The sequence below is a fragment of the Psychrobacter sp. bablab_jr014 genome (assembly GCF_016464015.1).
Taxonomy (GTDB): Bacteria; Pseudomonadota; Gammaproteobacteria; order Pseudomonadales; family Moraxellaceae; genus Psychrobacter.
The window spans coordinates 1-57,671 of sequence record NZ_JACDXT010000048.1 but is presented as its reverse complement, the minus strand read 5'-3'; the positions used below and the strand labels follow the sequence as shown (position 1 = coordinate 57,671).

At 48.6% G+C, this 57,671-nt stretch carries 51 protein-coding genes and 1 pseudogene (1 of these 52 running past the window's edge); 39 read left to right on the top strand and 13 right to left on the bottom strand.

Features of this window, described 5'->3' with window-relative positions; translation table 11 throughout:
- From pstC to phoU, 4 genes are all read left to right on the top strand, one after another.
- Nucleotides 1-568, top strand: the 3' portion of a protein-coding gene (pstC, locus tag JIE71_RS10595) for a phosphate ABC transporter permease subunit PstC (RefSeq protein WP_199508683.1). The gene continues 389 nt to the left of window position 1, outside the view; 568 of the gene's 957 nt are visible here — the last part of the coding sequence; its start codon lies off the left edge, out of view; its stop codon occupies nucleotides 566-568.
- A gap of 169 nt (nucleotides 569-737) precedes the next feature.
- Nucleotides 738-1,550: a phosphate ABC transporter permease PstA gene (gene pstA / locus JIE71_RS10590; protein ID WP_228284650.1), complete on the top strand. Its 813-nt coding sequence runs from the start codon at nucleotides 738-740 to the stop codon at nucleotides 1,548-1,550.
- 63 nt (nucleotides 1,551-1,613) lie between these two features.
- Nucleotides 1,614-2,537 carry a phosphate ABC transporter ATP-binding protein PstB gene (gene pstB / locus JIE71_RS10585; RefSeq protein WP_199508681.1) on the top strand — a complete coding sequence of 308 codons (924 nt, stop codon included), beginning with the start codon at nucleotides 1,614-1,616 and terminating at the stop codon, nucleotides 2,535-2,537.
- Between the two features lie 77 nt (nucleotides 2,538-2,614).
- Nucleotides 2,615-3,337 (top strand): phosphate signaling complex protein PhoU, encoded by a 723-nt coding sequence (gene phoU / locus JIE71_RS10580; protein ID WP_199508680.1) that lies wholly within the window; start codon nucleotides 2,615-2,617, stop codon nucleotides 3,335-3,337.
- A 51-nt stretch (nucleotides 3,338-3,388) separates the two neighbouring features.
- Here phoU and JIE71_RS10575 read toward each other — a convergent pair whose 3' ends face one another.
- Both JIE71_RS10575 and argH read right to left on the bottom strand, forming a co-directional pair.
- Nucleotides 3,389-3,682 carry an oxidative damage protection protein gene (locus JIE71_RS10575; RefSeq protein ID WP_199508679.1) on the bottom strand — a complete coding sequence of 98 codons (294 nt, stop codon included), beginning with the start codon at nucleotides 3,680-3,682 and terminating at the stop codon, nucleotides 3,389-3,391.
- Between the two features lie 155 nt (nucleotides 3,683-3,837).
- Nucleotides 3,838-5,214: an argininosuccinate lyase gene (argH, locus tag JIE71_RS10570; protein ID WP_199508743.1), complete on the bottom strand. Its 1,377-nt coding sequence runs from the start codon at nucleotides 5,212-5,214 to the stop codon at nucleotides 3,838-3,840.
- A 221-nt stretch (nucleotides 5,215-5,435) separates the two neighbouring features.
- On the opposite strand from argH, the gene JIE71_RS10565 reads away from it, so the two are divergent.
- From JIE71_RS10565 to JIE71_RS10540, 6 genes are all read left to right on the top strand, one after another.
- Entirely contained in the window at nucleotides 5,436-6,464 is a 1,029-nt protein-coding gene (locus JIE71_RS10565) for a histidine kinase (protein WP_228284640.1), read from the top strand.
- 428 nt (nucleotides 6,465-6,892) lie between these two features.
- On the top strand, nucleotides 6,893-7,630 hold the full coding sequence (locus tag JIE71_RS10560) for a LytR/AlgR family response regulator transcription factor (RefSeq protein WP_199508677.1): 738 nt from the start codon (nucleotides 6,893-6,895) through the stop codon (nucleotides 7,628-7,630).
- A 136-nt stretch (nucleotides 7,631-7,766) separates the two neighbouring features.
- Complete coding sequence (gene hemC / locus JIE71_RS10555; RefSeq protein ID WP_199508676.1) at nucleotides 7,767-8,771, top strand: hydroxymethylbilane synthase; 1,005 nt, start codon at nucleotides 7,767-7,769, stop codon at nucleotides 8,769-8,771.
- Between the two features lie 60 nt (nucleotides 8,772-8,831).
- The gene (locus JIE71_RS10550; protein ID WP_199508675.1) at nucleotides 8,832-9,638 is read left to right on the top strand and encodes a uroporphyrinogen-III synthase; all 807 of its coding nucleotides are present in this window, start codon (nucleotides 8,832-8,834) and stop codon (nucleotides 9,636-9,638) included.
- A 91-nt stretch (nucleotides 9,639-9,729) separates the two neighbouring features.
- On the top strand, nucleotides 9,730-10,686 hold the full coding sequence (locus JIE71_RS10545; RefSeq protein ID WP_199508674.1) for a hypothetical protein: 957 nt from the start codon (nucleotides 9,730-9,732) through the stop codon (nucleotides 10,684-10,686).
- Nucleotides 10,687-10,763: 77 nt separating this feature from the next.
- Nucleotides 10,764-11,231 carry an acyl-CoA thioesterase gene (locus JIE71_RS10540; RefSeq protein ID WP_199508673.1) on the top strand — a complete coding sequence of 156 codons (468 nt, stop codon included), beginning with the start codon at nucleotides 10,764-10,766 and terminating at the stop codon, nucleotides 11,229-11,231.
- Between the two features lie 90 nt (nucleotides 11,232-11,321).
- On the opposite strand, the gene ribB is transcribed toward JIE71_RS10540, so the two are convergent.
- Nucleotides 11,322-12,437, bottom strand: coding sequence for a 3,4-dihydroxy-2-butanone-4-phosphate synthase (ribB, locus tag JIE71_RS10535; protein ID WP_199508672.1), 1,116 nt, complete (start codon nucleotides 12,435-12,437; stop codon nucleotides 11,322-11,324).
- 223 nt (nucleotides 12,438-12,660) lie between these two features.
- Complete coding sequence (locus JIE71_RS10530) at nucleotides 12,661-13,956, bottom strand: replication-associated recombination protein A (protein ID WP_199508671.1); 1,296 nt, start codon at nucleotides 13,954-13,956, stop codon at nucleotides 12,661-12,663.
- Nucleotides 13,957-14,294: 338 nt separating this feature from the next.
- On the opposite strand from JIE71_RS10530, the gene JIE71_RS10525 reads away from it, so the two are divergent.
- Nucleotides 14,295-14,744 (top strand): type IV secretion protein Rhs, encoded by a 450-nt coding sequence (locus JIE71_RS10525; protein WP_416232031.1) that lies wholly within the window; start codon nucleotides 14,295-14,297, stop codon nucleotides 14,742-14,744.
- 152 nt (nucleotides 14,745-14,896) lie between these two features.
- A complete protein-coding gene (locus JIE71_RS10520) occupies nucleotides 14,897-15,808 on the top strand; it encodes a hypothetical protein (RefSeq protein ID WP_199508669.1) in 912 nt (303 codons plus the stop codon).
- A gap of 229 nt (nucleotides 15,809-16,037) precedes the next feature.
- On the opposite strand, the gene gltA is transcribed toward JIE71_RS10520, so the two are convergent.
- Nucleotides 16,038-17,318: a citrate synthase gene (gene gltA, locus JIE71_RS10515; RefSeq protein ID WP_199508668.1), complete on the bottom strand. Its 1,281-nt coding sequence runs from the start codon at nucleotides 17,316-17,318 to the stop codon at nucleotides 16,038-16,040.
- A 997-nt stretch (nucleotides 17,319-18,315) separates the two neighbouring features.
- Here gltA and sdhC point away from each other — a divergent pair.
- The 12 genes from sdhC to JIE71_RS10455 all read left to right on the top strand — a co-directional run bounded on the left by sdhC (nucleotide 18,316) and on the right by JIE71_RS10455 (nucleotide 35,091).
- Complete coding sequence (gene sdhC, locus JIE71_RS10510; protein ID WP_199508742.1) at nucleotides 18,316-18,702, top strand: succinate dehydrogenase, cytochrome b556 subunit; 387 nt, start codon at nucleotides 18,316-18,318, stop codon at nucleotides 18,700-18,702.
- 2 nt (nucleotides 18,703-18,704) lie between these two features.
- Nucleotides 18,705-19,106: a succinate dehydrogenase, hydrophobic membrane anchor protein gene (gene sdhD, locus JIE71_RS10505; protein WP_323126934.1), complete on the top strand. Its 402-nt coding sequence runs from the start codon at nucleotides 18,705-18,707 to the stop codon at nucleotides 19,104-19,106.
- Between the two features lie 251 nt (nucleotides 19,107-19,357).
- Nucleotides 19,358-21,208: a succinate dehydrogenase flavoprotein subunit gene (gene sdhA / locus JIE71_RS10500; protein WP_199508666.1), complete on the top strand. Its 1,851-nt coding sequence runs from the start codon at nucleotides 19,358-19,360 to the stop codon at nucleotides 21,206-21,208.
- A gap of 158 nt (nucleotides 21,209-21,366) precedes the next feature.
- Complete coding sequence (locus tag JIE71_RS10495) at nucleotides 21,367-22,077, top strand: succinate dehydrogenase iron-sulfur subunit (protein ID WP_199508665.1); 711 nt, start codon at nucleotides 21,367-21,369, stop codon at nucleotides 22,075-22,077.
- A gap of 814 nt (nucleotides 22,078-22,891) precedes the next feature.
- On the top strand, nucleotides 22,892-25,744 hold the full coding sequence (locus tag JIE71_RS10490) for a 2-oxoglutarate dehydrogenase E1 component (protein ID WP_199508664.1): 2,853 nt from the start codon (nucleotides 22,892-22,894) through the stop codon (nucleotides 25,742-25,744).
- A 162-nt stretch (nucleotides 25,745-25,906) separates the two neighbouring features.
- The gene (gene odhB / locus JIE71_RS10485; RefSeq protein WP_199508663.1) at nucleotides 25,907-27,145 is read left to right on the top strand and encodes a 2-oxoglutarate dehydrogenase complex dihydrolipoyllysine-residue succinyltransferase; all 1,239 of its coding nucleotides are present in this window, start codon (nucleotides 25,907-25,909) and stop codon (nucleotides 27,143-27,145) included.
- A 172-nt stretch (nucleotides 27,146-27,317) separates the two neighbouring features.
- Nucleotides 27,318-28,769: a dihydrolipoyl dehydrogenase gene (gene lpdA, locus JIE71_RS10480; protein ID WP_199508662.1), complete on the top strand. Its 1,452-nt coding sequence runs from the start codon at nucleotides 27,318-27,320 to the stop codon at nucleotides 28,767-28,769.
- Nucleotides 28,770-28,902: 133 nt separating this feature from the next.
- Nucleotides 28,903-30,069: an ADP-forming succinate--CoA ligase subunit beta gene (sucC, locus tag JIE71_RS10475; RefSeq protein ID WP_093069784.1), complete on the top strand. Its 1,167-nt coding sequence runs from the start codon at nucleotides 28,903-28,905 to the stop codon at nucleotides 30,067-30,069.
- Nucleotides 30,070-30,143: 74 nt separating this feature from the next.
- Nucleotides 30,144-31,019: a succinate--CoA ligase subunit alpha gene (sucD, locus tag JIE71_RS10470; RefSeq protein WP_199508661.1), complete on the top strand. Its 876-nt coding sequence runs from the start codon at nucleotides 30,144-30,146 to the stop codon at nucleotides 31,017-31,019.
- A gap of 153 nt (nucleotides 31,020-31,172) precedes the next feature.
- Nucleotides 31,173-32,054: a UTP--glucose-1-phosphate uridylyltransferase gene (locus tag JIE71_RS10465; RefSeq protein ID WP_199508660.1), complete on the top strand. Its 882-nt coding sequence runs from the start codon at nucleotides 31,173-31,175 to the stop codon at nucleotides 32,052-32,054.
- A gap of 1 nt (nucleotide 32,055) precedes the next feature.
- Nucleotides 32,056-33,738 carry a glucose-6-phosphate isomerase gene (gene pgi / locus JIE71_RS10460; RefSeq protein ID WP_199508659.1) on the top strand — a complete coding sequence of 561 codons (1,683 nt, stop codon included), beginning with the start codon at nucleotides 32,056-32,058 and terminating at the stop codon, nucleotides 33,736-33,738.
- Nucleotides 33,739-33,741: 3 nt separating this feature from the next.
- Nucleotides 33,742-35,091, top strand: coding sequence for a UDP-glucose/GDP-mannose dehydrogenase family protein (locus tag JIE71_RS10455; protein ID WP_199508658.1), 1,350 nt, complete (start codon nucleotides 33,742-33,744; stop codon nucleotides 35,089-35,091).
- A gap of 37 nt (nucleotides 35,092-35,128) precedes the next feature.
- Here the strand turns inward: JIE71_RS10455 and JIE71_RS10450 are convergent, their stop codons facing one another.
- Nucleotides 35,129-36,637 carry a phosphomannomutase CpsG gene (locus tag JIE71_RS10450; RefSeq protein WP_199508657.1) on the bottom strand — a complete coding sequence of 503 codons (1,509 nt, stop codon included), beginning with the start codon at nucleotides 36,635-36,637 and terminating at the stop codon, nucleotides 35,129-35,131.
- A 188-nt stretch (nucleotides 36,638-36,825) separates the two neighbouring features.
- Between JIE71_RS10450 and mazG the strand changes: the two genes are divergently transcribed.
- From mazG to yjgA, 8 genes are all read left to right on the top strand, one after another.
- Nucleotides 36,826-37,704 carry a nucleoside triphosphate pyrophosphohydrolase gene (mazG, locus tag JIE71_RS10445; RefSeq protein WP_199508656.1) on the top strand — a complete coding sequence of 293 codons (879 nt, stop codon included), beginning with the start codon at nucleotides 36,826-36,828 and terminating at the stop codon, nucleotides 37,702-37,704.
- Entirely contained in the window at nucleotides 37,697-38,065 is a 369-nt protein-coding gene (locus JIE71_RS10440; RefSeq protein WP_199508655.1) for a ComEA family DNA-binding protein, read from the top strand. The genes mazG and JIE71_RS10440 overlap by 8 nt, the downstream gene beginning before the upstream one ends.
- A 361-nt stretch (nucleotides 38,066-38,426) precedes the next feature.
- Nucleotides 38,427-40,556: a polynucleotide adenylyltransferase PcnB gene (pcnB, locus tag JIE71_RS10435; RefSeq protein WP_199508654.1), complete on the top strand. Its 2,130-nt coding sequence runs from the start codon at nucleotides 38,427-38,429 to the stop codon at nucleotides 40,554-40,556.
- Between the two features lie 3 nt (nucleotides 40,557-40,559).
- Nucleotides 40,560-41,096: a 2-amino-4-hydroxy-6-hydroxymethyldihydropteridine diphosphokinase gene (gene folK / locus JIE71_RS10430; protein ID WP_199508653.1), complete on the top strand. Its 537-nt coding sequence runs from the start codon at nucleotides 40,560-40,562 to the stop codon at nucleotides 41,094-41,096.
- Nucleotides 41,097-41,171: 75 nt separating this feature from the next.
- On the top strand, nucleotides 41,172-41,972 hold the full coding sequence (gene panB, locus JIE71_RS10425; protein WP_199508652.1) for a 3-methyl-2-oxobutanoate hydroxymethyltransferase: 801 nt from the start codon (nucleotides 41,172-41,174) through the stop codon (nucleotides 41,970-41,972).
- A gap of 243 nt (nucleotides 41,973-42,215) precedes the next feature.
- Entirely contained in the window at nucleotides 42,216-43,124 is a 909-nt protein-coding gene (gene panC / locus JIE71_RS10420) for a pantoate--beta-alanine ligase (RefSeq protein WP_199508651.1), read from the top strand.
- Nucleotides 43,125-43,224: 100 nt separating this feature from the next.
- Nucleotides 43,225-44,181 carry an RNase adapter RapZ gene (gene rapZ / locus JIE71_RS10415; protein WP_199508650.1) on the top strand — a complete coding sequence of 319 codons (957 nt, stop codon included), beginning with the start codon at nucleotides 43,225-43,227 and terminating at the stop codon, nucleotides 44,179-44,181.
- Between the two features lie 41 nt (nucleotides 44,182-44,222).
- Entirely contained in the window at nucleotides 44,223-44,732 is a 510-nt protein-coding gene (gene yjgA, locus JIE71_RS10410) for a ribosome biogenesis factor YjgA (protein ID WP_199508649.1), read from the top strand.
- A 90-nt stretch (nucleotides 44,733-44,822) separates the two neighbouring features.
- Here yjgA and JIE71_RS10405 read toward each other — a convergent pair whose 3' ends face one another.
- The gene (locus JIE71_RS10405; RefSeq protein ID WP_199508648.1) at nucleotides 44,823-45,443 is read right to left on the bottom strand and encodes a thiol:disulfide interchange protein DsbA/DsbL; all 621 of its coding nucleotides are present in this window, start codon (nucleotides 45,441-45,443) and stop codon (nucleotides 44,823-44,825) included.
- 311 nt (nucleotides 45,444-45,754) lie between these two features.
- On the opposite strand from JIE71_RS10405, the gene ubiG reads away from it, so the two are divergent.
- From ubiG to JIE71_RS10380, 5 genes and pseudogenes are all read left to right on the top strand, one after another.
- Nucleotides 45,755-46,531, top strand: a complete 777-nt coding sequence (gene ubiG, locus JIE71_RS10400; protein ID WP_199508647.1) for a bifunctional 2-polyprenyl-6-hydroxyphenol methylase/3-demethylubiquinol 3-O-methyltransferase UbiG — start codon at nucleotides 45,755-45,757, stop codon at nucleotides 46,529-46,531.
- Between the two features lie 56 nt (nucleotides 46,532-46,587).
- Nucleotides 46,588-47,295, top strand: a complete 708-nt coding sequence (locus JIE71_RS10395; RefSeq protein ID WP_199508646.1) for an HAD family hydrolase — start codon at nucleotides 46,588-46,590, stop codon at nucleotides 47,293-47,295.
- A gap of 84 nt (nucleotides 47,296-47,379) precedes the next feature.
- On the top strand, nucleotides 47,380-48,210 hold the full coding sequence (locus JIE71_RS10390) for a YciK family oxidoreductase (protein ID WP_199508645.1): 831 nt from the start codon (nucleotides 47,380-47,382) through the stop codon (nucleotides 48,208-48,210).
- A 124-nt stretch (nucleotides 48,211-48,334) separates the two neighbouring features.
- A pseudogene (locus JIE71_RS10385) lies at nucleotides 48,335-48,499 on the top strand (NADAR domain-containing protein); the annotation flags it as partial.
- Nucleotides 48,500-48,577: 78 nt separating this feature from the next.
- Nucleotides 48,578-48,844 carry a DksA/TraR family C4-type zinc finger protein gene (locus JIE71_RS10380; protein WP_199508643.1) on the top strand — a complete coding sequence of 89 codons (267 nt, stop codon included), beginning with the start codon at nucleotides 48,578-48,580 and terminating at the stop codon, nucleotides 48,842-48,844.
- A 45-nt stretch (nucleotides 48,845-48,889) separates the two neighbouring features.
- On the opposite strand, the gene JIE71_RS10375 is transcribed toward JIE71_RS10380, so the two are convergent.
- Both JIE71_RS10375 and ompR read right to left on the bottom strand, forming a co-directional pair.
- Nucleotides 48,890-50,011: a CobW family GTP-binding protein gene (locus tag JIE71_RS10375; RefSeq protein WP_199508642.1), complete on the bottom strand. Its 1,122-nt coding sequence runs from the start codon at nucleotides 50,009-50,011 to the stop codon at nucleotides 48,890-48,892.
- Nucleotides 50,012-50,144: 133 nt separating this feature from the next.
- Entirely contained in the window at nucleotides 50,145-50,897 is a 753-nt protein-coding gene (ompR, locus tag JIE71_RS10370; protein ID WP_199508641.1) for a two-component system response regulator OmpR, read from the bottom strand.
- Between the two features lie 323 nt (nucleotides 50,898-51,220).
- On the opposite strand from ompR, the gene JIE71_RS10365 reads away from it, so the two are divergent.
- Complete coding sequence (locus JIE71_RS10365) at nucleotides 51,221-53,725, top strand: Tex family protein (RefSeq protein WP_199508640.1); 2,505 nt, start codon at nucleotides 51,221-51,223, stop codon at nucleotides 53,723-53,725.
- Between the two features lie 147 nt (nucleotides 53,726-53,872).
- Here the strand turns inward: JIE71_RS10365 and JIE71_RS10360 are convergent, their stop codons facing one another.
- Nucleotides 53,873-54,601, bottom strand: coding sequence for a hypothetical protein (locus JIE71_RS10360; RefSeq protein ID WP_199508639.1), 729 nt, complete (start codon nucleotides 54,599-54,601; stop codon nucleotides 53,873-53,875).
- Between the two features lie 488 nt (nucleotides 54,602-55,089).
- On the bottom strand, nucleotides 55,090-56,376 hold the full coding sequence (locus JIE71_RS10355; RefSeq protein WP_199508638.1) for a saccharopine dehydrogenase family protein: 1,287 nt from the start codon (nucleotides 56,374-56,376) through the stop codon (nucleotides 55,090-55,092).
- A 366-nt stretch (nucleotides 56,377-56,742) separates the two neighbouring features.
- Between JIE71_RS10355 and JIE71_RS10350 the strand changes: the two genes are divergently transcribed.
- Nucleotides 56,743-56,898: a DUF1328 domain-containing protein gene (locus tag JIE71_RS10350; protein ID WP_199508637.1), complete on the top strand. Its 156-nt coding sequence runs from the start codon at nucleotides 56,743-56,745 to the stop codon at nucleotides 56,896-56,898.
- A 102-nt stretch (nucleotides 56,899-57,000) separates the two neighbouring features.
- Here JIE71_RS10350 and JIE71_RS10345 read toward each other — a convergent pair whose 3' ends face one another.
- Both JIE71_RS10345 and JIE71_RS12380 read right to left on the bottom strand, forming a co-directional pair.
- Entirely contained in the window at nucleotides 57,001-57,309 is a 309-nt protein-coding gene (locus tag JIE71_RS10345) for a 4a-hydroxytetrahydrobiopterin dehydratase (protein ID WP_199508636.1), read from the bottom strand.
- 129 nt (nucleotides 57,310-57,438) lie between these two features.
- Nucleotides 57,439-57,671 (bottom strand): hypothetical protein (locus tag JIE71_RS12380; protein ID WP_206767374.1); only part of this gene is annotated, 233 nt, incomplete at its 5' end.

Genomic DNA, 57,671 nt, shown 5'->3' with positions numbered 1-57,671 from the left:
GTGGGGTCTGTTCGTATTTGCGCCGTTTTTTGGTAATAACATCCAGCCGTGGCTGACCGAGCATTTGGGTGATTTGCCTATGATTGGTAAGCTGTTCGTCGGTGCACCGATGGGTATTGGTCTGTTTACCGCCGCGCTTGTTTTAGCGATTATGATTATTCCCTTTATCGCCGCGACCATGCGTGATGTGTTCTCAGTGGTGCCCAATTTACTCAAAGAATCCGCCTACGGTATGGGCGCGACCACGTGGGAGGTGATGTTTAAAATCATCTTGCCTTACACCAAAGGCGGTGTGGTCGGTGGGGTCATTTTGGGCTTGGGTCGTGCGTTGGGTGAGACCATGGCGGTGACCTTCTTGATTGGTAATACCTTTAACATCAACCCAAGTATGTTCGCCTCTGGCGTGTCGATTACCTCGGCGCTGGCCAACGAATTTGCCGAAGCCTCTGACCCACTGCACTTGGCGTCACTGCTACACCTTGGCTTGATTCTATTTATGATTACTTTTGTGGTACTGAGTATCTCGCGCTTGATGCTGCGCAATATGGACAAGCGCGCAGGACACTAAGTCGCTGCGCACGGTTTACTACTTTTAATAAGCGTTATGTTGTATGAACGGTCAATCCAGCGACCGATGAATCAAAAGGAATATGTGCATGTCTAGCTTGACTGCTGTGTCACCTGTCTCAACCACGCCCGCGCAAAAGATTGACCGCGGCTTATACCGCCGCCGCCGTATGTGGAACAAGGTCGGACTGGGCTTTGCGTCTTTTGCCATGGTCTTTGGTTTGTTTTGGCTGCTTTGGATTTTGGTCACGCTCGGTATCGAAGGCATGAGCGGCTTGATTGAGATGCCAGTATTTACCGCAGACACGCCGCCGCCGATGACAGAGGGTGGTTTACGCAACGCCATCGTGGGTTCAATCATGATTGCCAGTAGCGGTTTGTTTATCGGTGCGCCGATTGGCATGTTGGCGGGTATTTATTTGGCGGAATTTTCAGGCGGCAACAAGCTGGGTCAAGTCATTCGTTTTTTAAATGACATTTTGCTGTCAGCACCCTCTATCGTGATTGGTCTGTTCGTCTATGCCTTGATGGTAAAAGGCGGCAGCTTTTCAGGTTGGGCAGGGGCGTGCGCTTTGGCACTCATCGTAATTCCTGTGGTGGTGCGTACTACTGAAAACATGCTGCTGCTCGTGCCCAATACCTTACGCGAAGCGGCGTATGCGCTTGGTACGCCTAAGTGGAAACTGGTGCTCAGCGTAACGGTAAAAGCAGCGCGCGCAGGCTTGACCACAGGGGTGCTGCTCGCATTCGCCCGTATCACGGGTGAGACCGCGCCTTTGCTATTTACAGCGCTGAACAACCAATACTTTAGCTTAGATATGAGTAACGCCATGGGCAACATGCCAAACACCATTTATCAGTTTGCCATGAGCCCTTATGACAACTGGCATGCCTTAGCTTGGGCAGCAGCGCTATTGATTACCTTTACGGTGCTTGCGCTCAATGTCATCGCCCGTTATATCGGTGCGCGTGAGCGTCATTAATCACGGCTGCGACTCAGCCATTGCCACACAAACGCATATCAGATAGAAAAAAAGGATACTCCCATGACTGACACCGCTATCAAGACACCAAAAACCAAATCCGTATTTACAGAAGAAAGCACAGCCGTGAACACAAAAACCACCCAGCCACCTGTATCGGCCCCTGTTATCAACACAAAAGCCAACACACAGGCGCAGGCAGGTGCCAGCAGCACAACAGAAGAAGCAACGCCCGCAGCGAAAATGCAAATCCGTGATTTAAACTTCCATTACGGTGATTTTCATGCACTAAAAAATATCTCTATCGACATTCCAGACCGCCAAGTGACCGCGTTTATCGGGCCATCAGGCTGCGGTAAATCAACCCTGCTGCGCACCTTTAACCGCATGTATGATTTGTATCCCAACATGCGCGCGGATGGGCAAATCATCCTTGATGGGCAAAATATCTTGGACAAGTCGGTCGATGTCAATTTGCTACGCGCTCGTGTCGGCATGGTGTTCCAAAAACCGACACCGTTCCCGATGTCTATTTTTGATAATGTTGCCTTTGGTGTGCGTCTGTACGAAAAACTGTCTAAAGCGGATCTGGCCGAACGTGTCGAATGGGCACTTAAAAAAGCGGCACTGTGGGATGAGGTTAAAAACAAGCTAAACGCCTCAGGTCTGTCACTCTCAGGTGGTCAGCAGCAGCGCTTGTGTATCGCGCGCGGCGTGGCTACCAAGCCTGAAGTACTGCTGCTCGATGAGCCAACCTCCGCCCTTGACCCCATCTCAACAGGCGCGATTGAAGACTTGATTGAAGACTTAAAACAAGACTACACAATCGCGATTGTGACCCACAATATGCAGCAAGCGGCGCGTATCTCAGACTACACCGCCTATATGTATCTGGGTGATATGGTTGAGATTGGCAAGACCGACCAAGTCTTTACCAACCCCACGCAAAAAGCGACCGAAGACTACATCACAGGTCGTTACGGTTAAGCTGCCATAATTGCTACCGATGCCACTCTGTAGCGGCATATTTTTTTGTCTTAATTTGGCCTTATGAGGACACCATCATGCCGCATCAAATGACGCACACCTCGCCCAGCTTTGACCATGATTTAAAAGAAACCACGACCTTATTTTTGCAAATGGGCGCGCAAGTGGGTGAGCAGGTAGCGCATGCCATGCGCGCCTTAATTGACAGCGATAGCACACTAGCGGAGCAAGTGATTGAGTACGACAGCCATATCAATCAAATGGAAGTGCAAATTGATGAGCATATTTTGCTGCTCTTAGCGCGTCGCCAACCTGCCGCGCGTGATTTGCGCTACGTGATGGCGATGAGTAAAGGCGTGGTAGATATCGAGCGCATCGGCGATGAAGCGACCAAAATTGCGCACATGGCCAAACAAATTGCCGCCGACAATCACAACAACACCTATTGTCACCATGAAGTACAGCACCTGAGCAACCAAGTACGCTTGATGCTGCACAATGCGCTGCTGGCTTTTGAAAAACTACACGCCAACGAAGCATTTGAAGTGATGCGCGATGATGGTAGTGTTGACTTCGAGTACCAGTCGGCGGTAAGGGCGCTGATGACGTATGTCATGTCAGATGCGCGCCAAGTCACACAAGTGATGAATCTGATGTGGGTGCTGCGCGCGCTTGAGCGTATTGGCGACCATGCGCGCAACATCGCCGAGCTGGTGATTTATATCAGTAGCGGCACAGACGTGCGCCACAGCGATTTTCATACCGTCAAGCAAGCGGTCGATGCGTCAAAAGACAATTAAACCAAACCTCAAAAAAGGGTCTGTTAGCATTAACAGACCCTTTTTTATGGTTTATTTGTTTTCAGGCGTCCACCCTTGTGGGCGTTCGTAGTCTTCATTGTCCAAAAACTTATTGCGCTGCTCGGTCAAGAATTTCTTAGCTTCAGGGTCCATCATGCTCAGATGATTTTCATTAATCAGCATGGTTTGGTGCTCAAGCCACTCTTTCCAAGCCTTATCAGACACTGTGTCTTGCAGCTCTTGTCCTACCTTATTGGGAAACGGTGGGTATGACATTCTGGGCAAGTCTTGCTTGTATTTACGACAAAATACGGTGTTGCTCTGGGGGTTAAAAGTTTCCGCCATTGTTATTCTCCTTATGACTCTAATTATTATCAGGGGATACGTAACGATTACTTTACCTGATTATTGGATATAAAAACACCCGCAATATGGCGGGTGCTTCTGTTATTGCCCAGTTGCGGCCTATATTTTGGGATGCAACGGATACTGTTTTGAGACTAGGCTTCTAGGGCATCGATACGCGTACGGGCGCGCGCGACCGCTTGCAGCACTTGGTTTGGTGCTGTGCCGCCCAAGTGGTCACGAGCTGCCAATGACCCTTCTAAGGTTAAGTAATCAAACACATCCTCACCAATCGCATCGCTGAACGATTGTAATTGCGCCAAAGACAAGTCGCTTAAATCCACGCCTTCTTTAATGCCAAGGGCAACGGCATTGCCAACGACTTCGTGCGCGTCACGGAACGCCACACCACGGCGTACCAAGTAATCCGCCAAGTCAGTCGCCGTCGCGTAGCCTTTCATGGTCGCTTCACGCATGCTGTCCTTGTTTGGGACGATGTTTGGTAGCATATCAGCAAACGCCAGCAGCGAGCCTGTCAAAGTATCGACGCAATCAAACAGCGGTTCTTTGTCTTCTTGGTTGTCTTTATTGTACGCCAGCGGCTGGTTTTTCATCAGCGTGAGCAAGGTTGTTAACTGACCGAACACGCGCGCTGCTTTACCGCGTACCAGCTCAGGCACGTCTGGATTTTTCTTTTGCGGCATAATCGATGAGCCTGTGCAGAAACGGTCAGGAATCTGTACAAAGTTAAACTGCGCGGACATCCATAGGATAATCTCTTCGCTCATGCGCGACAGATGCATCATCAAAATCGACGCCGCCGCGGTAAATTCAATAGCAAAGTCACGGTCAGATACCGCGTCTAGTGAGTTTTGGCAAATGCCTTCAAAGCCAAGCAATTCGGCAGTGATGGTGCGGTCGATAGGGAAGGTTGTGCCCGCAAGCGCGGCGCTACCAAGTGGCATCTGATTGATGCGGCGGCGCGCGTCAATTAAGCGCTCGGTATCACGATGCAGCATCTCAAACCATGCCATCACATGATGACCGAAGCTGACTGGCTGAGCGGTCTGTAAATGGGTAAAGCCAGGCATGATGGTATCAGTGTGCTGCTCAGCCAGACCTAATAAACCACGTTGCAGGCGGATGAGTAGCGCGATGATATTGTCGGTCTCTTCGCGTAGCCACAGACGGATATCGGTTGCCACTTGGTCATTACGGCTACGACCTGTGTGCAGTTTTTTGCCGACCGCACCGACGATATCGGTCAGACGCGATTCGACATTCATGTGTACGTCTTCTAGGGTCACTGACCAATTAAACTCGCCCGCTTCAATCTCAGCCAAGACTTGTTTTAGACCGTCAATAATGGTCGCAACGTCTTCTTCGCTCAGGATTTGGCATTCTTTTAGCATGGTGGCATGCGCGATAGAGCCTTCGATGTCGTGGCGGGCAAAGCGCTGATCAAAGCCGACCGAGGCGGTAAATGCGGCAACAAAACTGTCGGTGGCTTCGCTAAAACGCCCACCCCACATTTGTTGTCCGACACTTGTACTGGACTTGTCTGCTGGTGAGGTATTCATGCTAGAATCAGAAACAGCTGAACTTTTATCTTGCTTGGGATTATTAGGATTTGAAGAAGTGGCATTCATATTGGTCTAATACAAGTCAAAAAAATAAGAGCTCCAGTATAGCAAAGGATGAGGTTGCCTTACTAGCTGAGCGTCTAGAGTTTTTTATGCCTAGGCTCATGCAGATGATTTCACCTTGGCGATGGCTACTCTACTTATTTTTTTGGTCTTTATTCGTTACCGTGATAGACCGCCAAGATTTGAACACTTGGTTGGACTTTATCACGCGCTTTGTTGCGCGTTTTATTAGAAATGCTCTAACCGTCATTCCTGCCGTTTATCTCATTGACTATTTACGCCCGATTATCAAGCAGATGAGCATCATTAAAGTCAGTATCACTGTCATAATAATCATGGTAACCAGCGCCGCGTTTTGGACAGTGGTGATGCTGCTACTTATGATCAATATCGGCCTTACGCAGTATGCGCTTGCGAACTTTATTTTAACCGTTGGTCTGATGATGGTCATTACTGGCGGCTTTACGTTTTTGTTTTTATTATACTTTGTACGTAGCTACCGTGAGCTGTCTGCACTCAACCAATCCTTTGAACAAAAACTGACCGCCCAAAATGATATTATTAAAGCGCGATTGGCACCACATTTTTTCTTTAATACCATTAATAGTTTAAATGGCTTGATCGAGACCAATCCGCAAAAAGCCGCCAACTTACTTCAAAACATCTCTTCCTTATTTCGAGCAAGCTTTAGCGGTATTCAAGAGATTAGTTTTGAAGAGGAAGTGGCACTGTGTGAGGATTATCTGGCGATTGAGTCAATCCGTTTGTCCGAAAAGCTAATCGTCTACTGGCATTTGCCTGATGACGATATTCTATATGATATGGTCATTACAGCCTTAACCTTACAAAGTGTACTTGAAGGCTTACTTTTTAATGTCGTTGAAGTGACGACCGAGACCATTGTGATTAATGTCGAAGTCACATGGCACCAGCATACGGTGCGTATCATCATCAATGTGACCTTGCCCAAAAAAACCTTTATTGTGCAGCACGATTTACAAAAGCGCTTAAACTTTCGGGTACAGGCGGAGCGCTTGCAGGCTTATTTTGGCGATACCGCCACTATCAAGAATATGATCACCAAAGAACATATTATTACTACCATCACTTATCCATTGCAGGATGTGGGTTTATAGCCTTCAATAATGATAATGGTTTTAAATTTTTAACTGTTTTTTATAAAAAAATAACCGCTGTCATCCGTCATATATACCGCTTAAGCAAATCGTGATATATTTTTGGTATCTCTGGTTGCTACAGACACAAACATTACACTATATTGGTTGGCTCAATACTTACCTACTTTAATCAGATAATAATCATTATCAAATGAAAAATGAAAAGCGTATTTTTTTCTATATTCGCTTTAATGACGGAAGCCATACAATATCAAGACGCGAGTCCTAATGACATTAAAAAAAAGGCTCATAAAATGTGCGGGTATCTGTCGATAAAAAGCTATGCAAGGGCTTTTTATTTGGTAAAGTATAGATAAGAATATTCACAAGATTTAATTGATAAAAGAGCCGAAGCATATTGGGTAGGCTGGGACAGAGGAATTTACATGCGGATTGTAGTTTGTGATGATGAGCCACTTGCGCGTGAGCGCTTGGTCAGAATTGTACAAGAATCAGGTCACGAGGTGGTTGCGCAGGCGACTACAGGTGCCGAGGCTATTAGTGTGGTAAAGGCCAAGCAGCCCGATGTGATTTTATTAGATATCAGAATGCCTGAAATGGACGGGGTGCGCTGCGCACAAGCGTTAAACGCGCTCGAACACCCGCCAGCGGTTATCTTTGTGACAGCCTATGACCATTACGCCATTGCTGCCTTTAAAGCCAATGCGATCGGGTATTTGCTCAAGCCTGCCAACAAAGATGAATTGATTGAAGCGCTTAGTACAGCAAAAAACTTAAATGCGGCGCAATTGAACGAAATTCGTAAGCTTGAAGACCCAACCGCCCGTCCTGTACGTGAGCATATTGCAGCGCGTACCCATCGCGGAGTGGAGCTGATTAGCTTAAAAGATGTGTTTTATTTCACTGCCGACCAAAAGTACGTCAAAGTACGCCACAAAGATGGCATTGTACTGATTGATGATACGCTAAAAGAGCTGGAGCAAGAGTTTGGTGAGCGCCTGTTCCGTGTACACCGTAATGCGATTATCAATCTAAGCTATTTGGATTATTTAGAAACCGTGGATACAGGACAGTATCAAGTGCGCTTTAAAGGCATTGATGAAACGCTGGCCGTCAGCCGCCGCCACTTGCCTGCACTGCGTGATAAAATACAAAACATGTAGCTTGCTTGTACTTCCAGTAATTTCTGCTTTGTTATCTCTACATATCATCTACCCCTTATTTATGCTTAAATAGGGGTATTTTTTTGTCTTTATCTATTTTACTGTTGCTCACTATGCACTGTTATTGAGGCCTGTCATGAGTACCCAAAAAAAGCCTACGCTAACCACATTAACCATCGCCACGCGCCAAAGTCCTTTGGCACTATGGCAAGCCGAGCATATCCGCGACCGCCTGTTGGCATTGTACCCGACGCTGACCATTAAGCTGCTCAAAATTGTCACTAAGGGTGACAAAATTTTAGATACGCCGCTGGCAAAAATCGGCGGTAAAGGCTTGTTCGTAAAAGAGCTTGAGCAAGCAATGTATGACGGACAGGCCGATATTGCGGTACATTCGTTAAAAGATGTGCCGATGCATCTACCCGAGGGCTTACTGCTGGGTGCGTACTGTGAACGTGAAGCGCCAACCGATGCCTTTGTGTCCAATACCTACGAGAATCTTGAAGCACTGCCAGAAGGGGCAATACTGGGCACCTCCAGCCTACGTCGTCAATGCCAAATCAAAGCGCACCGTCCTGACTTACAGATTAAAACCCTACGCGGCAATGTGGGCACCCGTCTATCAAAGCTCGACGCTGGTGAGTACGATGCCATTATCCTTGCGACCAGTGGACTCAAGCGCATTGGCTTAGAGGCGCGTATTCGTGGCGAGCTGGATGTGGATGTCTGCTTGCCTGCAGTAGGTCAAGGGGCGCTGGCGATTGAATGCCGCGAAGACGATAATGACGTCTTAAACTTGCTTGCACCTCTCAATGATAATGAAGCACGTATACGTTTAATCGCAGAGCGGGCGCTAAACCGCCATCTAGAAGGCGGCTGCCAAGTACCGATTGCAGCATTTTCGGTACTTGAGACCAAAACTGCTGACAGTGACAGCGCTGCCCCAACGACCGAGCTTTGGCTGCGTGGACGTGTGGGCGAGGCGGATGGTAGCGTATTGCTCAAGGCAGAATCACGTGTAACGTTAAGTGGGACGCAAGACGCGATGGAAGCGCAGGCCAACCAGCTGGGTATTGACGTGGCGGAGCAGCTATTGAACCAAGGCGCAGGTGCGATTTTGAGCGCACTGAGCCACGATTAAGCACGCTGTCACTGTACTGTATTCTTACTGTACTTTTGCGAAAGGATGGGCAGGTAACCCATGGCGACTCATGACATCAAACACGCTGCGCCTATATTCATTAATACGCGTCCTGATGAGCGTGCAGGCGCGCTTAGTGACTATTTGACGGCGCGTGGTATCGAAGTCGTGGCGTTGCCCATGCTGGCACTCACCCCTTGTACGATTGGTCGTGATGAGCATGGCTATATGCAGGCGTGGTTGGCAGGCGCGTATGATGCCTTGGTGGTGATTAGTCCGACAGCGGCAGAATATGGCTTGGCGGCGCTAAAGATATTACCGCCAGCACAGCACAGACGCACCGTAATCGCGGTTGGTGGGCGGACACTGATGGTATTAAAACAAGACCCTTTATTAACTGCCTCAAAGCTGATAACGCCAGCGGTAAGCAGTAATGAGGGACTCATTGCCATGCCTGAGCTGGCAGGCTTGCAAGCGGGTGCGCGGGTGCTGATATGGCGTGGTCATGGTGGCAGAAGGCTGTTGAGCGATGACTTACAAGCACGCGGTATACAAGTAGATAGCATTGCGTGGTATGCGCGCACATTGCCTACAGAAGCGTTCGCACAGTACCGCGCTTGGTGCATCGCGCATAACAGTCGCGCTCAAGAAACAGGTATGACGTACAAGCCGTGGGTGCTGATCAGTAGTGGCGCCGCGTTTACGCATTGGGCGCAAGTGGTACGTGAACCGTTGAATGACTTTCGCTACTTGGTGCTGGGCGTACGCTTGCAAGCCTTGTTACAAGCGCAACAGCTGTCTTGTGTACTGATACATGAATTGACACCTCAGCACATTTATCAGACATTACAGTCAGCAGGCCGTTAGGACGTGTCTTTAATTTAAATGCTTAAGATTAAATGGGCTAAATTTTTGGCAAACGGTGTCGGTTTGACACAATATACTATGGTAAGTCGCTATGTCTATGCAGTCTAACCCTTCCTCAAATAACCCATCTGCGGGTCAACAGCGACGACAAGCAACCAGCTTGCTGCTGCGCTTGCAGTGGCTGGTTATATTGATATTGCTGGCGTCTATCGTTTGGCTGTATGTCAGTCAGCAGCGCTTTGAACGGCAAATGGATAATCGCTTACAGAGTAACGAGCAAGTGATTGGACGCTTGAACGATATGGACGATCGCTTGTTTGCTATCAGTCAGGCCAGCGCCCCTGCGCCAAGCGTTGCGCCGAGCAGTCAAGCACAAAATCAGTTGGCATTATTACGCATTCAAATAAAAACCGTGGACAAGCTGCTGCTGGATAATGATTATGATGCTGCCATTGAGCTGTTGCGTGGTCTGCAGTGGCAGCTGTCGCAAAGCAGCAATGAGATTGCGCCTGCATTGACGATTGTGCTGCGCCAAAGTCTGGTAAAAGATATTGAGCGCCTACAAGCCAAAGCATCACAGTCCAGCCCTTGGGCGCTACAAAATTTAGCCATTCAAAATATCCAAAACTACTTACACACCCAAAGGCGGTTAATAGGTCGCACTGACGCAAACAACTTATCAGCGCCAATAACGGCACGTGACATGACGATTTCTGAAATCATTATGACCTTAAATTTGGCCATGCAATCGAGCAATATGCATAATAAAGACCAGCTGGTCAGTTATTTATCCCAAGCGCAGTCGCAATTACGTCCATTATTGGTATCAACAAACGCTAATAGCACAGACATGCCAAGGCAAACCGCCCAAAGCGATGTGGGCGCAAGTACAGCAAAAAGCAGCACAGAGCGCCTGTCTAATCTCTCGGCATTGCCCGCGCCCAAGCGTCTTGCTGATGTGTCACAAAGTTTGGAGACACTCATTGCTGCTGCGCCAACCACCACGGCATTGTTAACCAGCCAAGTATTGGCTGATCCTAAACGTTAACAAGACTACGCGCGTTACTGTGGCAATTATTTTTACCATCGCCCAATAAGATGAACCGATAAATAATAGGGATAACCATGCAAGCTTCCACTTTTGAGAAACCCGCTCCTGACGCCCTAAGTGCGTATCCTGTTGTCCATCAGCAAATGATGCAATGGGGTGAGATGGATGCCTTTAATCATTTAAACAATGTGGTGTATTACCGTTACGCTGAGTCGGCACGTATCACCTATTTACAAGCGCTCGGTATGTTTGATGGGGATATGGTGACTGTTTTGGCGCAGTCGAGCTGTCAGTATCTGCGTCCAGTGACCTACCCAGACACGCTGCTGATAGGCGTACGCTGTCAGCGTTTGGGCACGACCAGTATGACGGTCGCCTACAGTTATTACAGTGTGGCGCAAGAGGCGATTGTCGCGACAGCAGAGTCGGTAGTAGTCCGTTTAAACAATAGTGCCACGCAAAAACTGCCTTGGTCGGATAGTGAGCGCCGCGCTTTGCTCGCACTAGAAAACAGCGTCGGACATACGCCAGAAGGTGCGTAACTGGACTCTTAGCAGCATAGAAAAAACCCATCGATTTAATACGATGGGTTTTTTGTTTAAAGTAGGGTGTGTGGCGCATTAATGATGTGTTTACGCATCCTCACCAGGCGCTGCAACCGACTCAACCACGTTTAGCTCAAAGCCAGACAAAGCGTGAAATTTCATTGGCGATGACAACAGGCGCATGTCGCGAATGCCCAAATGACGCAAAATCTGAGCCCCCACACCAATGCTGCGGTACGGCTGCTGCGTGATGGTCGATAGCGATTGGTTGTCTGCAGTTTTGTCTAGCGCGTCGCCCAAATCAACAGGATCATTACTACCAATCCATACCAACGCGCCACGTGGCGACTCGCTGATTTCTTTTAATGCCGATTGTACGCTCCAGCCGCTACGGCCTGTGGCATCGTTTTTGGCAGCGAACAGGTCACGCAAAGGGTGAAAGCCGTGTACACGTACAGTGCTGACGCCTTCGGTGACATCGCCTTTGACCAGTGCCAAATGGGTCTCATCCGCGCCAAACTCACGGAAGCGGTGTAGGGTAAAGGTACCGTACTCCGTCTCAAAAGGCTTTGCTGAGACTTCTTCGATGGTTTGTTCATTGGCAATGCGGTAGTTGATTAAATCGCTGATGGTGCCGATTTTGAGGTTGTGCTCTTTAGCAAAGACTTCTAAATCAGGGCGGCGTGCCATCGTACCATCGGCATTGATAATCTCAACCAGTACTGACGCAGGCTCAAGACCTGCAAGACGTGCCAAATCACAACCCGCTTCGGTGTGACCTGCGCGGTGCAATACGCCGCCATTACGCGCAACGATAGGGAATATATGGCCTGGCTGTACCACATCGCTGGCTTTGGCGCTTGCAGATACAGCCGCTTGAATAGTACGCGCACGGTCAGCAGCAGAGATACCTGTGGTCACGCCTTCAGCCGCTTCAATAGATACCGTAAAGTTGGTACTGAACTTGGCTTCGTTACGATCTGACATCAAAGGCAGCTCTAGCTGGCGCGCACGCGCTTCTGATAAGGTCAAGCACACCAAGCCGCGCGCATGGGTAATCATAAAGTTGATATCATCAGGACGCACGTGGGTGGCGGCCATAATCAAGTCGCCTTCATTTTCACGGTCTTCATCATCCATAAAGATGACCATTTTGCCTGCGCGGATGTCATCAAGAATCTCTGGAATGGTATTTAAAGTCATAATTATCTCAGTCGTTTTGGAGGCATTATCAGTAATCTGTCATCAGTCCATCCGCTATTGATAAGCGCTTGATGTTTTGCAGCGCTTGCTACTCACACTGGGCGGTCAGATGGGTTAGGATTGACAGGCATGGGCTTATTCTAACGATTTTTTTGGCTTTTTGCTGTACTGTCCGTTTACCTTGGGGTTTATTCTATCAATCAGCCGTATCAGCGTCGCCGTTTTAGGATTTTTTTGAGTTATGGTATTGATCTTTTAACCACGCCATAAATTTTTTGCTGTGCTGCTCGCGCTGATTGTCTGCAAATTCATAAAAACGGGTGCCCAGTAAATTATCAGGCAAATAGTTTTGTGGATAGTAATGCTGCGGGTAGTCGTGCGGATAGATATAGCCTTGCCCGTAACCTTGCTGGCGCATCAGCTTGGTGGTGCCGTTACGCAGGTGCATAGGCACAGGGGAGGCATCTTTTTCCGCTAGCGCCATGGCGGCATTAATGGCTTTATAGGTGCTGTTGCTTTTGGCGCTGGTAGCCAAATACACCACCACTTGCCCTAAAATAATACGCGCCTCAGGCATACCAATAGACTGCACGCTTCTGAGAGCCGCATCGGCGAGCAGCAGCGCATTGGGATTGGCATTACCAATGTCTTCACTGGCGGCAATCACCAAGCGGCGCGCAATAAAGTCGGCAGGCTCACCCGCCACCAACATCCGCGCCATCCAATACAGCGCCGCATCAGCGTCCGAGCCACGAATTGATTTAATCATTGCCGAGACGATGTTGTAATGCTGCTCGCCATCCTTATCGTATCTAGCCAGCGCGCTTTGGGCGACCGTACTGACCAGCGCATCATCGATGATTAAGACGCCTGTACTATGGTCTGCGGTCTGTACTGCAATCTCAAGGATGTTTAGTGCCTTACGCGCATCGCCATGTGCCAAATCCGCAATCAGCTGGCAGGCTCTCAAGTCGATATCTAGCGTTTTTAAAACCGTGTCTTCTAGAGTCGCCCGATTTAATAATTGGGTAATTTCCTTGGGTGTAAGTGACTCTAAGCGATACGTTTGACAGCGCGAGAGCAAGGCATTATTGATACTAAATGACGGATTTTCAGTGGTTGCGCCAATCAGTGTGATGTCGCCAGCTTCCACCGCGCCGAGCAGCGCATCTTGCTGGCCTTTATTAAAACGGTGTATCTCGTCAATAAACACCACAGGCGCAGCCAAACTTAGCGAATCTTTACTCTCTAACACCTCGCGCAGCTGCTTCACGCCTGTATTGAGGGCAGACAATAAGTGAAACGGTCGTCCCACGGCATCAGCAAGTAGCATGGCTATCGTCGTTTTGCCCACGCCTGCTTCGCCATGTAAGATAATCGAAGGCAAGTGCCTATGCGCAACCAACCGCCGTAAGGGTGCACCCTCTGCCAGCAAATGCGTTTGTCCGATAACCTCATCTAATCGCCGTGGGCGCATCCGCTGAGCAAGCGGGGTGTCAGAGTGCATGGCAGCAGGCATAATATCCTCGATAATCAATCAAAATATGACCATAATAACAAGAACCTGTAAAACAAGGGTTGTCAAAACAAGAAAAATAACAATGGCGGTAACGACAATAACAAGCATCTGCGACATGTATAGGTTGTGTCCATTGCGTAACGGTTTGGCACGGTGCTCTTTTTTCTAAAGTGACCCATACCAATATAGGTGCTACCTGCGTGCTTTAAATCTTCTTCCATTATTAAAGGAAACTTGCTTTGTCGCATCGGTTATCCCTTACTCAGCGCTTTTTTAACGCACTAACGCCCAAAGCACGTTATCAAGCATGGCGCGCGCCCTTATCGCGTCCATTAACGGTGGGCGAGCGTGAACTTGCGCGTAGCGTGTTTGGTGACAGCTTGGCACTGGACGACATTCGCTTAAAAACCACATGGTGGGTGCTCAAAAACTACGCCGTCAGTCCAAAAGGATATATCTATTTTCACCCTGATGACTGGACAGTCGACTTTAGCAAAAAGCCATTGTTAACCCAAAGCTGGCTGATACACGAATTGACGCACGTATGGCAGGTTCAGCATGGCATCAAAGTCATACGTGGCGCACTGCGTAGCCGTCGCTACGACTACGATTTACTACCCAATAAGCCCTTTACGGCTTATGGTATTGAGCAACAGGCACGAATGGTGCAGGATTTTTTTATCAAAACGCAGCGCAATGAAGACTGTAGTGCTTTGCGTACTTGTATTCCATTTTTAAATGACAATATAAAGAGTCGCGCTGCTGTTAAGCCTACATTTACAGTGTAAGTATGAATCGCTACCGACGTGACGCGATGAGGTAACAGCGCTTCGTTATACTTTTATAGCGATAAAAAGGGCTAGTTTCATGCCTATATTTGTCATGTTTTTAATCCGCTAATTTTGACCAACTGTTTCGATTGACCGATAGGAGCTGTGCTGTGATGTTCACTCATCTGACCTCAACCCTTGCGCCGACCACTTTAATGACACAAACGCGTAAAAAACGCGCTCTAACAGCGGCTGTCTTGTCAGGCGCTTTGTTGCTGAGTGCCTGTCAGGAACAAACCACCCCCACGCAGAGCGCAGCAGACACACAAAATGAATCGGTCAAACGTATTGCACCTGTGACGCCAAGTGACTCGGCTGCGGCACGTATCGAAGCTTTTCAGCCGCGTTACGTCATGCAAAAACAAGCCCTACAGCGCCGTTTGCAAGCAGAATATGAATCCTTGCAAGCTGCTGATGCGACCATGGCAACGGATATGACGAATGGACAAGTGACAGCACCTGCCGATTCTGAGACCAACCCAGTAACAGCAAATAGCGATAATGCTAACAGCAACACCAGTATGGCAAATGACGCGCAGGATACTGCCGCTAGTGCAGCGAGCAGCGAAGATATCAATACCAGTGTCGAAGCGGGTGAGCGTGATCTTGCGGTATTACAAAAGGTCACCCTAGAGCCGCGCGCGCCTGAGCAGCTTGATGAGACAGACATTATTGACCAGTATCAGGACGCCATGCGCGCCTTATATACCGCTGATAATCAATCACTAACCGCCACGCAGATGAACACACTGCTGAATGTGGCCTCGTTAGTGCCGGGACTCTTTGAGCATACAGAAATTGCCGACAGACTGGTGCTCAAAAGCCCTGCTTTAGCGCGTCTTGTGGTACAGCATCAGGTTTGGCAGCAGATTGAAGCCCAGCAAGCGATTGATATGCAAAATGTTAAAGCAGCCCAGCAAGCTGAATTTGAAGCGTTAATGGATAAATTTAACAGCACCATGAAAGACTATGATGAGCAAATTCAAAAGTATGAAGAGACGTTAGAGAGTTATCAGCAATGATAACTCGGTGTCATTCATCAAGATGCTTTTAAGCAGGATATGCCAAAGGCTAGGGTCAACAGGATAGACACAACAAATCCCGCAGATAGCGGGATTTTTTGCATTGCCTTACCTCGTTTGACAGTACGACGGTAGCCGTTTGGCGTGGACAATAGAGGGTAAGCAACCCAGCCTTGGTCAAGCTGCTTACATAAAGCACGGTATATGTTTTGACAAAAACGGCAAAGACTTACTTACGGTCTTCGATGTTGACAAAATCACGATGCGTTTCACCAGTATATAGCTGGCGTGGGCGACCGATTTTGAACGGTGCGCTGTGCATTTCTAACCAGTGGCTGATCCAGCCTGCGGTACGCGCTAGGGCGAAGATAACCGTAAACATAGAGGTTGGAATACCAATAGCTTTTAGGATAATGCCTGAGTAAAAGTCTACGTTTGGATACAGGTTACGCTCAACGAAGTACGGATCTTCTAGGGCGATTTGCTCAAGCTTCATAGCCAGCTCAAGTTTTGGATCATTGATACCCAAATCTGCCAATACTTCGTCACACGTCTCTTTCATGACTTTGGCGCGTGGGTCAAAGTTTTTGTAAACACGGTGACCAAAGCCCATTAGCTTCACTTCACGGCGTTTTACTTTTTCCATGAATTCAGGCACGTTCTCAACTGAACCGATTTCATCGAGCATTTTTAGTACCGCTTCGTTGGCACCACCATGTGATGGTCCCCAAAGCGCGGCGATACCCGCAGCGATACAGGCATAAGGGTTCGCGCCTGTAGAGCCTGCCAAACGAACGGTTGAGGTCGAGGCGTTTTGCTCGTGGTCTGCGTGCAGAGTAAAGATACGATCCATCGCTTTAGAGATGACAGGATTTACTTGGTAGTTGACATCGCCAGGGCTCGCAAACATCATGTACAGGAAGTTTTCAGCGTAGTTAAAGTCATTACGCGGATACATGAACGGCTCGCCTTGTGAGTACTTATAGCTCATTGCAGCAAGGGTTGGCATTTTTGCAATTAAGCGAATCGCCGTGATTTCACGGTGCTGTTCTTCGCTGACATCGAGGCCTTCATGATAAAACGCAGACAATGCACCGACCACACCGACCATAATCGCCATAGGGTGCGCGTCACGACGGAAACCTTCAAAAAATTTACGCAGCTGGTCATGTACAGCTGAATGCTTACGAACTTTTTTATAAAAATCGTCTTTTTGTTCTTGGTTTGGCAAATCGCCATGCAATAGGGCGTAGCAAACTTCTAGATACTCTGCACTTTCAGCCAACTGATCGATAGGGTAGCCGCGGTGCAACAGCTCGCCTTTATTACCATCAATGTAAGTAATTTTTGATTCAACAGGCGCTGTGACTTTAAAACCAGGGTCATATGACCAGTAGCCAGCATCTTGTATTGCACTTGCGTCAAGGACAGGACGTCCTAGTGTGCCTTCCATAATTGGTAGGTCATATTCCTTGCCATCTGCAATCAGTTTTGCACTCTTATCAGCCATGAATTGTTCTCCATTTATTGTAGCTGGTTCAAATAGGTAAGCGGTTTAAATACTTGATAGATACAACGCTCATTGGCGTTTTCCATTGAAATATAAAAAGGAATGGAATTAATTTGACATCTCTTTAGTGAGGCTATCTTAGCAGCTATCTTGCGTGAGTTGAAAAAAGTTTTAGGGCCCAATCGGGCAAATCCCTTGTAAATAGGGCACTGACACGCATGAGCATTTGTATCAAAATATGTATCTTAGGCCATTTAGGAAAAAAATAGTTAAAGTAAGGTTTATCACTCAATCAGCAGACCAAAACGGACTGTCCTTTGTCCTTATACGCTTAGCTAGTTATAAATTGCCAAAATAAAGGGTAAATAAACAGCAAGGTTGAGCAAATGCGGTTATAATTATCTATACATTGGCAATGTGTGGCACATTATATGGCTCACACTTACAGATTTGTTGAAATTTACATGATATTCATTATTCAGTGGATAAATTTGTAATTGCTTGCCAGTCATTTTATAATTAGGGCAATTTGACTGATATTAGCTTCGCTACATTTGCGGTATGTTCAGACAAACCGATTGATTAAAAGCATTGACTGATATTTTGCTGCGTTTATAGGTGCATTTTTGGCTGATTGACGGTTAATATGTAAACGTAGTAGCAGCCTATCTAGTGGCACTCATGGCAACCGTCTGTTTCTGACGACGCTGTGTTGTCTTTTTTTTGCTTTATGATTTACTGAAAGGTTTTGACGTTGATCTTAATAAGGTCAAATCTTCAAAGCTCTTATTCTGTATAGTTACAGACAGTAATGGATATGCCGTGCTATCCAAAAAAACAGATGATGATTGCCTATCAGCCGTTTTCATACCCCAAATTTAGCGCAAACTAACAAGTCAGCTAGCTCTTCCTTATCTTATCCGTCTCTTATAATGCTTTGAGCATGGCAGTATTTGCCGTGGTGCTTGTGAGTCATAAGAGTATAACTGCAAAAAGGATGCCCGCTGTGAAAAGCAACCGACCTATTGATCTGCCTCTAAGCCAAGTGGTGAGTGTTAACCGCTCGCCAATCGCGATCGCCTCTATTCTGCATCGCATCTCTGGCATTATTTTATTCTTATTGATTCCTGTCATGCTGTGGCTATTACAGAATTCTTTGGCATCGCCTGAGAGTTTTGCAACAGTCTTTGATAATGTTCTTGTACGTTTTATCGCATGGATTTTTGTGGCCTCAATCGCTTACCATTTTGTGATGGGCATCAAGCATTTACTTGCTGATATGGGCAAGACTGAAGAGCTAAAATCTGGTCGCGCTGCTGCGATGATCAGCTTTGTTATTGCAGCGATTCTAATTGTCGCGTCATTTGTATGGGTGATGTTCTAATGATTAAAAATAACTCAGGAATCAAAAGCGCCACCGGTCTCACGGGCTCAGGCTCACGCGATTGGATTGTCCAGCGCATCAGTGCTGTCGTTTTGGCAGTGTACAGTTTGGTCCTACTGGGCTTCTTTTTGACGCATGGTAATGTCACGTTTATCGAGTGGTCATCGTTCATGACCAGTTTACCGATGCGCCTATTTAGTTTGGTGGCGGTATTGGCACTCGCAGGTCACGCTTGGGTGGGCATGTGGACGGTATTTACCGACTACATCACTTCTGGAAAATTGGGTGAGAGCGCGCCAAAACTACGTTTGGTACTACAAACGTTAATGATTATTGCCATTTTAGTCTTTCTATTTTGGGGCATCATTATCTTTTGGGGTAACGGCTTCGTTGCTGCCGTATAATCGCTCACAAGCCTCTGTTTTATCTGTATTTAGTGCTGTGCTATAGCAAAGCAAATAGCCCTTGCTATGGCCAAGCTACCATAAAGCCTTATCCACGCCCAAATTGAGAGGCGCACACAGATATTGGCTATGCACATTTTAGTAAGTGGTTGCAAGACTTTGATAATGTTGCTGTTTTTATTGCGCAATCGGCGTACAATAGAGGATGGCAAGCAGTCTTGTATTTACTTAACAAGCATTAGGAAACCGTAATGGCGACAAAACAAGATAATACCATTAGTAATATCAAAACCCTCAACTACGATGCGGTCATCGTTGGTGGTGGCGGTTCGGGTATGCGTGCTTCATTGCAGCTTGCAGAAGCAGGTATGAATGTTGCGGTGATTACCAAGGTATTCCCAACCCGTTCACATACCGTTGCGGCTCAAGGCGGTATTGGTGCCAGTCTTGGTAACATGAGTAATGACAACTGGCATTTCCACTTTTATGACACCGTAAAAGGTTCTGACTGGCTCGGCGACCAAGACGCGATTGAGTACATGTGCCGCGAAGCACCAAAAGTGGTGTATGAGCTTGAGCACATGGGCATGCCATTTGACCGTAATGAAGATGGCACCATCTACCAGCGTCCGTTTGGCGGTCACACCTCAAACTACGGCGAAAAAGCGGTACAACGCGCGTGTGCTGCTGCTGACCGTACAGGTCACGCACTACTACACACCTTGTATCAAAAAAACCTACAACAAGGCACCCAGTTCTTTATCGAATGGATTGCGCTTGACTTGATTAAAGACGACGCTGGCAACATCAATGGCGTGGTAGCGATTGAGCAAGAGACAGGTACAGTCGCGGTATTCCAGTCACCCATCACAGTCCTTGCAACAGGTGGCGCAGGTCGTATCTTTGCCGCCTCAACCAACGCGTATATCAATACGGGTGATGGTATTGGCATGGCAGTACGTGCAGGCATTCCACTACAGGATATGGAGTTTTGGCAATTCCACCCAACAGGCGTTGCAGGTGCTGGCGTACTGTTGACTGAAGGGTGCCGTGGTGAAGGTGCTATCTTGCGTAACAAAGATGGCGAAGCCTTTATGGAGCGCTATGCACCGACCGTGAAAGACTTGGCACCACGTGATTTGGTATCACGTTCAATGGACCAAGAGATCAAAGAAGGTCGCGGCTGTGGTCCCAATGGCGAATACATCGTGATGGACATGACTCACTTAGGCGTAGAGACCATCATGAAGCGTCTGCCATCAGTCTTTGAGATCGGCAAAAACTTCGCCAACGTTGACATCACTAAAGAGCCGATTCCAGTGATTCCAACCATTCACTATATGATGGGCGGTATCCCAACCAACATTCATGGTCAAGTGGTTAAGCCAGACCTAGAAGCAGGTACGGATGAAGACGGTCTATACGCGCACGGAAACGTCGTAAAAGGTCTGTATGCCATTGGTGAGTGTGCGTGTGTGAGTGTCCATGGTGCTAACCGTTTGGGTACCAACTCATTGCTAGATTTGGTGGTCTTTGGTCGTGCTGCGGGCAAACACATTGTTGATGAGTACCATCAAGCCGACCACGACTACAAGCCATTAGACCCACGCGTATTGGACTTTACTGTTGGTCGCTTGAATAAGTTGCAGCAATCAACCGAAGGCTATAATGCGCAAGAAGTTGCGGATGAGATTCGTGCAACCATGCAAAAACACGCCAGTGTATTCCGTACCCAAGCCTTGATGGATGAAGGTGTGGATAAAATCTTGGCGCTAGAAGACAAAGTAAACAACATCCATCTAGCGGATAAGTCACAAGTCTTTAACACAGCGCGTATCGAAGCGCTGGAAGTGGCGAATTTATACGAAGTGGCAAAAGCGACTATGATTTCAGCGGCGCATCGTCACGAAAGCCGCGGCGCGCACAGCGTACTTGATTATGACCGTCCAAGCGATGACAAGGTTGCACCAAACGGTCGTAACGATATCGAGTGGATGAAGCATACACTGTGGTACTCTGAAGGTAACCGTATTATCTATAAACCTGTGCGCAAGAGCCCACTGACTGTGGATTATATCGAGCCTAAAGTTCGCGTCTACTAATCCTAGATTCCGTCCAATAACGCTTAATCGTTTTACCCTTTATTTTTTACTATTAAAGGTGACTGCCAGCGATAGCTACCCGCCCAGCATATCAACAGCGCTGGGCATGGTATCCTCCTTATCTGCCCGCAAGTCACCTATGTGTGGAGTTTAGCATTATGAGCCGAGGTACTCGCACCATCGAACTTTATCGCTACGATCCTGATGTGGACGCAGCCCCACGTATGCAAACGTATACGATTGAACTGTTAGAGTCTGATCGCATGCTACTTGATGTACTATTACGTCTGAAAAAGCAAGATGAAACCATCACTTTCCGCCGTTCATGCCGTGAAGGCATCTGTGGTTCAGATGGTATGAACATCAATGGCAAAAATGGCTTGGCATGTTTGATTAACATGAATACCTTGCCAGAAAAAATCACCATCCGTCCGCTACCAGGCTTGCCTGTCGTACGTGACTTGGTGGTTGATATGAACCAGTTCTACGAGCAGTATGAAAAAGTACATCCGTACTTAATCAATGACCAGCCAGCGCCGCCAACTGAGCGCTTACAGTCACCTGCTGACCGCGAAAAACTAAACGGTCTGTATGAGTGTATCTTGTGCGCGTGCTGTTCAACCAGTTGCCCATCGTTTTGGTGGAACCCTGATAAGTTCCTAGGTCCATCAGCGCTGCTAAATGCATACCGTTTTGTGGCCGATAGCCGTGATGCGGATACACAAGCGCGTTTGGCACGTTTAGACGACCCGTTCAGTCTGTTCCGCTGCCGTGGTATCATGAACTGCGTGTCAGTATGTCCAAAAGGCTTGAATCCAACGCAAGCGATCGGTCATCTGCGTAATATGCTTATTGACATGGCAGGCTAGACACACGCTGTCTTGAGTCCATTAAAACACCGCCCCTCGTTGGCGGTGTTTTTTTTGTCGCCTAAAAAGTATACAGTACGTGTTTGTATAGAATACGTCTGCAATCGCGAGGAGTCCTGTGCCGAGCCTTGTATATCATAATTAATAAGCGCAGAATGAATAAATATTAGCGTCAGTGGCATTGGTGTGTTTGTGATGCTATATAGATAGTACTGATAAGAATCTGCAACATTAGACTGGCAAACACCACGTGAAAACCACGTACTAAAAGTGCTATGATTGTGTGTGTTTTTAAGCCAATATTGGCGCGTTAAATCAATAAGTAAGAAAGCCCCATCGCAGGTGTGGATTGAGTTTGCGTCAATAATAACTATTGGCTGATGAAATACTTAATATTGAGCAAACAAACTATGTTACCAGTCATATACATGTTATAATTGATAGCAGTGTATGTTCGGTACAGACAGCAGCGTTTGTCGATGAGTACCAGCGCTTTGTTTGAGATATATTTGTTTTAGACAAAGGACAGGTCGATTTATAGATTGAGGTCGTTAGACAGTCATATTCATCACTTACCATGATTGATATGCGTAAGTATGAAGTGAGTGAATACGGCCTTTTATTGTAATACTGTGCTGGTCAGCACTCGATGGTTTGGTATTAAGAAGAACGGTGCTACCGTTAGTAGCATTTGTAGTTTTAGTAATTCGTATTTAACATGGAATGATGTTGATTGGCAGCAATGCCAGAGATACGACGAATGACACACGACAAGCTTGACTCCATTCATTTATCTATCAAATAGACGATTATTATGAATAGTAACCCTAAAGATTCAGCTCATACTGAACTTGCAGCTGACAATGCCCATTATCTTGAATCCCTTTACGAGCAATTCTTAACCGACCCGAACAGTGTCGATGAAGAGTGGCAGCAGTATTTTAAGCAGTATCAATCTGCCACTGATGCCAAGCACAATGCCATTAAAGACCAGTTCCTTCTACTGGCTCGCAATCAAACCGCCAATAAAGGCACCATTATTACCGAAGGTGCTACCAATAATGGCCATTGTATTGACCCAAAACAAATGGGCGTACAAAAGCTAATCTCGGCCTACCGCCGCCGTGGTCATCGCCATGCCAAGCTTGACCCATTACAACTGCACCCTCGTCCGCTCATTGAAGATTTGACCCTTGAGTTTCATGGTCTGTCAGCAAATGACTTGAACACCGTATTCCCAACCAGCGATTTAAACATTGGCAAATCAGAAGCCACATTGGGCGAGATTGTCGAAGTGTTAGAGCGTGTGTACTGTAGCAGTATCGGTATTGAATACATGCACGTGAACACCAGCGAAGAAAAACGCTGGGTAGAGCGTTATCTTGAGACCAATCACGGCCATATCAAATTTGATAAAGAAAAGCGCCTATCAATTCTTGAGCGTTTGACCGCTGCTGAAGGCCTAGAAAAATACCTAGCACGTAAATATACGGGCGTAAAACGTTTTGGTCTAGAAGGTGGTGAGAGCTTTATCCCTGCGGTGAATGAAATCATTCAGCGTGCAGGTGGCTACGGCACCAAAGAGATGGTTATCGGTATGGCGCACCGTGGTCGCCTAAACTTATTGGTAAACATCTTGGGTAAAAACCCAGCCGACTTGTTTGACGAATTTGATGGCAAAGTACAGCCAGAAAAAGGTTCAGGCGATGTAAAATACCACAATGGTTACTCATCAAACGTGATGACGCCAGGTGGTGAGGCGCATTTGGCATTGGCCTTTAACCCATCGCACCTTGAGATTGTTTCACCTGTACTTGAAGGTTCAGTACGTGCACGTCAAGTACGCCGTAATGACACCACAGGCAACATGGTATTGCCTATCGTGGTGCATGGTGATGCCGCATTTGCAGGTCAGGGCGTGGTACAAGAAACGTTCCAAATGTCGCAGACCCGCGCTTATACCACAGGTGGTACAGTACATATCATCATCAACAACCAAGTTGGCTTCACGACCAGCCGTCAAGAAGATGCACGCTCAACCGAGTACTGTACTGACGTTGCCAAAATGGTACACGCGCCTATCTTGCACGTAAACGGTGATGATCCTGAAGCGGTCGTATTTGCGGCACAACTTGCCCTTGATTACCGTCACGAATTTGGTAAAGACATCGTTATCGACCTGTTCTGCTATCGCCGTAATGGTCACAACGAAGCCGATGAGCCATCAGCGACTCAGCCATTGATGTACGCCATCATCAAAAAATTGCCAACCACGCGTGCGCTATACGCACAAAAGCTTATTGCTGAAGGTGTCTTAACTAAAGACGTCGAAAGCGAATACGAAGACAACTACCGTGAGTCACTAGACCGTGGTGAGTATGTGGTTAACTCTCTTGTTCTTGAACCAAACAGTAGCTTGTATGTGAACTGGAAGCCTTACTTAGGTCATGACCTTGTTGATGACTGGGATACTGGCGTTGATATTGAAAAGCTAAAAGCGTACGGTCGCCGTATGGCAGAAGTCCCTGAGGGCTACAAACTGCAGCGTCAAGTACAAAAAGTGGTGGATCAGCGTCTTGCCATGCAAACGGGCGAAGAGCCACTCAACTGGGGCGCGGCCGAAACGCTAGCCTACGCTTCACTGGTCGATAATGACGATACTTTAGTGCGTATTACTGGTGAAGATGTTGGCCGTGGTACGTTCTCACACCGTCATACTGAGCTATACAACACAGCTGATGGCAGCATGTATGTACCGCTTGCTCATATCAGCGAAAACCAAGCACGCTTTGCCACGTACAATTCATTGTTGTCAGAAGAAGCCGTACTCGCGTTTGAATATGGCTACGCCACCACAGTACCTAATGCGTTGATTATTTGGGAAGCGCAGTTTGGTGACTTCGTTAATGGTGCGCAGGTCGTGATTGACCAGTTCATTTCAAGTGGCGAAACCAAATGGCAGCGCGTGTGCGGTCTAACCATGCTATTGCCACACGGCTTTGAAGGCCAAGGCCCTGAGCATTCATCAGCACGTCTTGAGCGTTTCTTACAGTTATGTGCTGAAGACAACATGCAGGTGATTACGCCAACCACGCCAGCGCAGATTTTCCATGCCCTACGTCGTCAGGCCGTACGTCCGATTCGTAAGCCATTGATTGTCATGTCGCCAAAGAGTTTGCTGCGTCATAAGTTGGCAACCTCAACGCTCGATGAATTGGCAAATGGTAAGTTTGAAACGGTATTGCCAGAGATTGATGCACAAAATGCAGACGCCATCACCCGCCTAGTGGTATGTGGTGGTAAGGTCTACTATGATCTGCTTGAGCAGCGCCGTGCGCTTGGCCTTGATCATGTGGCCATCGTCCGTATTGAGCAGCTTTATCCATTGCCAGAAAAACGCTTGATTGCTGAGATCGAAAAATACAGCAACCTAAAAGAAATCGTTTGGACGCAAGAAGAGCCATTGAACCAAGGTGCTTGGTACTATCTAGCGCCGCATATGTTCCGTATCGTCGTACCACATCCAACCAAGGCAAAAGTCATGGAGCCAGTGGCACGTCCACCGAGCGCCGCTCCTGCGACAGGGTCGCCAAAACTGCATGCTCAGCAGCAGCAAGCACTGATCGCAGGCGGTCTTGGTATCAGTGTCGATGAGCTGGCAAAGTAAGATAAGTGACAGACGTTAAGGTTATAGATTATAGAAGACACATGAAGCAGGCGATGACAGTCAGTACTGGCAATACCTATCAGTGACACTGTTGCACACAGTATTGACTGCCTATCACGACTTAATAACGCATATAAATATCCAAATCTAAGGAGTATATCGATGGCTGAGATTAAAGCCCCCGTTTTTCCAGAGTCAGTTGCTGATGGCACCATCGTTGAGTGGCACGTAACTGAAGGTCAACAAGTTAGCCGTGACGAACTATTGGCTGAAATTGAAACGGACAAAGTTGTCCTAGAAGTGGTCGCACCAGACAATGGCGTTGTTACCAAAATCGTCAAACAAGTAGACGACACCGTTGAGTCAGACGAGCTGATTGCTGAATTTGAAGCAGGCGCGACGGCAGGCGACAGCCCTGCACCTGCGGTTGATACCGATCAACCAGCTGCCCCAGTACAGCCAAAGCAAGCGGCTGACGGTGGCGAGCCAAAGCAAGCACCAGCAGAAAACGAAGCGGATCATAAAGATCAAAGCCCAGCGGTCAGAAAAGCGGCGAAAGAAAGCGGTATTGATCCAAAGAACGTTGAAGGCAGTGGCCGTGGCGGTCGTGTTACCAAAACGGATATGGCAAACCCAACCCTAAAATCTGACAGCAGCATCACGACTGACAACGGTCGTCCTGTAGCAGAATCTGTAGGCGAGCGTAGTGAAAAGCGCGTGCCAATGACCCGCTTGCGTAAGCGTGTTGCTGAGCGTCTACTGTCAGCCTCACAAGACACTGCAATGTTGACCACATTTAACGAAGTCAACATGAAGCCTTTGATGGACATGCGTGCTAAGTACAAAGACAAGTTTGAAAAGCGTCATGGCGTACGTCTAGGCTTTATGTCATTGTTCGTAAAAGCGGCTACCGAAGCGCTAAAACGTTTCCCAGCAGTTAACGCGTCACTAGACGGTGATGACATCGTATATCACGGCTTCTATGACATCGGCGTAGCGGTATCTTCAGACCGTGGCCTAGTGGTTCCTGTACTTCGTGACACCGACCGCATGAGCATGGCTGATGTTGAAAGCACCATCCGTCAGTTCGGTAAAAAAGCACAAGAAGGCAAGCTTGGCATCGAAGACATGACTGGCGGCACGTTCACCATCTCAAACGGTGGCGTATTTGGTTCACTCATGTCAACGCCAATTCTAAACCCACCACAAACCGCTATCTTGGGCATGCACGCTATCAATGATCGCCCAATGGCTGTCGATGGTAAAGTTGAAATCTTGCCAATGATGTACTTGGCACTGTCTTATGACCACCGTATGATCGATGGTAAAGAAGCTGTACAGTTCCTTGTTACTATCAAAGAATTGGTCGAAGACCCAGCCATGTTGCTGCTTGACCTATAAGGGGATAAGCTTGTATCGGTGATGACTGATACAAGCTTTTTAGCTTAGGCAGCGCACGCGTATCGCGTTCGCTGCCCATAAGCCGCTGTGTTTTTACTTTGCGAGCTGACAGTATTGGTCAGTAATAAAACCAGCGCTCTCATACACAACAGACAAAAAATGGATACCTATTATGAAAGAAAATTATGATTTGGTCGTCATCGGCGGCGGTCCTGGTGGTTATGAAGCTGCAATTCGTGGCGCACAGCTTGGCATGAGCGTGGCGTGTATCGAAAAGCGCCTATACAAGGGTGAGCCAGCACTTGGCGGTACGTGCTTGAACGTCGGCTGTATCCCATCAAAAGCCTTGCTAGACAGCTCACACCGTTATGAAGCAACCAAGCATGAGCTTGGCGAGCACGGCATCAGCACAGGCGATGTGGCTATCGATATCGAGCAAATGATTGCTCGTAAAGAAGGTATCGTTAAGCAATTGACTGGCGGTGTTGCAGCACTACTAAAAGGTAACGGCGTAGACTGGCTACAAGGCTGGGGCACCCTCGTAGACGGTAAAGGCGCGGACAAGCAAATCAAATTCACCGCGCTAAGCGATGAGAGTGAAACCACCATCACTGCCAAAAACGTCATCCTAGCGGCAGGTTCAGTGCCTATCGAGATTCCAGTAGCGAAGACGGACGGCGATCGTATCGTTGATTCAACAGGTGCGCTAGACTTCACTGAAGTACCTAAACGTCTTGGCATCATCGGTGCAGGTGTTATCGGTCTTGAGCTTGGTTCGGTATGGCGTCGTCTTGGTGCAGAAGTGGTGGTCTATGAAGCACTACCAACCTTCCTTGCGGCAGCAGACAAAGACGTGGCAAAAGAAGCGGGTAAACTGCTGAAAAAACAAGGTTTAGACATCCGTGTCGACACCAAGGTGACCAACGCTGAAGTGCAAGGCGATGAAGTGGTTGTAACCAGCGAATACAAAGGCGAGTCAGTAGAGACGCGTTTTGACAAGCTGATCGTTTGTGTTGGCCGCCGTGCTTACTCAGAAAAACTGCTTGGCGAAGACAGTGGTCTACAACTGACTGAACGCGGTTTGGTTGAAGTCGATGAGCAGTGCAAAACCAACCTAGACGGCGTCTACGCCATTGGTGACTTGGTACGTGGCCCAATGCTTGCGCACAAAGCGATGGAAGAAGGCATGATGGCAGTTGAACGCATTCATGGCGAAAAAGCGCAAGTCAACTACGACACCATCATCAACGTCATCTACACCCACCCTGAGATTGCATGGGTTGGTATGACAGAGCAAGAAGCGACTGAAGCGGGCTACGAAGTCAAAACAGGCTCATTTAACCTAGCTGCCAACGGTCGTGCGCTTGCGCAAAGCGAAGCACAAGGCTCTATCAAAGTGGTTGCTGATGCAAAAACCGATCGTCTACTGGGCATGCATGCCGTATCTGTTGGCGCAGGTGACATCGTGCATCAAGGTATGATTGCGATGGAGTTTGTATCAAGCATCGAAGACTTACAGCTGATGACTTTCGCGCATCCAACCGTATCTGAAGCGGTACACGAAGCAGCATTGTCAGCAGATGGTCGTGCGATTCACGCGATTCAGCGCAAAAAACGCAAATAAGGTATTATCCATAACGGGCGATGAAGTCAGGCTTGTATCATGAGCACTGACATCATCGCCATGTTATGCGCGCCCGTTGTGTTGGGCGCATCGTTTCACTTTTCTTAATGGTAAATAACAAAGGATACAATCAATGAATTTACATGAGTATCAAGCCAAAGAGCTACTAAAAAGCTATGGTCTGCCAATTCAAGAAGGCATCATTGCCAGCAACGGCGAAGAAGCTGCAGAAGCATTTGACAAAACCCCAACCGATATCGCTGTTATCAAAGCACAGGTGCATGCGGGTGGTCGTGGTAAAGCGGGTGGCGTAAAGCTGGTTAAAACTCGTGAAGAAGCCAAGCAAGTGGCTGAAGAGCTTATCGGCACGAACCTTGTTACGTATCAAACTGACGCAGAAGGTCAGCCTGTAAACTTCGTATTGGTTGCAGAAGATATGTATCCAGTACAAACTGAATTGTACCTTGGCGCTGTTGTTGACCGCTCTTCACGTCGTGTAACGTTCATGGCGTCAACTGAAGGCGGCGTTGAGATTGAAAAAGTTGCTGAAGAAACCCCAGAAAAAATCTTCAAAGTTATCGTTGATCCATTGGTTGGCTTGCAGCCATATCAAGCGCGCGAAGTAGCGTTCAAATTGGGTCTTGAAGGCAAGCAAGTTAACCAGTTCGTAAAAATCATGACTGGCGCTTATCAAGCATTCATCGACAACGACTTTGCCCTATTTGAAATCAACCCACTAGCGGTACGTGAAAACGGCGAAATCGTTTGTGTTGACGGCAAAATCGGCATCGACTCAAATGCACTATATCGCTTGCCAAAAGTAGCGGCGTTACGTGACAAGTCACAAGAAAACGAGCGTGAGCTAAAAGCATCTGAATTTGACCTAAACTATGTGGCATTAGAAGGCAACATCGGCTGTATGGTTAACGGTGCTGGTCTTGCTATGGCGACCATGGACATCATCAAACTGTACGGCGGCAAGCCAGCCAACTTCCTAGACGTAGGCGGCGGCGCGACCAAAGAGCGTGTGGTTGAAGCATTCAAAATCATCCTAGAAGACAGCAGTGTTGAAGGCGTTCTTATCAACATCTTCGGCGGTATCGTACGCTGTGACATGATTGCTGAAGCGATTATCGCAGCAGTTAAAGAAGTTGACGTACAAGTACCAGTTGTTGTTCGCCTAGAAGGTAACAACGCTGAGAAAGGCGCACAAATCCTGAACGAATCAGGTCTAAAACTGATTTCAGCGCAAGGTCTGTCTGACGCTGCACAAAAAATTGTCGACGCTGTAAAAGCGTAATAGCCCCGACGTGATGGCAGCTTGCCCGTTATTGGCACTGCCGTCATAAGACAACCGAATACAAGGAAAACATAATGAGTGTATTAATTGATAAAGATACCAAAGTATTGGTACAAGGTTTTACTGGTAAAAACGGTACGTTCCATTCTGAACAAGCCATCGAATACGGCACCAAAGTGGTTGGCGGTGTTACGCCAGGTAAAGGCGGTCAAACGCACCTAGGCTTGCCAGTATTTAACACCATGAGCGAAGCGATGGAAGCGACTCAAGCAGACGCTTCTGTGATCTACGTACCAGCACCTTTCGTTCTTGATTCAATCATCGAAGCGGTTGACGCGGGCGTGAAGCTGATCGTGGTTATCACCGAAGGTGTACCAACCATCGATATGCTAAAAGCCAAACGCTACATCGAAGAAGCGGGCGACGTGCGTATGGTTGGTCCAAACTGCCCAGGCGTTATCACTCCAGGTCAGTGCAAAATCGGCATCATGCCAGGTCACATCCACTTGCCAGGTAAAGTGGGCGTTATCTCTCGCTCTGGTACACTAACGTACGAAGCGGTTGCGCAGACCACCAAGCTAGGCTTTGGTCAGTCAACTTGTATCGGTATCGGTGGTGACCCAATCCCAGGCATGAACCAAATCGATGCACTAAAACTGTTCCAAGAAGACCCGCAAACCGAAGCCATCATCCTAATCGGTGAAATCGGTGGTACCGCTGAAGAAGAAGCCGCCGCTTACATCAAAGAAAACGTAACCAAGCCTGTTGTTGGCTACATCGCTGGTGTCACTGCACCTGCTGGTAAGCGTATGGGTCACGCTGGTGCGATCATCTCTGGTGGCCAAGGTACTGCTGAAGATAAGTTTAAAGCCTTTGAAGATGCGGGCATCGCGTACACACGCGACCCATCAAAAATCGGCGAAAAACTAAAAGAAGTTACCGGCTGGTAATCTCTGGCAGTCGCTAGATGAGTGCGCTGCACTTAAGCTACAAAAAAGGCACCTCTATGATGGGGTGTCTTTTTTTTTGCTGCTATACTGTGGGCTTTGTGATTTTATAATACCCAATAATACGACAATTAAATGAAGAACAACGAGGTCTCTATGACGACGGTAACACATGCGGTAATCCCAGTGGCAGGTTTTGGCACGCGAATGCTGCCGCTGTCTAAATCTGTCCCTAAAGAGCTACTGCCCCTTGGCAATCGTCCCGCCATTCATTATGTGGTTGAAGAAGCGATAGCGGCAGGTATCAAGCATATTGTGCTCGTCGGTCATGCGCAAAAAAGCGCGATTGAAAACTACTTTGATGTTAATGCCGAGCTCGACACCCAGCTGCGCCAAAAAGGCAAAGACGATCTTGCGGACAGTCTAAACTGGCTGCCTAATTATGTAAGCGTGTCAATGATTCGCCAAGGTAAGCCCTTAGGACTTGGGCATGCGGTATTGGCAGCGCGTCCGATTGTTGGTCAAAATAATTTTGCCGTGTTACTGCCTGATGTGGTGCTTGATCCATTTACGACCGATATGCAGACCGACAATTTGGCTTATATGCTTGGGCAGTTTGCTCGTGATGGGCAGTCGCAAATTTTGGTAGATAAAGTTGCCGATAGTGACGTGCATAAATACGGTATTGCGCGCCTGAGTGACAATACTGAGACAACGCAAACGAAAAATGAGATTGGCAATCAATCGTTTAATGTCGCTGGTTTTGTCGAAAAGCCTGCACTTGCGGACGCACCATCGCGTTTGGCGGTGGTGGGACGCTATGTGTTTGACCAGCAAATTTTTGATTATTTAGCAAACACAACAGCCTCCGTCGGCGGTGAGATTCAGCTGACTGATGCCATTGATGCGTTGATTGCGACCCAAGGCGTGCAGGTCACCACCATGCAGGGTGCAAGTTATGACGCAGGCGACATGCGTTCATACATGCAAGCGTTTATGTATTTTGCTGAGCAGCAATTGGCAGATGAGGCAAAATAACATGACGGATTACGTCCAGCCAAACATATATCCTCAAGCACGCACCTCTACGGCGTGGCAGCGGCTTACAGCGTTGGCACAGCAGTCTTGGTCCATTACGGCGTTGTTCGCTGATAGTCCAAAGCGCGCCGAGTATTTTCGTGTGACGGCGGCGTCTTTGTATATGGATTACAGTAAGCAGTGTGTCGATGATGAGGTAATGCAAGCCTTATTTGCATTGGCTGATAGCTGTGATCTACAAGCGCGTATTGATGATTTGCTTCAAGGTGCAACGGTCAATAGCAGTGAGCAACGTCCTGCCTTACATACCGCATTGCGTTTGCCTAAGGATGCCAAGCTTACGGTGGCGGGCACTGATGTGGTCAATGACGTGCACGAGAGTCTTGACCAAGTGGAACGCTTAGCCAATCGTATCCGCGAAGGGACTTGGCGTGGGTTTTCGGGTAAAGCCATTACCGATGTGGTCAATATCGGTGTGGGCGGCTCAGACTTGGGACCGCTTATGGTCACCTCGGCACTGGATGATTGGGCAGATACCGACATTGCCGTGCATTTTGTGTCCAATATGGATGGCAGTCAGCTGGACAATGTTTTAAAGCGCTTAAGTCCTGAGACCACCGTATTTATTATCTCGTCCAAATCATTTTCTACGGTAGATACATTATCCAATGCCGAAACGGCGCGTACATGGCTGTTTGATGCCGCCAAACTGCGTCTTGGTAGTGATGACAGTGTGCTACGTCGCCACTTTATTGGTATTTCAACCCATGCCGCACGTATGTGCGAGTGGGGCATCCATCCTGAAAATCAATTAAAATTTTGGGAGTGGGTTGGCGGACGTTTTTCACTGTGGTCAGCCATTGGTTTGACCGTAGCCGTTCGTATTGGCATGGACAATTTTCGGGCGCTGCTGGCAGGCGCGCACAATATGGATGAGCACTTTGCCACCACGTCTTTTGACAAAAACTTGCCTGTTATTTTAGGCTTACTTGCGGTGTGGAACAGCAGCTTTTTAGATATTCATGCGCATACCGTATTGCCTTATGATGGGCGCTTACATGCCTTACCCAGCTATTTAACCCAGCTGGAGATGGAAAGTAACGGCAAGTCGGTTACCCATCAAGGCGACACGCTGGATCATAATACTTGCCCGATATTGTGGGGAGAAGTGGGTTCAAACGCGCAGCACGCTTTTTATCAACTGCTGCATCAAGGTACGCAGCAAGTATCTTGTGACTTTATTGCTTGTGTGGCGCATTATCACCATCAGGCATCAGCAGCCAGCTTGCAATACCAGCACCAGCTGGCACTCGCCAACTGTTTGGCGCAAAGTCGCGTACTCGCTTTTGGTAATGCCAGTGAGCAACAAGGTATCGAAGCGGACAGCCATAAGCATTATCGCGGCAATCAGCCATCGACAACGCTGTTATTAGATGCCCTAACGCCATACAGTTTGGGCGCTTTGATTGCGCTGTATGAGCACAAGGTCTATGTGATGGCGAGCATTTGGGATGTGAATCCTTTTGATCAGTGGGGCGTGGAGATGGGTAAGGCAGTCGCCACCTCTGTACATCATGTCTTAGCTGAGCAAGCACCAGCGGATTTTGATGCCTCGACCAACGCGCTATTGCGTCACATTCAGCAGTACCAAAACGGCGCATCAACCGCCGCGCACAAGGAGTAAATCATGACCCTGCCGCAAATCACTAAAGCGCCCTGTGTGCTTGTCGGTCATGGTATCGAAGCCATCACCAGTGCTACGGTACTTGCCAGTCTTGGGCACTGCGTGCATTTATACGCCGATGAAACGGCGCTTGCGCAACAAATACAGCAGTACACTTTTGAGCATCACTTACAAGCCTTATGGCAAATGTATGTGGCCAAGGGTCAAATCTTATGCAAATCGCTACCCATGCAGCCAAAGGATGTGTTAGCCACCTATGAAGACGATGACTTAGAAAAAAGAACCGAAGACAAACAAACCGAACCTGCTTTATATTGGCTATTTTTGGACAACATTGCGAGCGTTTGGCAAGACGCCACTTGGATTGCGGCATTTAACCGCAGCAATCAGCCGCAATGTCCCATTGTTTTCAGTGGTATCCAGCCGATTGGTCGAGTGGCCGCGCACGCGGATGCCTTGCAGCGTACTTGGGTGTATTACGTGCCGTTTGTGTTCTTGCAAGATGGCGAAGCGTTTGGTTCAATGCTGGCGCCTGCACTTTGGCTGCTTGGTGAAAAGACCGCTGATAGTGAGCAAAAGCTCGTGCCATTGCGAGCGCTGATGCAGCATGCTCATGCCAGTCACACTGCAGACATCGCGACGATTGAGTTTGCACGCAGCAGTATTATGACGATGCTCGCAACACGCGTCAGCTTTATGAATGAGATGTCACGACTGGCCGATGGTCTTGGCGTGGATATTGATAATGTCGGGCGTATTATGGGTTTGGATACGCGTGTGGGCAGCAGTTACTTGCAGGCAGGTTGGGGCTTTGGTGGTCATACGCTGCCGACCGAGCTTGCTACCATGCAGCAGTTTGCCCGTCATCATGGTATCGACACCCCATTATTGTGCGCGACCGATCACATCAATAATGATCAAAAAGAGCTGATATTCCGTAAATTTTGGCAATATTTTGATGGTTTTATTGAGCGCAAAACCGTACTGATTTGGGGAGGCAGTTACAAGTCAGGCTCGGGACGCACGGCAGGGTCAGCCATTCATGCATTGCTGCATTTGCTGTGGTCATATGGGATTAAAACATTCGTCTATGCTGATAAGGCACAGGCAGAGCTTGCTGATCACTATGCCGAGCAGCCGTTACTGACCTTGATTGATGAGCCCTATGAAATGCTTGATGTACAAGCGCTGTTTATCATTAATGCGCTGAGTGAGCCACTCAATATCACGCGCTTAAACAGCAGTGCCATGCCAATATTTGATGCACAAAATATACTCTCAGCTGAAGAAGTCAACGCTTTAACGGGGGATTATATCGGTACTGGACGACGTAAGGACAGCAGCGCGCATTAATAAAGCGATGCTGTCCTTGATGGATAGGCAGATAGCGTTACGCGGCAACCGCGCCTTGGGTTGCCAGCCAAGCTTGTAGCAAAGTCACTTTTTCTTCCAATAGGGCATTGTCGCCACGGGTTTCAATATTAAGACGAATCAAAGGCTCGGTGTTAGACGCACGCACGTTAAAACGCCACGTGTCAAAATCCATACTCAGGCCATCTAATGTATTTGTCTTTGGTGACTGCACAGCAAAATAAGCCGCGATATTGTCAATCAGTGTAGGCGCATCGGTGTGCGTCAGACGAAAATTCAGCTCACCTGAGCTGGGATATGCACTGATGTAATCGTCAACCAGCTCGGACAACGGCTTTTGTGTGGTGGAAAGCAGTTCAGCGGTCAACAACCACGGAATCATGCCGCTGTCACAATAGCAAAAATCACGGAAATAATGGTGTGCTGACATCTCACCGCCGTAGACGGCCTTTGACTCGCGCATCACTTGTTTGATAAACGAATGTCCTGATTTGCTCATCGCCGCTTGCCCCGCGTGCGCTTTGATGACCGCTTCGGTGTTGTACAACACGCGTGGGTCGTAGACGATGGTCTCATTGGGATATTTGTTTAAAAAGGCTTGCGCGAGCATGCCTACCACGTAGCTGCCATCGATAAAGCGCGCATTTTCATCAAAGAAAAAACAGCGGTCAAAATCCCCATCAAAGGCAATGCCCATATCAGCATTGTGCGCGAGTACCGCCTCTTGAGTAGCGACACGATTGGCAATAATCATCGGATTGGGGATGCCATTGGGGAAGCTGCCATCAGGCGTGTGGTGCATGGTGACAATCTCAAGTGGCGCGCTAGCCGCTTGCAATTGCTCAATAAGTTTATCCACCACAGGACCTGCGCTGCCATTGCCTGAGTTGATGACCAGTTTTAGCGGACGTAATTTATTGGTATCGACAAAGCTCATGAGCTTTTGTATATAGGCACTTTTATCGGTATCGGTATGTTTTTGTCCGCGCGCGCTGGTGGTAAAGTCTCCTGATTCTGCCAATGCTTGAATCTCGGCAAGTCCGTCATCACCGCTTAAGGGTTTAGACTGCTCGCGTACCAGTTTTAGGCCGTTATAATTGATCGGATTGTGACTGGCAGTCACTTCAATGCCGCCAAGCGCCTGTACATGACTGGTGGCAAAGTACACCTCTTCAGTGCCTGTCATACCGATATCAAGCACATCCACGCCTGCATCCATAATACCAGTCATCGTGGCTGTCGCAAGCTCGCTACTTGACTCACGAATGTCATAGCCAACCACCACAACAGGCTGTAAGCTTTGCCAAAGTGACGCATCATCTTTAGCGCCATGATTGTTTTGATTGTCCAAAAACCGCGTGCGCAAAATCTGGGCAAAGGCGCGTCCGATACGATAAGCAATCTTGGCATCCAAAGTGACGCCCAGCTCGCCGCGCACGTCATAAGCTTTAAAACACGTAATCGTGATGGGCGAAAACTCAGCAGGATCACGCGGTGTCGCATGAGCGGTTACAGAATGGTCAGACATACAAAAAAAGCTCCGAAAAATAAAAAGCAGTATAAAAATGAGCAAGAATAGGGGCGTGACAAACACAAAGGCACAAACAAAACATAAGCCGTATGTCCGCCTGTTTGCATTCGATGATACACTATTTGTATTTTATTTGCGTTACGGTCTGTCCGCCGTAATGCCGTTACCGATGCTAGGATATACCTATGTCAAACACGCCTGTCACCCCTTATTTTAAACCTGCTCATGCGCCTGCGCCTGCAGTTGGCACACCGCCTGCCAGTGGCGATATGTCTGATTTATTGGCGCTAATGGCGCGGCTGCGCGTTGATTGTCCGTGGGACAAAAAACAAGACAATCACAGCCTGATTCCTTATGCGCTAGAAGAAGTCTACGAGCTGGTTGATGCCATCCAAGACAATGATGACGAAGACATCGCAGGCGAGCTGGGTGATGTGCTGTTACAAGTGGTGTTCCATTGCCAGTTGTATGCCGAGCAGGGGCGCTTTGACTTTGCTGATGTCGTACAGACCTTGCAAGAAAAGCTGATACGCCGCCATCCGCACGTTTTTGATGCCGAAAGCCTGCCTGATAAAGACGCGGTCAAAGCGCGCTGGGATGAAATCAAAGCCTTTGAAAAAGCGGCGCGTGCCAAACGCGGTAAACCAAGACGCACCCTCGATGCGACCAAAGCGGGCAGCGCCCTCATGCAAGCGCAAGCGATACAAAAACAAGCCTCCAAGCTGGGTTTTGATTGGGACGGCGTGGCGGGTGCCGTAGACAAACTCGATGAAGAAATTGATGAGCTAAAGGCGCTCATACCGACAGATGATAAGATAAGCACCTTAAGTGCAGACACCCGCCGCGAGCTGGAAAAAGAGCTGGGCGATTGCTTGTTTGCCCTCGTCAATGTGGCGCGTAAGCTTGATTTTGAGGCTGAAGCTGCCGTGTTGACCTGCGTGCATAAGTTTAAATCGCGCTTTGGTCATATTGAAACGCAGCTTGCCGCCAAAGGCAGCTCGGTAGAGGCGAGCAATCTGGCGGAGATGGAAGCCTTGTGGCAAGACGCCAAGCGCCATGAATAACGCGCGCTTATTAAGCAATCTTGGCGTCAGTTTTTGGCTGCTCGCGCTGTTTACACTGGTAAGCACTCAAGCGGTTGCCGCGCCCTTGTGTTACGCCGATGCCCGTGCCGCGTATGACGCGTTAACTGTCCAAAATACGCAGCAGCAAAAGCGCGTGAATAATCAGAGCATCAATATCAACCGCGCCAGCGAAGCAGAACTGACGACGTTGCAAGGCATTGGCAGCAGCAAAGCCCGCGCCATTATCTTATACCGCGAGATGTTTGGTGGTTTTGCCACACCAAAGGACATCACCAAAGTCAAAGGCATCGGCGCGGCGACGTTTGAGAAAAACCGCGCCCGCATCCGCGTGATTGACTAGGGCGTGTCTTCATTTTAAAAATGGTGATAAAAATGAGATAAATCGCAGGCAAACAAGGAAAATAGCACAGATAATATCAAGATATTGACCAGCTATTTGACACCGTTTGCCAAAGATTTAGCCATGTTTAGCCCGTTTAGCCGTAAGCGTTTGAATTGAAGACACGCCCTAAGCGTCGCACCTAATTACTGACCGCTGGCGGGCATTTACTCACCGCTTGGTCGGCTGCTGACAAAATAGCCACGAACATCGCGTCATAACGCCCCAAGCGCCTGCAAAATTTGTTAAACTAGCGGGTACATTTATCTTATAAACACTGTGTTTATAGGAGATGTCAAGAGTACCGGCAAGGAGTATGTGCATGGCCGAGCGTGCCGCCAAGCAGTTAGAACTGAATAAATCTGAATTACCCAATTCTATCATCGAAGTCATCGCTACCCTGTCACGAGCAGGATTTGACGCCTATATCGTCGGCGGCGGTGTCCGTGATACTTTATTGGGTCTGCGCCCCAAAGATTTTGATGCCGTTACCGATGCCAAGCCGCACGAGGTCAAAGACGTGTTTGGCAAGCGCTGCCGTGTCATCGGTCGCCGTTTTCAGCTCGCGCATGTGTATTCAGGACGCGACCTGATTGAAGTGGCGACCTTTCGTGCGCCGCCGACCAGCGATGCGCACACCACTCAAGATGGCATGTTAATCCGCGATAATGTCTGGGGCGATATCCAGCAAGACTTTGCCCGCCGCGACTTTTCGATTAACGCGCTGTATTATCAACCGCTCAAAGGCATCGTACATGACTTTTGCGGTGCGGTTGATGACATCAATAGCAAGACGTTACGCCTATTAGGCGATGCGCCTGTGCGTATCGAAGAAGACCCTGTGCGCCTATTGCGCGCCCTGCGCTTTAAAGCCAAGCTGGGCTTTGAGTTTGATGACGCACTGGCCGCGCAGTTCCATGATGACAACTGGGCGCTGCTTGACCAAATCTCGCCACACCGCCTGTATGACGAGTCGCAAAAGATGTTCACAGGCGGCTATCTGGTGCCGTTATTGCCGCTGCTGTTTGAATCGGGCGCGATGGCGCATCTGATTATCTACCCACCAAGCGAGCCAACCCCGCTTGTGCAGCAAGTTGCCGTAAATACAGACAAGCGTATTGGTGCAGGCAAAAGCATCAATCCTGCGTTTTTCTATGCCGCGCTTTTGTGGGACAACTACCTGTATCAACTCGATAAGTTTAAAAAGCGCAACATGCCATTTGCCGACGCGCAAATGCAAGCTGCGAGCAAAGTCATTGACCGCCAGCGCATCAAAACTGCGATTCCAAAATTTGCCGAGCAGTTTATCCGCGATATTTGGCTGCTCCAGCCCAAACTGTCTGCCCCGCGCAGCAAACAAATTGCTCATCTTGCCGAGCATCCGCGTTTCCGCGCTGGGTTTGACTTTTTGCTCTTGCGTGAAGAGTGCGGCGACCGCCATCCGCTTGCCGAGTCAACGAATGGCATGGGCGCATGGTGGCAGCATTATCAAACGTTGTCAGAGTCTGAGCAGCAACAAGCGATTGCCAATTTTGATGACAGCCTACGCCGCGGCGCGCATAAACGCAGCCGTAATCGTAAGCGCCAAAAAGACGTCTCACCCGTTATCGACAGTCGCGTAGAGCCCCCAACCACTGAGCAGCAAGACGCCGCGCAAGAAAGCAGCCGCAGTCGTCGCCGTACTCGCCGTGCCGACAAGCAGCAGCTCAAGCAAGACACGCACGAGTTGCAGCAGTTGCAGCGCCTATCTTTAGCTAGCAATGACAGCGGTAAAGAAAAGCGTCCACAGCCGTTATTTGTGATTCGTAATAACCCTGTCGTACCAAAGCTCGAAGATTATCAAGCGGCAAACAACACCGCTTCTGACGCGCCACAAGTGCCCACCAACGAGGCAAAAAATCACGCGCCAAAAGCAAAAAATAAGACGGATGCCGTAGCAGAGACCCAAGCGCCCAGCAAAAAAGCACCAGCCACGCCTGTGGTTGCCAAAGTGCCCAAGCCTGCGCCTGATAGCGTGCCGCCTGTGATTGCAAAAACGCCAGAAGAGGCGGGCAATAGCAATCAGCCGATACCGTTTAAGCGCCGCCGCGCCTTGCATTTAAACCAAGACGCACTTAAAAGGTCGGTAGCAAACGACACGGCGCAGACAGAACAGCAGCCGCAAACGCCCCCTAAAGCAACGGCAAAACAGCCACGCGTGACAACCAAAGCACAAACAGCGCAAGACAATAAAGGCAATGATGTCGATAGTGTGTCATCTGCACCCAAAAAGCGCACTACGAAAAAGCCAAGCGCAAAGGCATTAGCATCAGCAGATAACGCGCCAAGCGCAGGGACCGTTCCAAATAAAGGGCCTATCCCTGCCAAGCGTCGCCGCCGCGAGCCCAGCAATGCAGCGACCGAGGATACCCACGCGCAAGAGACGCGCCAGCCTGATACTGAGCAAGGATAAGTCATGAGCGCAACAACATCAAAACATACTGCGTCAGACTCGGTATGGACGATCTGCTATATCGGCTTGGGCAGCAATTTGAGTAATGCTATGGGTACGCCAACAGAGCATGTGCAGCGCGCAGTACAAGCGCTCGCGGCGCACCCGCATATTCAAAATGTGGCGGCATCATCGCTGTATCAATCGGTACCGATGGGACCGCAAGACCAGCCTGATTTTATCAATGCGGCTGTCCGTATAGAAACCACCTTATCACCCATAGCGCTGCTCGATTACTGCCAGCTGTTAGAGCAGCAAGCGGCGCGAGTGCGTGAGCGCCGCTGGGGTGAGCGCAGCTTGGATGTCGATATTTTGTTATACGGTGATGCGCAAATCAATGAGCCGCGCTTGACTGTGCCGCATAGTGGCCTACATGAGCGCAACTTTGTATTACTGCCCCTAAAAGAGCTGGGCGCAGTGGCACAAATCGAAGGTCAAGCCTTAAGCGCGCATCCTTTAGCCAATGATTGGCAAGGCATCAAGCGCTTTGAGCAGACATAATGCGAGCGCGATAACCTGCCTAGCCACAGCCATCGAAGCATAAACGACTTGCCTTAACAAGACAGTGAGTAGATGATGACGACACTCTCCACCCTGAATAAGTTTAAAAAAGAGGGAACAAAGTTCACTTGCCTAACCTGTTATGACGCCATGTTTGCGCGCATGATGGACAACGCAGAGATTGATACCATTTTGATTGGTGACAGCCTTGGTATGGTGGTGCAAGGGCACAGCTCGACGGTTCCTGTGACCGTAGCAGATATGGCATATCATACGGCGAATGTCGCGCGCAGCAATCAGCATGCATTGATTATCGCGGATTTGCCATTTATGAGCTACAGCACGCTTGAGGATGCGATTGCTAATAGCCGCACGCTGATGCAAGCGGGCGCGCATGTGGTCAAATTAGAAGGCGGCGCGGAGCTGTGCAATATCGTCAAGACCCTTGCTAAAGCAGGCACGCCAAGCTGCGTGCATTTGGGCTTGACGCCGCAATCGGTCAATGTCTTTGGTGGCTATAAAGTCCAAGGACGTGCCGAGGACGCTGCTGCTTTATTGCTTCAAGAAGCCAAAGCGGTCGTTGAGGCAGGCGCGGCGCTTTTGGTACTCGAATGCGTGCCTGCTGCTTTAGCCAAAGCCGTGACCGAAGCGGTCGCTATTCCTGTCATTGGTATAGGCGCAGGTGCAGATACAGATGGGCAGGTTTTAGTCATGCACGATATGCTCGGGCTGCGTCATGGTCGTGTGCCGCGTTTTGTGCACGACTTTTTGACCGATGAGGGCAATACCAGCCGCAGTATCGAAGGCGCATTTCGTCTGTATCAGGAGCACGTGCGCGCAGGTAAATTTCCGCGTGCTGAGCACCAGTTTGATTAGGTCGTGTCCCTATTTTAAAAATGGTGATAAAAATGAGATAAATCGCAGGCAAACAAGGAAGATAGCGCAGGTAATATCAAGATATTGGCCAGCTATTTGACATCGTTTGCCAAAGATTTAGCCATTTTTAGCCCATTTAGTCATAAACCGCTTGAATTAGGGACATGCCCTAGTCTTTAGGTCATTTTTTGAGTGCGCTGCTAAGGCGTGTCTTTCTTGTAAATCTTTAAAAAGAGCCTTGTGATGCCAACGACGTTTTCTACCATTTCAGAGCTGCGCGCGACCTTGCAGCCATTGCGCTCTACGCAGCGCATCGCCCTTGTCCCGACGATGGGCAATCTGCACGACGGTCATTTAGAGTTGGTCAATATTGCCAAGCAATATGCCGATATCGTGGTGGTCAGTATTTTTGTCAATCCCACACAGTTTGGGGCTGGCGAAGACTTTGACAGTTATCCGCGCACGCTCGATGCGGATGTTGAAAAACTGGCAACCGTCGGCGCAGATTTTGTTTTTGCGCCCGAGGTTGCCGAGATGTACCCGATACTGCCACTGGCGACATCGGTACGCGCAGGTGCGATTACGGCTGAGCTGTGCGGGCGCTCTCGTCCCACGCATTTTGATGGTGTGGGCGTGGTGGTGTCCAAGCTGTTTAACATCGTTCAGCCCGATGTGGCAGTGTTTGGACAAAAAGACTATCAGCAGCTGGCGATTATCAAACAGTTGGTGATCGATTTGAGCTATCCCATTCATATCATCTCCGCGCCCATTATTCGTGCGCCCGATGGCTTGGCATTATCCTCGCGCAATCAATATTTAAATACCGATGAGCGGACACGCGCGCCCAAACTACAAGCAACCTTGCAGCAACTGGCAAATGAATTACAAGACAGTGCGCCATTGACCAAAGACAGCCTTGCTGATGCCATCACCCGCGCCGCCGAGCGCTTGACTGAGGCAGGCTTTGAGATTGACTATCTTGAAGTGCGTACGCAATCGCTACAGCCTTTATTTATAGAAGAGAGCAGCACAGACGCCAGTAATACGCCAGCCAGCAAGGATACTGACACGAGAGCTTTAGTGATTTTGGCGGCAGCATGGCTCGGTAAAGCGCGTCTACTGGATAACCTGATGGTCACGCTTAGCGCGTAATCAATGGTGAGTGAAACCAATAGATGGGTAAGTAGGTTTAGGACACACCAGCGCGGCAATACAGGCGCTGGCAAATGGGAATAGGTGTAAAGGGCACGTCATGGACAATGTCAAACAGCAATACCCCAGCGATGAGACACACGTAGCCACTCATAATGATGAGGATAATAGGACGATCAGTATTTTGGTCGTTTCAGGCCGCTCAGGCTCAGGCAAGACGTCTGCACTCAATATCCTAGAGGATTTTGGCTACTATACCATTGATAATTTACCGCTTGCGCTTGTGCCTGAGGTGGCAGACAAATTGATCAATGACAGTGCCATTTATCGCATTGCGCTTGGCGTGGATATTCGCTCGCCGCGTGCCGATTTGAGCAAGTTTGGTGCGATTCGTGATACGCTACAAGAGCGCCATGGCAAAACGGCTGTTCGCGTCATTTATGTCACGGCGCAAGAGAGCATTTTGGTTGCGCGCTTTAACGCCACACGCCGCTTGCATCCTTTAATGAGCGCGGAAAACGCGCACAGTATCGGCAATCTACCAGGCGCGATTCAAAAAGAAGTTGAACTGCTGGAGCCAATTGCCAGCCGCGCGGACATCAAGATTGATACCAGCAAATTAAATATCCATGAGCTCAAAGAGTGCCTGCGCGACCATCTAGAAGTCGCCAATAAAATCATGGTCAACTTGCTGTCCTTTGGCTTTAAATACGGCAGTCCGATAGACGCCGATTTTGTGTTTGATGTGCGTATCTTGCCCAACCCGCATTGGAATCCGCAATTGCGCGGCTCGACAGGACTCGATGCGCCCGTTGCGACGTTTTTTGCCGACTATCCTGAAGTCGATGAGATGCGCGAAGACATTGGCAAGTTTCTGGCGCGCTGGCTGCCTGATTTTTTGTACAACAATCGGCACACTGTCACCATTGCCATTGGCTGCACAGGCGGCAAGCACCGCTCGGTATTTATCACCGAAGCCTTAGCCGAGTATTTACAAGCGCGCTTGCCCGAAGCGATGACACTATCCGCCAAACACCGTGAAAAGCACCGCTGGTAAGTCCGCGTGTGCCCTTAATACTTAAGTAATAGAGAACCCTTATGATTGATTGGTCAGAACATGACATGCGCGTCTCGCGTACCGAGCTAAAAAAAGCCCACGAGCGCTTGCAGCTGCTATCTGTACCGCTGGCTGAACTGTCCAAAAAACAGCTCAAAAAAATCCCTGCCAGTGATTATTTTATGGCGGAATTGATGGCGCTGGCGGACTTGAGCAGTGCCAGTGCGCGCAACCGTCAAATCAAGCGCGTGGGCAAATTAATGAGCGAAGAAGACCGCCATGCGCTTGTCAATGCCTTATTTAACATCGTCTTTGCGCGGGAGCAAGTCTCAAAAATCGAAAGCTGGTACGCGCGCCTAAACATCAATGATGAAGGCACAATGAAGCAGTTTTTAAAGCAATACAAAGCCTCCGAGCGCAACAGCTTGTATCAGCTACTATTATGGATTGAGTACGCCAAGCACTTGCAAGACGATGAGTTATTGCAAGAGTCAGAAGCGGACTTGATGAGCTATATTCGTGAAGTGGCGCTGCTCTCAAATCTAAAATAAGACCGTCCTAAAGGGTAGCGGTATGAGCAATAAAGGTCATAAAAAAAGCCAAGCTGATGCTTGGCTTTTTGCTGCTTATAAGCGTTTGGCTTATTTTTTCTCAGCGCGTGCTTTATCGACCAAATAATCAACCACTTGCGCCACTTTGGCGTCTTCACCAGTGACCACGTATTTGCCTTGTACCACAACTGCAGGTACGCCCGTCAATTGATAGCGTTTTGCGCCTGCTTGTGAGCGACCGATTTTGGTGCCAACCGCGAATGAATTGTATAGGCTGTTAAATTTCTTCGCATCAACGCCTTGCGAGGCATACCAGTTTGACAGTGATTTTTGGTCAAACAGTTTTTGGTTGCCTTTATGGATGGCGTCAAACAGCTTGTCATGGGTTTTGTCTTCATAACCAAGCAATTGCGCAGCATAAAAACCACGAGCATTCGCTTCCCAAACGGGGTTTAGCGCCGCTGGGGTTTTAAAGAATGCCACATCTTTGTCTTTGGTTTTTGCCCATTTTTCCATGTGTGGGTTCAGCTTGTAGCAATGCGGGCAGCCATACCAAAAAAACTCACGTACGATGATGGCATCACCACTGATGTTTTCAGGATTGTCCAATACGCGGTAGTCTTTTCCTGCAACATAGTTAGCGGCTTGGGTATTCATGCTGGCAAGTCCAATAGCACAAGCCAGCCCAGTCAATGCGATGACACGTTTCATACGGTTTCCTTGAAAGTATGTAGACGGATAAAAATGCGAAGCATAAATGATAAAGGGTTGATGGTAATCTGTATATAGTAACGTAAAATAATCGCAGCGGTACAGGCGATTCTTAAGGAATGGTTGGAATGCTGTCAGCAATTATTAAGCCACTCTAACTGGCTAAACCCTACGGTGCCGATGATAGCGCCATTGCCATAAATACACAATTGGTGACGATGTGCCGACGACAAAATATAAGCGCCCATGCTAACATGAAGCGCAAACGCATGCGCCAAAGCGTGCATGATAATGACAATAAAGGAAACCCTATGAGCCAAGCAACCGACGCAGCGCACACCAATGTTGACCACAGTGAAGTCAATAAATTTACCAAATTGGCCAATGAGTGGTGGGACAAAAACGGCGCGTTTGCCACTTTGCATCAGATTAATCCGCTGCGCCTAAACTGGATAGAACAAAACGTCAAGCAAGGCTACCAAGGCACAGATGCCGAAAAAACCGCTGCCCAAGGCCTAACAGGCAAGCGCGTACTCGATGTCGGCTGTGGCGGCGGTATTTTGGCAGAGTCGATGGCGCAGCGCGGCGCAGATGTCACAGGCATTGACTTGGGGGAAGAAAACCTCAAAGCGGCAAGCGTGCATGCAGAGCAGTCAGGCTTAAGCGATACTTTGCGCTATCAGCACATTGCCATTGAAGAATTGGCAAAAACGCACAAAGGGCAGTTTGACGTTGTGACCTGCATGGAAATGCTCGAGCACGTGCCTGACCCAAGCGCGATTGTCGATGCCTGCTATGAGCTGCTTGCGCCAGGCGGCGTGTGCGTGATGTCGACCATTAACCGTAACCCAAAATCTTACCTATTTGCCATTATTGGTGCCGAGTATGTCTTGCGCCTGCTTGATCGCGGCACGCACGATTATGCCAAATTTATCACCCCAGCCGAGCTGGATAAAATGAGCATGAATGCAGGATTTGCGCGTCAAGACTTGATTGGTCTGCATTATAATCCATTGACCAAGCGCTATTGGTTGGCACAAAATGTCGATGTCAATTATATGCTGGCGGTACATAAGCCTTTAACATAACAACTGTTACCGCATAATGCCCTATTTGTGATTAATAAACGATAAGAGCCTAAATTATGAGTCAATTTGTGAAAGCTGTATTGTTTGATTTGGATGGCACATTGATTGATACCGCCAATGATTTTGTGCGTATCATCAACGTGATGAGTGCCGAAAACAACTGGCAAGTCCCACCAGCCGAGCAGATTCGCGAGCAGGTCTCCGCAGGCGCATCTGCCATGGTAAAGCTCATGCTGGAACACAATCAGCAGACCGAGTTTACGGACGAAGAATTGCAAGGGTATCGCCAGCAGTTTTTGGACGATTATGAAGCCGACATCTGTGTCGACAGCCAACTGTTCGCCAGTCTTGATGAGGCTTTAATACGCCTTGAAAAGAAAAATGTCCCATGGGGTATTGTGACCAATAAGCCGCGCCACCTTGCCAATGCGCTACTCGAAGCGATGGACTTGGACAAGCGCTGTGCGGTACTTGTGTGCCCAGAGGACGTCTCACGCAGTAAGCCTGACCCTGAGCCCATGAATATGGCGCTCGAAAAATTGGGTATCCCGCGTGGAGCAGCGGCCAGCGTCATTTATGCAGGGGATCATGTGCGTGATATCGAAGCGGGCAACGCGGCGGGCATGACTACTATTTTGGCTGCCTACGGCTACATTCCGTCTGAAGACAAAGACAGTATAAAAAAATGGGGTGCAGACTATGTGGTCGAGACGCCTGAGGAGCTAAGCAAGCTTTTGTCCTCTAAACAGTTCGAATATTTGTAATGTATTTTTTGCTGCGCCTATCTTCTTTGATAGGCGCAGCGTTTTTTAGCTTTTATTATTCATAAAATTTGTAGTGAGAATCGCATGAGTGACCAACCCAACACCGCACCACAACCTGCCGCCAGTGCGCCGACCACCAATGTGCCTGCGCTCAGCCACGATGACATCCGTCAGTTTGCGCCCAGTGACAACTGCTTGGATGGCAAAATCATCTTAGTGACAGGGGCGGGCGATGGTATCGGACGCATCGCGGCGTTGACTTACGCGCGCTATGGCGCAACCGTGCTGCTGCTTGGGCGCACCATGAGTAAGCTCGAAGCGGTATATGATGAGATTGAAAGCGCGGGCGGTAAACAGCCAGCCATGCTGCCGATGAATCTAGAAGGCGCAACCTATGCCGAGATGCAGCAGCTTGAGCGCCTGATTGACAAAGAAGTTGGGCAATTAGACGGCATTTTGCACAATGCAGGTATCTTGGGTACGCTGACGCCGCTTGAGATGTACGATGTCGATACTTTTGATAAAGTCATGAAGGTCAACTTTCACGCCACCTTTATGTTGACGCAAGCATTACTGCCGCTGCTAAAAACCGCCGCACACGGGTCGGTCGTCTTTACCAGCAGCACTGTTGGTACGCATCCACGCGCATTCTGGGGCGCGTATGCCTTATCTAAGCAAGCGGTCGAGGGCATGAGCGATATCTTTACCCAAGAGACGCAAAACACCACCAACCTGCGCTTTAACTGCATTAATCCAGGCGCGACACGTACCAACATGCGCGCCCACGCCTATCCTGGTGAAAACCCCATGAGCCTAAAAACACCTGAAGAGATTATGCCAGGCTATGTGTGTCTGATGAGTGATGAGAGCATTGGCACACGTGGGCAAGTGGTCGCCTTGCAGCCCAAAGACTAACGCCGCACAGCATCACGCGCGAATGATAAAGAGGGTCATATGAACCTAACCAATAACGCCGAGCTGATAACGTATGTCAATCAAGGCAACCCAGTGACGTATGTCTTTTTTTGGGGACACACGCACAAAGGCGGCTATCCTCGTTGAAGCCAGTCCTGTAGACCGCATTTGGGGCATTGGCTTGGCAAAGGACAATACTGCTGCCCAAGCCCCCAATCAGTGGTGCGGGCGCAACCTACTCGGCTTTGCCTTAATGGCGGTGCGCACACGTCTGCAAGCCCCAGTATAACGCATTGAAATTGCCCCCAGCCGCCCCCATCTATTTGTTCTAAAAGCAATTATTAGCTAAATAGAATAAGGAATGATTATGGCAGGTGGCTGGGCGCGCGATGGCGCAGAACACGAACAAATGGATGCAACCGTCAATGACGCGCTAGAGCGTGCCAGACGGGCGATGCCAACAGGCGAAAGCCGAGAATATTGTGATGAATGTGGCGAGCCGATTCCAAAGGCGCGGCGCGAGGCGGTGCCTGGGGTGCAGTACTGTATTGGCTGCCAAGTCGAGCTGGAAAAAGACGCGCAAGCTACTGAGATATACAATCGGCGCGGCAGTAAAGACAGTCAGTTGCGTTGATAGCGTTCAATGTGAATAGCGTAGCATCAGGCGTAAAGCTAACGTTTAAGATGGGCTAGGCAAAACCAAGTCCATCAGCGCCGTATCATAAGGCGCCCAGTCGATAGGGTTATCCCCACGGCTTGGCGCTTTTTTATGCGCGTTATCTTCTTGATTTTTATCATCTACAGAGACAGATAATATCACCTCAAGGCGGTTGTCCGCTTGCGGCTCGGTAGTGCGTGTGGATACGCTGTCAGGGGTAAAGTTCAGCTGTTGCCAGCCTGTTTTGGTATGTACCACGCCTTTAATGCGCTGCCAATCGGGTAGGGCGAGCAGCCAATCTTGCAACGCATTGCCGTCAAATTGCCAATCGCTTGGCAAGCGCCAACCTGCAATCAACACGCCCTCTTGAATGTCGTGATAGCGATAGGGCAGCGCCTTGGCATCTGTGTTTTCGGCTTTTGGCGTACTCATCGCGACTTGCTGCGGTGACTGCAACCCAAAACGCTGTAGACGCTGTGTTTGCTGCCCAATCAAGTGGCTTTGCGAGTTTAACAGCTCTGACAGTACCGCTGATGTCTGCGTTTGCTCAGCATCATCATGACTGTCCCAAATCAGCCGCGCATTGGCATTGAGCGTTTGTATCCATGCCGATAGCGCCTCGCGTTCGCCATTATCCAGCGTTTCATAACGATTGACCAGCACCACATCCGCGGCTTTGATGTGGGCGCAGTAGCCGTCATGCTTGCGGTATTTTGGCTGCTGCCATTGTCCTGCATGTAGCACCGTCATCACGGCACGCATGGATAGGGTATGTTGCCAATGCGGCTCACTTAACTGCTGGGTCAATACTTTTGGGTGCGCCAGTCCTGTCGGCTCAATCAACAAGCGATCAGGACGATGCTCAGCAAGCAGACGCATAATGGCAATTTGCAGCGGTAGCTGGCTGGTGCAGCAAATACAGCCGCCGCTGACCTCACGAATGGCAACTGCCTTATCTGCCGCTGCGCTATCGACCAGCGCCCCATCAATACCAATGCGCCCAAACTCATTGATTAACAGCGCCCAGCGCGCATCAGGCACTTTAGTAGCAAGCAAACGCTTGATAAGCGTGGTTTTCCCTGCGCCTAGAAAGCCAGTGACTAATGTGCAAGGAACATTGTGTATAGAAGGAGAAGAGCGCATAACGAAAAGGTCTTTTTTATTGGCGAATAGGCGACATTGCCGAGCGGCAGTATAAAAGATAGCGGTGGTAAAACACACAAGCGGCACATCACTGCGCCGCCTGTCGTTTAAAAGTGAGCTTTCGTATCATTCATTATGACGCAGGGGTAGCCTCTACCTCAGTCTCGTCAGGCACAAACACATAGCCCACACCCCATACAGTCTGGATATAGCGCGCTTGTGATGGATTGTCCTCAATCAAGCGGCGCAAGCGTGAAACTTGCACATCAATAGAGCGCTCCATCGCCCCCCATTCGCGTCCGCGAGCGAGGTTCATCAGCTTATCGCGGGTCAATGGCTCGCGTGGGTGCTGCACGAGTGCTTTTAGTACCGAAAACTCACCTGTGGTCAAGGTTACCACGTTGCCATCGCGCTTTAGGGTACGCGTAGACAAATCTAACGTCCATGGACCAAACTCCACCACTTCTAACTGGTAGCTTGGTGCGCCTGGCAACTCGCGGTTTTGGCGGCGCAGTACGGCTTTAATACGTGCCAACAGCTCTTTTGGGTTAAAGGGCTTAGGCAGATAATCGTCCGCGCCTGCTTCAAGACCTGCGATACGGTCAGCATCGCCACCTTTTGCGGTCAACATAATGATAGGAATGTCGCCGTTGTCTTCACGCAGACGTTTACAGATACTGATACCATCTTCGCCAGGCAACATCAAATCAAGCACAATTAAAGAAAACAGCTCGCGTTGAATCAGTTTGTCCATTTGGCTGGCGTCATGCGCGGTGCGCACCACAAAGCCATCATCTTCTAAAAAACGCTGCAATAGGGAGCGTAAACGGGCATCGTCATCAACCACCAAAATACGCTGCGTCATAGTATCGGTATTATCAGTCATGAAAACAGTCCTTTAATAAGCGTTATTATTGTTCAAGGTTACGCCTTGGTTTGGTGTAATGGTTATGGTAAAACCAAGCATGGTCAAAGCAAATCAACACAAAAATATAACCCCTTACCTTTAGTGTATAAGATTGCATCATTAATTGCATCACCTGCATACACAATTGCTGTATGGGTTTGTTTAAAACCCTTGTCAAATCAGTCATCAAACGCATTGTTTAGCCAAAAAGCTGTATAAAATCATTGGCGTATAAAAAGGATTTTTATTCATGCAGCTTTTGTTATAATGCGAAACTACATTTTAAAGCGATTGATACGGATATGAGTAGCACTGATACCCAACAGCCTTCAGAAGCCCAAGCCGCAACGCAGGGTTTAGATGCAACCACACACGCGAATATTCATAATAAATTGGCTCGCGCGCTTGGCATTAAGACTGCTCAAGTTGATGCGTTTGTCCAAATGTATGACGAAGGCGCAACCGTGCCTTTTATTGCGCGTTATCGTAAAGAAAAGACCCAAAATCTGGATGATACGCAGCTGCGTGCGCTCGAAAAAGCACTGGTGTATGAGCGTGATATGGCCGTACGCCGCGCCAAAATCACCGAGTTGCTGCGTGCCCAAGGCAATCTGACTGACGCCTTGCAAGACCGTATCGACAATGCTGAATCCAAGCTTGAGCTTGAAGATATCTATCTGCCATACCGCCCGCGCCGCCGCTCATTGGCTGCCAAAGCCCGCGCCGCTGGCTTACAAGTGGTCGCAGAGGCACTGCAAAACCAAGCCATCACCCCAACCGATGCGCTTGCTGATTATCAGTTGCCTGCCGAGATTGTCGATGACAGCGGCAATGTGATTGAGGTGGACTTTAGCGATGCGGACAAACAGCTGGCGGGTGCAGAAGCCATCATCATTGATGAATGGACGCAGGCGCTAGAGCTGCTCGATACCTTGCGCACCAGCTTTGCCAAAACCGCGCGTATCGTCTCAAGTGTCGCCAGTGATGAAAAACGCGAAGTCGGCGAAAAGTTCAAAGACTACTTTGAGCACAGCGAAAGCCTTGCCAAACTGCCTAATCATCGTCTGCTCGCCATGCTGCGCGGTCGTCAAGAAAACGTCTTGGCACTCAAAATTGAGGGCGAAGATGCGCCGTTTATCGAGCGTATTACCCAGCATTTTAATATCGACAGCACCACGCCTGATGCGCGCCGTACCTTCTTATTGGACGCTGCCAACCGCTTATGGAAAGAAAAATGGCGTCCGCATATCGAGCACCGCCTATTGACTGAAAAGCGTCTCGTCGCTGAAGCCGATGCCATTGATGTATTTGCAAGCAACCTTGAGCATCTGCTGATGGGCGCGCCTGCGGGCAGCAAGGTTATTCTTGGCGTTGACCCTGGTATCCGTCACGGCGTAAAAATGGCGCTGATTAACGCGCAAGGTCACGTGATGAGCGACAACGAAGACAAGCCTGTGGTCGCGACCGTCTATCCGTTTGCCCCTGACAACAAAATGACAGAAGCCAAAGCGATCATTAAAGACTTGCTGACCACGTATAATGTCGATTTAATCGCCATCGGTAATGGCACTGCCAGCCGCGAAACGGACGCGATGATCAAAGAGATTCTAAGCAGTGACAGCGCTATTCAAGCAACTGCTGTCATCGTCAATGAATCAGGCGCATCGGTCTACTCTGCCAGTGAGCTTGCCAGTGATGAGTTGGCAGGACTAGATGTGTCGGTACGTGGCGCGGTTTCTATCGCTCGCCGCTTGCAAGACCCCTTGTCTGAGCTGGTGAAGGTAGACCCGAAAGCCATTGGCGTTGGACAATATCAGCATGATGTCAACCAAAACCAACTGGCAGACCGTCTTGATAAAGTCACCCAAGACAGCGTGAACGCGGTTGGCGTGGACGTGAACACCGCAAGTCCTGCTATCCTAGCGCACATCGCAGGTCTAAACCGCAATGTGGCACAGCAAATCGTCAATTACCGTCAAGCGCATGGTGCGTTTGCCAGCCGCGAAGCACTTAAAAGTGTACCCCGCTTTGGCGCAAAAACCTTTGAACAAGCGGCAGGCTTTTTACGCGTACGCGATGGCGACAATCCTTTGGATGCCACAGGCGTGCATCCTGAGAGCTATGCCCTTGTCGACAGCATGCTTGCGCAACTGGATAAAACCTTACCAGATGTGCTTGGCAACCAAGCCGCGCTAGATGGCATTGACCCCAGTGCGATTGAAAATAGCGATGGCAATGTCAGCTTACGCGCCATCATTACTGAGCTTGCCAAGCCCGCACACGACCCACGTCCTGAGTTTAAAACCGCCAGCTTCCGCGATGATGTGAACAGCATTAAAGACTTGCAAGAAGGCATGACGCTCGAAGGCGTGGTTACCAATGTGACTGCGTTTGGTTGTTTTGTCGATGTTGGCGTGCACCAAGATGGCTTGGTACACATCTCGCAGATGGCCAATGACTTTGTCGCTGACCCGATGAACCGCGTCAAACCTGGCGATATTGTCTCAGTACGTGTCATCTCGATTGATGAAGCACGCGGACGTATCGGCTTTAGTATGAAGCCTGAAGGCGAAAGCAAACCTACCAAAACCGAGCGCTCGCCGCGTCCACGTCGCAACAGTGGTAGCAATGGCAATAATGACGGCACGCAAAACAAACGTCGCAGCAGCAATGAGCGCGGTAAGCGTAAAGAGCAAGGCGCGTCAAAATCGCCACGCAACAATGCCGCTGAGCAAAAGCCCGCCGCCAACAAAATCGGCACTTTTGGCGCATTGCTACAAGAAGCGGGTGTGACCAAAAGCAAATAATGCGCCGAGCGTTTTAACGTCTTACAGACAACAAAAAAGGCAGCTCATGGGCTGCCTTTTTTTATGCGTTTTAATTTACGATGCGTTTATTCTTAGCTTTGCCAGTGTTAATGCTGTCATCTAGCTAATACTGTTATCTACGCATTATTAACGTACTGAAAAGCGGCGCATTTCGTTGAATTCTACTTCACCAGGCTGAGTGGCTAACAGCTCACCGCGCTTGTCTTTTTTCTTCTCTTGCAAAGTAATTGGTGCTGGCGTGCTGCGTTGATCAGCAGGGGTGACGTTACCTTGTTGTGCTTCACCTGCCAAGCGTGAGTCGTTATTTTGAGTCATGGCTTGTCGACGCGCTATGGCTTGCTGTTGTGCCATCGCTTGTCTTTCAGCATCTATACGCGCTTGTGCTGCTTGATCAGCTGCTGCCGGTTGTGCATTTGCTTGATTTTCGGTAGCTACACTGGTTTGTGCATCGGCTTGGGCAGCCATTTGCTGCTGTGCACGTGCTTGCGCCATCGCTTGATTTTCGGCAGCCATACGTGCTTGGGCATCAGCTTGAGTTACCATCTGTGCTTGCGCAGGATCAGCCATAGGCATATCGTCGTCCATTGCCATGTCGCCGTCCATAGCCATGTCGCCGTCCATAGCCATATTGGCATCCGCATTCACATCTCCATCAATGTCCACACGACCCGGCTGGGTTGCCATCAGCTCGCCATCTTCGTCCATGACTTGCTGTTGTAGTGTATTTTGCGCTGGAGCAGTACGCATATCTGCTGGAGTTACGGCTGCTTGGTTGACTGGTGCAGCAGTTGCTAAACTTGGGATAGCAATAGCGGCACTAATCATCATTGATAAAGGTAATATACGCTGATTCATGATAAATCCTCCTGAACTGTTTTACGAAAGCTGCTACGCATGCTTATAAGATAATTTTTCCAGTAAAAATAATGGTTTAAGAAAAATTATCAGGCATACGCATAGCGTGTCAAATTTAACCACGAACAGCCTAACAGCACCGATATGCGCGTTTCAGTAGTGAAAGCTTGACCAGCGTCACGCTTTTGTCTATCTGTGTAAGGGTGACGCCATACTCTGTTATCACTTGGTAAACAAGCGTCTCAATAAGAAAAATACCTTTGGTCACTAATATTCTTTATTTTGTCTTAATATTACAAGCATATTTTCTTAAGATTATGATATATAAGTAATTTAATTCAGCTAAATAATATATTTAATTTACAATTAATATAATCATTAACAAAAATTACAGACAGAATAACGCACATAATAAAACACAAACATGAGCCAATATGGTTTATTTACAGTGCGTTAGTGTTTTGAGTCAATCTTTATTCAATGCTAAGCTAAGGCTTAAGCTGACTGAAAGTTAGCCCTGCGTGTGCCTCTAAGCGCTCAATTAATGCATCACCCATGGCGGTGGCAGGTGTCCAAAATCCGCCGCCCACGCTGGATTGAGACATATCCAGCAGACATAAGGCAGATTGCGCGAGCATACGTGACGTGCTGCCATAACCAGGATCTTTGTCCCCTGTGACTTCAGTCGTCAGTGTTTCACCTGTACTCATCTGCCCAAAAAAGCGCAACGTATAATGACCCGCTTCTTGTTCTTCCTTTGATGGGCCGCTGCCTGACTTGGGCAATATATGCTGCGTCAAAAAGTTACGACTGCGCTCAAAGCTAAGTGCCGTGGTCAGACCAAGCAGCCCTGCACTCATACCGTAGCTTTGTAACTGTCCTTTGATACCATCTGCCATCCATGTGGCCTCATCATACAAAAAGTCGCGACCGTAGGCATAGTCTTGTAGTTGATTGCTGCGATGCACCACGCGAGTGTTGATACTCGCCATTACAAAAGGCGCGACCCAATGCTCATGCTCGTGGTCATAGCGCGGTTTGGTAATGTTGACTTGTTTGACATTCGGTGGGTTGTTGTCGCTATTGAGCAAATAAGGGTTGCCAAGCTGACGACGGCGTTTTGGATCTTTGCTGGCTTCGGCGAATAGGTCGGTCATTGAAGCAATCGTCCCGCCTGAGAGTCCGCCTTTGGCTTTGACCACGCGCATTTGGACTTGCTGACACACCTGACCAAATATCTTTTCGGCACACGCTTGGGTAAAATACACCCCCAAATCAGAAGGGATAGAATCAAAGCCGCAGCAATGGACGATACGCGCGCCGCTTTTTTTGGCAGTATCACCATGCGCATCCATCATGTCTTTAATAAATAGCGTCTCACCTGTCAGGTCAATATAGTCGGTGCCGTGTTTTGCGCATGCTGCTACCAGCGGCGCGCCATAACGCAAATAAGGGCCAACGGTTGAGATAATCAACCGCGTTTGCTGCGTCATCTCATCAAGTGACTGCTTATCTTCACTATCAGCGATCACGATATCTGCTGGCGTTGCTAATGTGTCTTGCAGCTTTTTTAATTTGGCTTTATCACGACCTGCAATCGCAAAGCGCCGTGTCGAATCTGTCTGCGCGCTCAAAAAATCCGCCAAGTAACGCGCCGTAATTTGTCCAACAAAGCTGGTTGCGCCGTACAGAACGATGTCATAAGGACGCTTTGTGATATCGCTTGCATGCGCAGTAGATGAGCTTAATTCAGATGAAGTGGATGCTGGTGTCATGACACGCCTCTTTGTCGTTGTTATCAAAATACGGATTATCAAAAGACTGTATATATAAAAGCAGTATAGCAGGACTAGCACAACGTACATAAACAGCGATAGAGTGCAGTCACAAAACTGGTGATAATGCTGTCAATAGCACTACATAGATTACATAAGGTAGGGAGATATTTACCAAAAGGAACGTTGTTTTTAAAAGAAATATTGCTACGCTATAATCATAAAGCAAAACGAAAAAAACGAATGTTATTAAGCATTTCCTAAAAAAATGTCATAGCATTCACAATATAACACCAAAAATAACGATACGGTCAGTGATGACAACGGACAAAAATATCCACTGACCTGTAATTAAGGAGAATAACTATGTTTCGCTGGGCCATTATCTTCGCTGTGATTGCGCTTATTGCCAGTTTACTAGGATTCGGTGGCGTCGCTGGCTTGTCAGCCAACCTTGCTTATATCTTCCTAGCCGTTGCTGTCATTTTGTTTATCGTGGCTTTCGTTAGCCGCAAAATGTAAGCACTATGCTATTGAGTCAAACACTCAATTTCGTCCACCAAGTGGATAAAGCGCAATAAAAAAACGTCCTAGGACGTTTTTTTATTTTTAAATCAGTAAAAATTAACCTGCAGTCGTTTCTTTATTGCGTGAGCTGATAATGTACTCCATGCGTTTGGCAAGGCGAATGTCATGGCTGGTGATGCCGCCTGTATCGTGCGTCATTAAGCGTACTTCGACCACATTATAGACATTGCGCCATTCTGGATGGTGCTCTAGCGCCTCAGCATAAAACGCGGCTTGGGTCATAAAGCTGATGGCTTCAATAAAGTCGCTAAAATGGTAAGTCTTAACGATACTATTGCCATCACGCTGCCAGCCTGCCAAATCTTCTAGCTGCAAGTCTACTTGTTTATCCGATAAGCTACTCATAATGGATTCCTTTTTTTAATTATGATGGATGATGACCATAAGAGGGGGTTGAAAAATTAGATGGTAGGTGGCGAGATATCCTTTTGTTTGGTCTACAGAAATGCACAGCATAGATAGAATGATGGCTTATTAGGGCGTGTTGAACATTCGCAAATAGGCACTGCTGATCGCTAAAATTGTTCCAGACAAGGCGCAAAGCGACGATAATGCAGATGCCTTAACGAGATTTGCAACGCAGTATGGGGCAATTTTAGCATCAGCCCGCAGGGACAGGACTCTTTTTTGCCGCTTCATCGTTAAAAATAAACGCTTAGAATGACTAAACTTATTATTTTTAACCTCGAATCGCCTAAAAAATAGTC

What these genes read in the sequence shown, in the direction of transcription:
- pgi (WP_199508659.1), top strand. Translation starts at nt 32,056, where the DNA reads ATGACGGATTACGTCCAGCCAAACATATATCCTCAAGCACGCACCTCT.
- pcnB (WP_199508654.1), top strand. Translation starts at nt 38,427, where the DNA reads ATGGCCGAGCGTGCCGCCAAGCAGTTAGAACTGAATAAATCTGAATTA.
- JIE71_RS10455 (WP_199508658.1), top strand. Translation starts at nt 33,742, where the DNA reads ATGACCCTGCCGCAAATCACTAAAGCGCCCTGTGTGCTTGTCGGTCAT.
- panB (WP_199508652.1), top strand. Translation starts at nt 41,172, where the DNA reads ATGACGACACTCTCCACCCTGAATAAGTTTAAAAAAGAGGGAACAAAG.
- panC (WP_199508651.1), top strand. Translation starts at nt 42,216, where the DNA reads ATGCCAACGACGTTTTCTACCATTTCAGAGCTGCGCGCGACCTTGCAG.
- JIE71_RS10575 (WP_199508679.1), bottom strand. Translation starts at nt 3,682, where the DNA reads ATGGCGGAAACTTTTAACCCCCAGAGCAACACCGTATTTTGTCGTAAA.
- mazG (WP_199508656.1), top strand. Translation starts at nt 36,826, where the DNA reads ATGTCAAACACGCCTGTCACCCCTTATTTTAAACCTGCTCATGCGCCT.
- JIE71_RS10465 (WP_199508660.1), top strand. Translation starts at nt 31,173, where the DNA reads ATGACGACGGTAACACATGCGGTAATCCCAGTGGCAGGTTTTGGCACG.
- pstB (WP_199508681.1), top strand. Translation starts at nt 1,614, where the DNA reads ATGACTGACACCGCTATCAAGACACCAAAAACCAAATCCGTATTTACA.
- folK (WP_199508653.1), top strand. Translation starts at nt 40,560, where the DNA reads ATGAGCGCAACAACATCAAAACATACTGCGTCAGACTCGGTATGGACG.
- rapZ (WP_199508650.1), top strand. Translation starts at nt 43,225, where the DNA reads ATGGACAATGTCAAACAGCAATACCCCAGCGATGAGACACACGTAGCC.
- JIE71_RS10450 (WP_199508657.1), bottom strand. Translation starts at nt 36,637, where the DNA reads ATGTCTGACCATTCTGTAACCGCTCATGCGACACCGCGTGATCCTGCT.
- JIE71_RS10545 (WP_199508674.1), top strand. Translation starts at nt 9,730, where the DNA reads ATGTCTATGCAGTCTAACCCTTCCTCAAATAACCCATCTGCGGGTCAA.
- JIE71_RS10355 (WP_199508638.1), bottom strand. Translation starts at nt 56,376, where the DNA reads ATGACACCAGCATCCACTTCATCTGAATTAAGCTCATCTACTGCGCAT.
- ompR (WP_199508641.1), bottom strand. Translation starts at nt 50,897, where the DNA reads ATGACTGATAATACCGATACTATGACGCAGCGTATTTTGGTGGTTGAT.
- sdhC (WP_199508742.1), top strand. Translation starts at nt 18,316, where the DNA reads ATGCCCGCTGTGAAAAGCAACCGACCTATTGATCTGCCTCTAAGCCAA.
- JIE71_RS10360 (WP_199508639.1), bottom strand. Translation starts at nt 54,601, where the DNA reads ATGAATCAGCGTATATTACCTTTATCAATGATGATTAGTGCCGCTATT.
- JIE71_RS10375 (WP_199508642.1), bottom strand. Translation starts at nt 50,011, where the DNA reads ATGCGCTCTTCTCCTTCTATACACAATGTTCCTTGCACATTAGTCACT.
- gltA (WP_199508668.1), bottom strand. Translation starts at nt 17,318, where the DNA reads ATGGCTGATAAGAGTGCAAAACTGATTGCAGATGGCAAGGAATATGAC.
- JIE71_RS10345 (WP_199508636.1), bottom strand. Translation starts at nt 57,309, where the DNA reads ATGAGTAGCTTATCGGATAAACAAGTAGACTTGCAGCTAGAAGATTTG.
- JIE71_RS10390 (WP_199508645.1), top strand. Translation starts at nt 47,380, where the DNA reads ATGAGTGACCAACCCAACACCGCACCACAACCTGCCGCCAGTGCGCCG.
- JIE71_RS10490 (WP_199508664.1), top strand. Translation starts at nt 22,892, where the DNA reads ATGAATAGTAACCCTAAAGATTCAGCTCATACTGAACTTGCAGCTGAC.
- JIE71_RS10560 (WP_199508677.1), top strand. Translation starts at nt 6,893, where the DNA reads ATGCGGATTGTAGTTTGTGATGATGAGCCACTTGCGCGTGAGCGCTTG.
- argH (WP_199508743.1), bottom strand. Translation starts at nt 5,214, where the DNA reads ATGTGGGGTGGGCGTTTTAGCGAAGCCACCGACAGTTTTGTTGCCGCA.
- sucD (WP_199508661.1), top strand. Translation starts at nt 30,144, where the DNA reads ATGAGTGTATTAATTGATAAAGATACCAAAGTATTGGTACAAGGTTTT.
- JIE71_RS10365 (WP_199508640.1), top strand. Translation starts at nt 51,221, where the DNA reads ATGAGTAGCACTGATACCCAACAGCCTTCAGAAGCCCAAGCCGCAACG.
- JIE71_RS10395 (WP_199508646.1), top strand. Translation starts at nt 46,588, where the DNA reads ATGAGTCAATTTGTGAAAGCTGTATTGTTTGATTTGGATGGCACATTG.
- JIE71_RS10565 (WP_228284640.1), top strand. Translation starts at nt 5,436, where the DNA reads ATGATTTCACCTTGGCGATGGCTACTCTACTTATTTTTTTGGTCTTTA.
- JIE71_RS10540 (WP_199508673.1), top strand. Translation starts at nt 10,764, where the DNA reads ATGCAAGCTTCCACTTTTGAGAAACCCGCTCCTGACGCCCTAAGTGCG.
- JIE71_RS10405 (WP_199508648.1), bottom strand. Translation starts at nt 45,443, where the DNA reads ATGAAACGTGTCATCGCATTGACTGGGCTGGCTTGTGCTATTGGACTT.
- JIE71_RS10530 (WP_199508671.1), bottom strand. Translation starts at nt 13,956, where the DNA reads ATGCCTGCTGCCATGCACTCTGACACCCCGCTTGCTCAGCGGATGCGC.
- phoU (WP_199508680.1), top strand. Translation starts at nt 2,615, where the DNA reads ATGCCGCATCAAATGACGCACACCTCGCCCAGCTTTGACCATGATTTA.
- JIE71_RS10380 (WP_199508643.1), top strand. Translation starts at nt 48,578, where the DNA reads ATGGCAGGTGGCTGGGCGCGCGATGGCGCAGAACACGAACAAATGGAT.
- JIE71_RS10440 (WP_199508655.1), top strand. Translation starts at nt 37,697, where the DNA reads ATGAATAACGCGCGCTTATTAAGCAATCTTGGCGTCAGTTTTTGGCTG.
- odhB (WP_199508663.1), top strand. Translation starts at nt 25,907, where the DNA reads ATGGCTGAGATTAAAGCCCCCGTTTTTCCAGAGTCAGTTGCTGATGGC.
- hemC (WP_199508676.1), top strand. Translation starts at nt 7,767, where the DNA reads ATGAGTACCCAAAAAAAGCCTACGCTAACCACATTAACCATCGCCACG.
- ubiG (WP_199508647.1), top strand. Translation starts at nt 45,755, where the DNA reads ATGAGCCAAGCAACCGACGCAGCGCACACCAATGTTGACCACAGTGAA.
- JIE71_RS10550 (WP_199508675.1), top strand. Translation starts at nt 8,832, where the DNA reads ATGGCGACTCATGACATCAAACACGCTGCGCCTATATTCATTAATACG.
- JIE71_RS10495 (WP_199508665.1), top strand. Translation starts at nt 21,367, where the DNA reads ATGAGCCGAGGTACTCGCACCATCGAACTTTATCGCTACGATCCTGAT.
- sucC (WP_093069784.1), top strand. Translation starts at nt 28,903, where the DNA reads ATGAATTTACATGAGTATCAAGCCAAAGAGCTACTAAAAAGCTATGGT.
- ribB (WP_199508672.1), bottom strand. Translation starts at nt 12,437, where the DNA reads ATGACTTTAAATACCATTCCAGAGATTCTTGATGACATCCGCGCAGGC.
- pstA (WP_228284650.1), top strand. Translation starts at nt 738, where the DNA reads ATGTGGAACAAGGTCGGACTGGGCTTTGCGTCTTTTGCCATGGTCTTT.
- sdhA (WP_199508666.1), top strand. Translation starts at nt 19,358, where the DNA reads ATGGCGACAAAACAAGATAATACCATTAGTAATATCAAAACCCTCAAC.
- JIE71_RS10350 (WP_199508637.1), top strand. Translation starts at nt 56,743, where the DNA reads ATGTTTCGCTGGGCCATTATCTTCGCTGTGATTGCGCTTATTGCCAGT.
- lpdA (WP_199508662.1), top strand. Translation starts at nt 27,318, where the DNA reads ATGAAAGAAAATTATGATTTGGTCGTCATCGGCGGCGGTCCTGGTGGT.
- yjgA (WP_199508649.1), top strand. Translation starts at nt 44,223, where the DNA reads ATGATTGATTGGTCAGAACATGACATGCGCGTCTCGCGTACCGAGCTA.